44 protein-coding genes (2 of these 44 running past the window's edge) are annotated in these 57,671 nt (G+C 57.6%); 22 read left to right on the top strand and 22 right to left on the bottom strand.

Going from position 1 to position 57,671, the window contains the following annotated elements; all coding sequences use genetic code 11:
* Both EP166_RS06690 and EP166_RS06685 read left to right on the top strand, forming a co-directional pair.
* Positions 1-971, top strand: the 3' portion of a protein-coding gene (locus EP166_RS06690) for a SulP family inorganic anion transporter (protein WP_127555984.1). 514 nt of this gene lie to the left of the window's left edge; the window shows 971 of its 1,485 coding nt (coding positions 515-1,485); its start codon lies off the left edge, out of view; it ends in the stop codon at positions 969-971.
* Positions 971-1,831 carry a universal stress protein gene (locus EP166_RS06685; protein WP_127555983.1) on the top strand — a complete coding sequence of 287 codons (861 nt, stop codon included), beginning with the start codon at positions 971-973 and terminating at the stop codon, positions 1,829-1,831. The genes EP166_RS06690 and EP166_RS06685 overlap by 1 nt, the downstream gene beginning before the upstream one ends.
* A gap of 16 nt (positions 1,832-1,847) precedes the next feature.
* Here the strand turns inward: EP166_RS06685 and EP166_RS06680 are convergent, their stop codons facing one another.
* From EP166_RS06680 to EP166_RS06660, 5 genes are all read right to left on the bottom strand, one after another.
* A complete protein-coding gene (locus tag EP166_RS06680; RefSeq protein ID WP_127555982.1) occupies positions 1,848-2,228 on the bottom strand; it encodes a hypothetical protein in 381 nt (126 codons plus the stop codon).
* Positions 2,225-2,773: an LOG family protein gene (locus EP166_RS06675; protein ID WP_127555981.1), complete on the bottom strand. Its 549-nt coding sequence runs from the start codon at positions 2,771-2,773 to the stop codon at positions 2,225-2,227. Before EP166_RS06675 ends, EP166_RS06680 begins: the two co-directional genes overlap by 4 nt.
* Positions 2,774-2,825: 52 nt before the next feature.
* Positions 2,826-3,338 (bottom strand): hypothetical protein, encoded by a 513-nt coding sequence (locus EP166_RS06670; RefSeq protein WP_127555980.1) that lies wholly within the window; start codon positions 3,336-3,338, stop codon positions 2,826-2,828.
* A gap of 122 nt (positions 3,339-3,460) precedes the next feature.
* Positions 3,461-5,233, bottom strand: a complete 1,773-nt coding sequence (locus EP166_RS06665) for a sodium:solute symporter family protein (protein ID WP_127555979.1) — start codon at positions 5,231-5,233, stop codon at positions 3,461-3,463.
* 5 nt (positions 5,234-5,238) lie between these two features.
* Positions 5,239-5,499 (bottom strand): DUF4212 domain-containing protein, encoded by a 261-nt coding sequence (locus EP166_RS06660; protein ID WP_028670398.1) that lies wholly within the window; start codon positions 5,497-5,499, stop codon positions 5,239-5,241.
* Positions 5,500-5,735: 236 nt separating this feature from the next.
* Between EP166_RS06660 and EP166_RS06655 the strand changes: the two genes are divergently transcribed.
* On the top strand, positions 5,736-6,572 hold the full coding sequence (locus tag EP166_RS06655; RefSeq protein ID WP_127555978.1) for a putative RNA methyltransferase: 837 nt from the start codon (positions 5,736-5,738) through the stop codon (positions 6,570-6,572).
* Between the two features lie 308 nt (positions 6,573-6,880).
* Here the strand turns inward: EP166_RS06655 and aceF are convergent, their stop codons facing one another.
* From aceF to hexR, 5 genes are all read right to left on the bottom strand, one after another.
* Positions 6,881-8,824 (bottom strand): pyruvate dehydrogenase complex dihydrolipoyllysine-residue acetyltransferase, encoded by a 1,944-nt coding sequence (aceF, locus tag EP166_RS06650; protein WP_127555977.1) that lies wholly within the window; start codon positions 8,822-8,824, stop codon positions 6,881-6,883.
* Positions 8,825-8,860: 36 nt separating this feature from the next.
* A complete protein-coding gene (gene aceE, locus EP166_RS06645; RefSeq protein WP_127555976.1) occupies positions 8,861-11,518 on the bottom strand; it encodes a pyruvate dehydrogenase (acetyl-transferring), homodimeric type in 2,658 nt (885 codons plus the stop codon).
* 257 nt (positions 11,519-11,775) lie between these two features.
* A complete protein-coding gene (pyk, locus tag EP166_RS06640) occupies positions 11,776-13,218 on the bottom strand; it encodes a pyruvate kinase (protein WP_127555975.1) in 1,443 nt (480 codons plus the stop codon).
* Positions 13,219-13,310: 92 nt separating this feature from the next.
* Entirely contained in the window at positions 13,311-14,336 is a 1,026-nt protein-coding gene (gene gap, locus EP166_RS06635; RefSeq protein WP_127555974.1) for a type I glyceraldehyde-3-phosphate dehydrogenase, read from the bottom strand.
* A 401-nt stretch (positions 14,337-14,737) separates the two neighbouring features.
* Positions 14,738-15,598, bottom strand: coding sequence for a transcriptional regulator HexR (hexR, locus tag EP166_RS06630; RefSeq protein WP_028670392.1), 861 nt, complete (start codon positions 15,596-15,598; stop codon positions 14,738-14,740).
* Between the two features lie 314 nt (positions 15,599-15,912).
* Between hexR and zwf the strand changes: the two genes are divergently transcribed.
* From zwf to EP166_RS06585, 9 genes are all read left to right on the top strand, one after another.
* A complete protein-coding gene (gene zwf, locus EP166_RS06625; protein WP_127555973.1) occupies positions 15,913-17,394 on the top strand; it encodes a glucose-6-phosphate dehydrogenase in 1,482 nt (493 codons plus the stop codon).
* 12 nt (positions 17,395-17,406) lie between these two features.
* Positions 17,407-18,105 carry a 6-phosphogluconolactonase gene (pgl, locus tag EP166_RS06620; protein WP_220432492.1) on the top strand — a complete coding sequence of 233 codons (699 nt, stop codon included), beginning with the start codon at positions 17,407-17,409 and terminating at the stop codon, positions 18,103-18,105.
* Positions 18,106-18,147: 42 nt separating this feature from the next.
* Positions 18,148-19,983, top strand: coding sequence for a phosphogluconate dehydratase (edd, locus tag EP166_RS06615; RefSeq protein ID WP_127555972.1), 1,836 nt, complete (start codon positions 18,148-18,150; stop codon positions 19,981-19,983).
* Positions 19,976-20,986, top strand: a complete 1,011-nt coding sequence (glk, locus tag EP166_RS06610; RefSeq protein WP_127555971.1) for a glucokinase — start codon at positions 19,976-19,978, stop codon at positions 20,984-20,986. Before edd ends, glk begins: the two co-directional genes overlap by 8 nt.
* A gap of 52 nt (positions 20,987-21,038) precedes the next feature.
* Positions 21,039-21,674 carry a bifunctional 4-hydroxy-2-oxoglutarate aldolase/2-dehydro-3-deoxy-phosphogluconate aldolase gene (locus tag EP166_RS06605; RefSeq protein WP_127555970.1) on the top strand — a complete coding sequence of 212 codons (636 nt, stop codon included), beginning with the start codon at positions 21,039-21,041 and terminating at the stop codon, positions 21,672-21,674.
* Positions 21,675-21,960: 286 nt separating this feature from the next.
* Complete coding sequence (locus tag EP166_RS06600; protein WP_127555969.1) at positions 21,961-25,179, top strand: glycoside hydrolase family 15 protein; 3,219 nt, start codon at positions 21,961-21,963, stop codon at positions 25,177-25,179.
* 238 nt (positions 25,180-25,417) lie between these two features.
* On the top strand, positions 25,418-27,613 hold the full coding sequence (malQ, locus tag EP166_RS06595) for a 4-alpha-glucanotransferase (RefSeq protein WP_164743841.1): 2,196 nt from the start codon (positions 25,418-25,420) through the stop codon (positions 27,611-27,613).
* Positions 27,614-27,811: 198 nt separating this feature from the next.
* Entirely contained in the window at positions 27,812-28,906 is a 1,095-nt protein-coding gene (locus EP166_RS06590; RefSeq protein WP_127555967.1) for an ABC transporter ATP-binding protein, read from the top strand.
* Positions 28,907-28,995: 89 nt separating this feature from the next.
* Positions 28,996-30,282: a DUF4032 domain-containing protein gene (locus tag EP166_RS06585; RefSeq protein ID WP_127555966.1), complete on the top strand. Its 1,287-nt coding sequence runs from the start codon at positions 28,996-28,998 to the stop codon at positions 30,280-30,282.
* Between the two features lie 7 nt (positions 30,283-30,289).
* Here the strand turns inward: EP166_RS06585 and EP166_RS06580 are convergent, their stop codons facing one another.
* A complete protein-coding gene (locus EP166_RS06580; protein WP_127555965.1) occupies positions 30,290-30,466 on the bottom strand; it encodes a DUF6435 family protein in 177 nt (58 codons plus the stop codon).
* Positions 30,467-30,796: 330 nt separating this feature from the next.
* Here EP166_RS06580 and EP166_RS06575 point away from each other — a divergent pair, with 330 nt between their 5' ends.
* Complete coding sequence (locus tag EP166_RS06575; protein ID WP_127555964.1) at positions 30,797-31,423, top strand: peroxiredoxin; 627 nt, start codon at positions 30,797-30,799, stop codon at positions 31,421-31,423.
* A 44-nt stretch (positions 31,424-31,467) separates the two neighbouring features.
* Here the strand turns inward: EP166_RS06575 and EP166_RS06570 are convergent, their stop codons facing one another.
* From EP166_RS06570 to EP166_RS06560, 3 genes are all read right to left on the bottom strand, one after another.
* On the bottom strand, positions 31,468-32,670 hold the full coding sequence (locus tag EP166_RS06570; protein WP_246026224.1) for an NAD(P)/FAD-dependent oxidoreductase: 1,203 nt from the start codon (positions 32,668-32,670) through the stop codon (positions 31,468-31,470).
* Positions 32,671-32,787: 117 nt separating this feature from the next.
* On the bottom strand, positions 32,788-35,082 hold the full coding sequence (locus tag EP166_RS06565; protein ID WP_127555962.1) for a GGDEF domain-containing protein: 2,295 nt from the start codon (positions 35,080-35,082) through the stop codon (positions 32,788-32,790).
* 123 nt (positions 35,083-35,205) lie between these two features.
* A complete protein-coding gene (locus EP166_RS06560) occupies positions 35,206-36,717 on the bottom strand; it encodes an FMN-binding glutamate synthase family protein (RefSeq protein ID WP_127555961.1) in 1,512 nt (503 codons plus the stop codon).
* Between the two features lie 125 nt (positions 36,718-36,842).
* On the opposite strand from EP166_RS06560, the gene EP166_RS06555 reads away from it, so the two are divergent.
* Positions 36,843-38,075: a bifunctional alpha/beta hydrolase/OsmC family protein gene (locus tag EP166_RS06555; protein ID WP_127555960.1), complete on the top strand. Its 1,233-nt coding sequence runs from the start codon at positions 36,843-36,845 to the stop codon at positions 38,073-38,075.
* 12 nt (positions 38,076-38,087) lie between these two features.
* On the opposite strand, the gene EP166_RS06550 is transcribed toward EP166_RS06555, so the two are convergent.
* Complete coding sequence (locus tag EP166_RS06550) at positions 38,088-39,287, bottom strand: multidrug effflux MFS transporter (RefSeq protein WP_181952703.1); 1,200 nt, start codon at positions 39,285-39,287, stop codon at positions 38,088-38,090.
* 210 nt (positions 39,288-39,497) lie between these two features.
* Between EP166_RS06550 and EP166_RS06545 the strand changes: the two genes are divergently transcribed.
* Positions 39,498-42,197 (top strand): cation-translocating P-type ATPase, encoded by a 2,700-nt coding sequence (locus EP166_RS06545; RefSeq protein ID WP_127555958.1) that lies wholly within the window; start codon positions 39,498-39,500, stop codon positions 42,195-42,197.
* Between the two features lie 41 nt (positions 42,198-42,238).
* On the opposite strand, the gene EP166_RS06540 is transcribed toward EP166_RS06545, so the two are convergent.
* The 3 genes from EP166_RS06540 to EP166_RS06530 form a co-directional block, all read right to left on the bottom strand.
* The gene (locus EP166_RS06540) at positions 42,239-42,694 is read right to left on the bottom strand and encodes a GAF domain-containing protein (protein ID WP_127555957.1); all 456 of its coding nucleotides are present in this window, start codon (positions 42,692-42,694) and stop codon (positions 42,239-42,241) included.
* A 101-nt stretch (positions 42,695-42,795) separates the two neighbouring features.
* A complete protein-coding gene (locus EP166_RS06535) occupies positions 42,796-44,382 on the bottom strand; it encodes an ABC transporter substrate-binding protein (RefSeq protein WP_127555956.1) in 1,587 nt (528 codons plus the stop codon).
* Between the two features lie 32 nt (positions 44,383-44,414).
* Positions 44,415-45,023: a helix-turn-helix domain-containing protein gene (locus EP166_RS06530; RefSeq protein WP_127555955.1), complete on the bottom strand. Its 609-nt coding sequence runs from the start codon at positions 45,021-45,023 to the stop codon at positions 44,415-44,417.
* Between the two features lie 96 nt (positions 45,024-45,119).
* Between EP166_RS06530 and EP166_RS06525 the strand changes: the two genes are divergently transcribed.
* From EP166_RS06525 to pepQ, 5 genes are read left to right on the top strand one after another with little or no spacing between them, the layout of a single operon-like run.
* A complete protein-coding gene (locus EP166_RS06525; RefSeq protein ID WP_127555954.1) occupies positions 45,120-46,196 on the top strand; it encodes an ABC transporter permease in 1,077 nt (358 codons plus the stop codon).
* Entirely contained in the window at positions 46,193-47,098 is a 906-nt protein-coding gene (locus EP166_RS06520) for an ABC transporter permease (RefSeq protein ID WP_220432491.1), read from the top strand. Before EP166_RS06525 ends, EP166_RS06520 begins: the two co-directional genes overlap by 4 nt.
* Positions 47,098-47,928: an ABC transporter ATP-binding protein gene (locus tag EP166_RS06515; RefSeq protein WP_127555953.1), complete on the top strand. Its 831-nt coding sequence runs from the start codon at positions 47,098-47,100 to the stop codon at positions 47,926-47,928. Before EP166_RS06520 ends, EP166_RS06515 begins: the two co-directional genes overlap by 1 nt.
* A gap of 1 nt (position 47,929) precedes the next feature.
* Positions 47,930-48,652 (top strand): ABC transporter ATP-binding protein, encoded by a 723-nt coding sequence (locus EP166_RS06510; RefSeq protein WP_127555952.1) that lies wholly within the window; start codon positions 47,930-47,932, stop codon positions 48,650-48,652.
* 52 nt (positions 48,653-48,704) lie between these two features.
* On the top strand, positions 48,705-50,009 hold the full coding sequence (pepQ, locus tag EP166_RS06505) for a Xaa-Pro dipeptidase (RefSeq protein ID WP_127555951.1): 1,305 nt from the start codon (positions 48,705-48,707) through the stop codon (positions 50,007-50,009).
* Between the two features lie 52 nt (positions 50,010-50,061).
* Here pepQ and EP166_RS06500 read toward each other — a convergent pair whose 3' ends face one another.
* Complete coding sequence (locus EP166_RS06500; protein WP_127555950.1) at positions 50,062-51,450, bottom strand: enoyl-CoA hydratase/isomerase family protein; 1,389 nt, start codon at positions 51,448-51,450, stop codon at positions 50,062-50,064.
* Positions 51,451-51,686: 236 nt separating this feature from the next.
* On the opposite strand from EP166_RS06500, the gene EP166_RS06495 reads away from it, so the two are divergent.
* Positions 51,687-52,844 carry a TAXI family TRAP transporter solute-binding subunit gene (locus EP166_RS06495; RefSeq protein ID WP_127555949.1) on the top strand — a complete coding sequence of 386 codons (1,158 nt, stop codon included), beginning with the start codon at positions 51,687-51,689 and terminating at the stop codon, positions 52,842-52,844.
* A gap of 64 nt (positions 52,845-52,908) precedes the next feature.
* Positions 52,909-54,927 carry a TRAP transporter permease gene (locus EP166_RS06490; RefSeq protein ID WP_127555948.1) on the top strand — a complete coding sequence of 673 codons (2,019 nt, stop codon included), beginning with the start codon at positions 52,909-52,911 and terminating at the stop codon, positions 54,925-54,927.
* Positions 54,928-54,983: 56 nt separating this feature from the next.
* Here EP166_RS06490 and EP166_RS06485 read toward each other — a convergent pair whose 3' ends face one another.
* The 3 genes from EP166_RS06485 to EP166_RS06475 form a co-directional block, all read right to left on the bottom strand.
* Positions 54,984-55,769 (bottom strand): IclR family transcriptional regulator, encoded by a 786-nt coding sequence (locus EP166_RS06485; protein ID WP_127555947.1) that lies wholly within the window; start codon positions 55,767-55,769, stop codon positions 54,984-54,986.
* Positions 55,770-55,853: 84 nt separating this feature from the next.
* Positions 55,854-57,059 carry a 3-oxoadipyl-CoA thiolase gene (locus EP166_RS06480; RefSeq protein ID WP_127555946.1) on the bottom strand — a complete coding sequence of 402 codons (1,206 nt, stop codon included), beginning with the start codon at positions 57,057-57,059 and terminating at the stop codon, positions 55,854-55,856.
* A gap of 24 nt (positions 57,060-57,083) precedes the next feature.
* A protein-coding gene (locus EP166_RS06475; RefSeq protein ID WP_127555945.1) for a 3-hydroxyacyl-CoA dehydrogenase crosses the window boundary here: on the bottom strand, positions 57,084-57,671 show its end. It continues 954 nt past the right edge of the window; the window shows 588 of its 1,542 coding nt (coding positions 955-1,542); its start codon lies off the right edge, out of view; the stop codon is at positions 57,084-57,086.

The raw sequence follows: 57,671 nt of genomic DNA, 5'->3' as shown, positions 1-57,671 counted from the left end.
TGGTGACCATTGTTGTACTCACGGGCGTAAGCATGGTTCTGGGGCTTGAAATCAGAACGGTGGGCGATCTGGGCGAACTGCCGGATACCCTGCCCATGTTTCTGTGGCCTGATGTGCCGCTGACCCTTGAAACCCTGCAAATCATTTTCCCCTATGCGTTTGCGCTGGCCATGGTCGGGATTCTCGAATCGCTGATGACAGCGACCATTGTCGATGATCTGACCGACACCCCCAGCGATAAAAATCGCGAGTGCAAGGCCCAGGGCGTTGCCAACATCGGTTCTGGCCTGATGGGTGGCATGGCCGGTTGCGCCATGATCGGACAGTCGGTCATCAACGTTAAATCGGGCGGTCGTGGGCGTTTGTCGACGCTGATTGCCGGCGTCGTTCTGCTGATCATGGTGGTCTTTCTGAACCCCTGGGTGTCGCAGATACCGATGGCCGCCCTGGTGGCGGTGATGATCATGGTCTCTATCGGTACCTTCAACTGGGGCTCGTTCAAAGACCTTAAGACATACCCTCTGTCGACCAATATTGTGATGGTCGTTACCGTTGTCGTTGTGGTCTGGACGCACAACCTGGCCTACGGTGTCTTTGCGGGCGTGCTGCTGGCGGCATTGTTCTTTGCCAACAAGGTGGGGCACTTTATGTATGTAACCAGCGAGCTGGATGAACAGACCGATACCCGCCGTTACAGCGTCATCGGCCAGGTCTTCTTTACGTCATCCGAGAAGTTTTTGGCGTCATTCGACTTCAAAGAAGCCGTCGATCATGTTGTTATTGACCTGACCCGTGCTCATTTCTGGGACATCACCGCCGTGGGCGCACTCGACAAGGCCGTGATCAAGTTCCGCCGTGAAGGGGCACAGGTTGAGATCATTGGCCTGAACGAAGCCAGTGAAACCATCGTTGACCGCTTTGGGGTGCACGATAAACCCGAAGAGATCGACAAAGTGTTAGGAGGTCACTGATGTTTAACAACGACAATAAAATACTGGCCTGTATCGACGGTTCCAAATACAGCCAGTCGGTCTGTGACTATGCCGCCTGGATCAGCCAGCGCACGGGTGCCCCCTTGCAGTTATTACACAACCTGGAGCATCCGGTGGGTGCTTCTACGGCTGACCTGTCCGGTGCCATTGGGCTGGGCAGCCGCGATACGCTGTTGCAGGAACTGACCGAAGTCGAAGAGCAGCGTAACCGGCTGATGATGGAGCAGGGTAAGCTGATGCTGGCGGCTGCCAAAGAGCGGATCGGGCAGGGCGGTACTGAAGCCTCGACCAAACAGCGCCACGGTAGCCTTACAGAATCCCTGATCGAGATGGAAGACGACATTCGCGTTCTGGTGCTGGGTATTCGTGGCGAAGAGCACGAGCAGGACACCACACACCTGGGCGCCCACTTGGAAGCGACCATACGCGCCCTGCACCGACCCATTTTGGTGGTAAACACCGAGTTTAGGGTGCCCGAGAAAGTCATGCTGGCCTACGATGGCAGCGATGCCTCCAGCAAGGCACTCGACATGCTGGCGCAAAGCCCGCTGTTTAAAGGCATCCCGGTGCACCTGGTCACGGTAGGGGAAGACCCGGCTGACTCAAACACCTTGCAGCACAAGGCAACAGAGGTGTTGCAGGCCGCGGGTCATAACGTTACTGCGGTCACCCTGGACGGTAAGCCGAGTGAAACGCTGGTGAGCTACCAGGCCGAGCACGATATTGATCTGACGCTGATGGGCGCCTTCAGCCATACCCGTTTGCGCGAGCTGGTGCTGGGCAGTCTGACCGCCAAGGTGCTGTTGAAGTCCAACAAGCCGTTGTTGTTGTTGAGGTAACGCCTGGCTCTGCAAATCAGGGGTCGTCCGATGTATCGGCTTCCCCACTATCCTGCTCCACTTCCTTCCGCCAGACCTTCAGCACATAGATGTACAGCATGACCACCAGTGCAGCGGCCAGGCCTGAGGCCAGTATCGACGGTTGTTCAACCGCATCCGGGTTCATGGTCAGCCCCAGGCCGCCAATGGTGAAGACTTGCTGCGGCATAAGCCAGCGTTTGCGCGGGCGCCCGGTTAGAGTGGCGCGCAGGGTGAAATGCAGGGCCATGGGTGCGACCGCCAGCAGAACCCCCCACCAGGGCGCAGGTTCTGCCCCGTTCAGCAGGGCGAGAAGGGCTACTGTGGCGGCCACACCCAGCAAACCGGTGTAGGCGCGCATGAAAAAAGCGATGTTCATTGGGGCCGGACCTGGCTTTCCAGGGTGGTCAGCAGGCTGTCGACCGTCGATTCGATGATCAGTGTGGTCGTGAGGTCGGCCCAGGCGAAGCCCTGCTCGGTCATTCGGGTGATCATGGTGAGCAGCGGATCGTAGTAACCCCTGTGATTCAGAATGGCCACCGGCTTGTTGTGGTAGCCCAGCATCTGCCAGGTCCAGACTTCAAACAGCTCCTCCATGGTGCCTGGCCCGCCGGGCAGCGCGACAAAGGCATCGGCTGGGTCGGCCATGCCGGCCTTGCGTTCATGCATGGTGTCGACGACCTGCAATTCCGTGATACCCGGATGAGCGACTTCCCGGTCGACCAGTGCTTTGGGCATCACACCCAGCACCTGGCGGCCACCGGCCAGCACGGCATCGGCCACCGCGCCCATCAGGCCAATGTTGGCGCCGCCGTAAATCAGATCATGCTGTCGCCGGGCCATTTGTTGGCCCAGGTTCGTGGCCAGATCGATGTATTCCGTACTATAACCGCTTTTTGAGCCGCAATAGACTGCTATTTGCATGACGTTCCCCTGATGAATGGCGCTGCAAGAATGCCACCTTCAGCGCCCAATCTCAAAGTGCTTGGCAGGCTTCAGTCATGATAGTGCTGTCTTGATCAAGGGTGCGGATGTCATTGACCTGGGCCTCTCCGGCTTCGGTCATGGGTACCAGCTCGGTCGTGGTGCAGTTGAGCAGATAGGTTTGATAGGTCACCTGGTCGATGTGTTGTTTTTCAAAGCGATACATCACGAAGCGGACAATGGTGTCGCCATCTTGTTCGCGCTGAACTCTGTTGTTCACATCAAGCACGGTAAAGGCATTGATCATGGGGTAAACCATGGTCCAGGGGCGCCAGACCTGGTTGGGGGACTCGGTCGAAACCACCACGGAACCCTCGGGGAGCTGCGCCTGTTTCAACTCGAACCAGCTGTACTCAAAGTTGATCTGGTAAGCCAGCATGCCCGCACCGGCAAAGACCGGGATGATCCATCGGGGTAATTTCTTTCGGCTGAGAAAACGTAGGAAAAGGCCAATGCCAGCGGCACCCAGGCCCGATACTGCAATTGCGATTAAATGCCATAACATGAACGGTTAACCCTGAAATAAAACGGGCCTCCAAGTGGAAGCCCGTGGGAGAAACTGTGGTCCTGTCAGTGTACCTGTGCCGACTCCCGGGAGCGAGAGTCAGCGGCTGTACACCGGATCAATCAGTGACTGAGGTGACTCGCTGCGCCAGCGCCTTTCGGATAGCGAACGCTTTCAACCAGTTCCTGAATTTCTTTCGGTGGTGCATCGGTCGCGTTGGAGACGAGGAAGGCAACGCCGAAGTTGATCATAGCACCGACAGCCCCGAAGGACAGTGGTGAAATACCAAACAGCCAGTTGTCAGCCGTGTTGGCCAGCATGTTGGTGTCTGGAATGAAGAACCAGCCGAGGTAGGTGAAGATGTACAGCAGCGTGGACAACAGACCTGCCAGCATTCCGGCGATCGCACCCTTGTCGTTCATGCGGGTCGAGAAAATGCCCATCATGATCGCCGGGAAGATCGAGGCAGCCGCAATACCAAACGCCAGAGCCACCGTCTGCGCTGCGAACCCGGGTGGGTTGAGGCCCAGATAGGTTGCCAGCAGAATGGCACCGCCCATGGAGATACGGGCAGCCAGCATTTCACCTTTTTCACTGATGTCTGGTTTGAGGGTTTTCTTGATTAAATCGTGACTGATGGCCGAAGAAATGGCCAGCAACAAGCCTGCTGCTGTCGACAGGGCCGCCGCGATACCGCCCGCTGCAATCAAACCGATAACCCAGCCTGGCAGGTTGGCAATTTCAGGGTTGGCCAATACCAGGATGTCGTTGTTAACGGTCAGTTCATTGCCTGCCCAGCCACGAGATTCTGCGGTGTCTTCAAACGAAGGTACGGCATTGTAGAACTGGATGCGACCGTCGTTGTTCTTGTCGTCGAAGTTCACCAGACCGGTTTCTTCCCAGCTGCGAATCCACTGCGGCCGCTCGTCATAGGCCAGCGCAGGGGCTTCGGCACCATCCGGGAAGACGGTGGTCAGCAGGTTCAGACGAGCCATTGAAGCAACGGCAGGGGCTGTCAGGTACAGCAGGGCGATGAACACCAGTGCCCAGCCGGCAGACCAGCGTGCGTCAGCCACTTTAGGTACGGTGAAGAAACGGATGATCACGTGGGGCAGACCCGCAGTACCGATCATCAGTGACAGGGTAAACAGCACCATGTTCAGCTTGTTGGACACGTCAGCCGTGTAGTCCCGGAAGCCCAGCTCACGGACCACTTCATCCAGTTTGGCCAGCAATGGCATGCCGGAGTCAGTATGCTCGCTGAACAGACCGAACATCGGAATCGGGTTGCCCGTCAGTTGCAGTGAAATAAAGATCGCCGGAATGGTGTAGGCGATGATCAGCACGACATACTGGGCTACCTGAGTATAGGTAATGCCTTTCATGCCGCCGAATACCGCGTAGAAGAACACAATGACCGCCGCGATCCAGATACCTGCTGTACTGCTCACTTCCAGGAAGCGTGAGAAGGCAACACCAGCACCGGTCATCTGACCGATTACGTAGGTAACCGAAGCCACGATCAGACAGACAACGGCGACCAGACGCGCCTTGCTGCTGTAGAAACGGTCGCCAATGAAGTCAGGCACGGTAAACTTGCCGAACTTGCGCAGGTAGGGTGCCAGCAGCATGGCCAGCAACACATAGCCACCTGTCCAACCCATCAGGAAGGTTGAGTTGGCGTAACCACCGGCGGAAATCAGGCCCGCCATGGAGATGAACGAGGCAGCCGACATCCAGTCGGCCGCTGTTGCCATGCCGTTGGTCACCGGGTTGATGCCGCCACCGGCGACGTAGAATTCTTTGGTAGAGGATGCCCGGGCCCATATCGCGATACCGATATAAAGCGCAAAGGAGCCGCCAACAAAGATCAGGTTAATTGCAAATTGACTCATCTGCCTTACTCCCCGAGGTCGAATTTCTTATCGAGTTTGTTCATCTTCCAGGCGTAGAAGAAGATCAGACCGATAAAGCTGAGAATTGAACCCTGTTGAGCAAACCAGAAGCCGAGGTCGGTGCCACCGAATTGAATTCCGGCCAGTAACGGACGAAACAGAATGGCGCAACCGTATGACACAAAAGCCCAGACGATCAGGCAACCCAGAATCAATCTCAGGTTGGCCGACCAATACTGCGCCGCTGGGGATTTTTCATCACTCATGATGTGTTCTCCGTCTTATTGTTGTTGAACGAGCTAGAGAGTGCGCGGTGTTCTTAAGAATACCCAACGCTATGGTGCATAATTGCAGTGTCCATTGAAAAGCCAGACTTTAGTCGCATGGGGGAAGGGCAAGCTGTTAGCTGCGAGCTTTGAGCTGTTAGATAAGAGCAGGGATAGGCCGTACCTGGTTGGGCTTTTTCGGTACAATGGCGTCACATTTCCGGCCCAAGTTGATCATGCCTGTTACCGCTTTTCACCGCCTCGTCTGTCCATTGGACGGCCAGCCCCTTACGCGCCAGAGCCAAGCCTGGCAGTGCCCCCAGGGGCATAGCTTCGATATTGCCCGCCAGGGCTATGTGCATTTGTTACCGGTTCAAAAAAAACGGTCGAAAGACCCGGGCGACAGCAAGGCCATGGTGGCGGCCCGGCAACGGTTTCTGAACGCGGGCCATTATCAGTGCATTGCTGACGCGCTCAATGAGGCAGTGCTGCAGGCGTTGCCCGCTGATACTGCCTGTCTGGATGCCGGCTGTGGCGAGGGCTATTACCTGCGACAGCTTGGCCAGGCGGTGCCGGAAGGTATTGAATTGCAGGTGCTGGGGCTGGATGTGTCCAAATGGGCCGTGCTGTCGGCCGCCAAACAGGACCCGGCTCCCGCCTGGGTGGTGGGCACCAATGCCCATATCCCGGTCCCGGACAACAGCCTCGATCGCGTGCTCTGTGTGTTCGGCTTTCCGGTATTCAACGAGTTTACCCGGGTATTGAAGCCAGGAGGGCGGCTGATCATGGTCGACCCGGGGCCGGACCATCTGCGTGAACTACGAGACATTATTTACCCCAGTGTCACCGAACGACCTGAAGGGGAACGTGTTGTGCCCGAATCGTTTCAGGAGGTGAGCCGGGAAACTGTTCGCGAAACAATTGTGCTGGAGGGCGGATCAAACATTGCGGACCTGCTAGCGATGACACCGCATTTATACCGGGCACCCGCTGAAGGCCTGGCCAGAGCCGCCGAACTGACCCGGCTGCAACTGACACTCGATGTGCGGATTCAGGTGTTGGAAGTGACTTAACTCAAGTTTCGGAGTTCGCTAGCAAAGGATTAGCACCGGATGCCAGGTAGAGCCATCGAGGGTGGTCCGCAGCAGGGACTAAAACGCCAGGAGCGTTTTAGCATGAGCGTAGCGAGCCCGAAGGGTGAATCCCATGGATGGGATTCATATCATGCGGTCTAGGCCCCATGGAAGGGTTTACGCCGACCCCACAAGGGTTCATCCGGTACCCGTTGCGGGCTATTGCTGCCCAGCCAACCCGAACTCCGGAATTTGACATAAAAAAACCCGGCCTGGGCCGGGTTGATTGAATCGCTATAAGGGGCTTTTTACAGCACCAGTCTGCGAATGTCGCTCAGTACCTCGGTCAGGTAGGTCGCGAACTTGGCCGCATCGGCCCCGTTTACGGCCCGGTGATCGTAGGACAGCGACAGCGGCGTGAAGGTACGCGGCACGAATTCCTTGCCGGTCCAGTGCGGTTTCACCTGGTTCTTGGAGACACCGAGGATGGCCACTTCAGGCGCGTTCACAATGGGCGTGAACGCAGTACCGCCGAGGCCACCAAGGCTGGAGACGGTAAAGCAGCCACCGCGCATCTCGTCAGACTTCACCTTGCCATCCCGACCGCGCTTGGCGTAGTCGATGATCTCTTCGGCAATCTGCCAGATCGACTTCTTGTCGGCATCGCGAATCACCGGAACAATCAGACCGTTTGGCGTGTCGACCGCTATGCCGATGTGCACGTAGTGCTTCTGGACGATGCGCTTGCCATCGGCCATCAGCGACACGTTGAAGTTCGGGAACTCCAGTAACGCCGAAGCACAGGCTTTAACGATGAACGCCAGCGGGCTGATCTTGATGCCACGCTTCTCCATTTCGCCTTTCAGCGATTGGCGGAAGGCCTCGGTATCGGTCACATCGGCTTCGTCGAACTGAGTCACATGCGGAATGTTCAGCCAGTTACGCGCCATGTTCTGGGCGGTGATCTGCTGAATCCGGGTCAGGTCTTTCACCTCGACGTCACCGAACTTGCTGAAGTCCTGATCCGGCACGCTTGGAATGCCGGCACCGCCAGCAACCTGGGCAGGTTCCTGAACGCGCTTCTTGACCCAGGCGGCTACGTCGTCTTTTACGATGCGGCCTTTCGGGCCGGAACCAGGCACCAGCGCCAGGTCGACGCCGAACTCACGGGCCAGCTTGCGCACCGCAGGGCCGGCATGCACGGTCTTGGACGGACGCACCGGAGCGTCGTCGTGGGCCGTTGCCAGGGTCGCCGGTTGTTCTTCGGCGGCGGCTTTGGGGGCCGGGGCACTGGACTTGGCTGGCGTGTCGTCAGGCTTGGCAGAAGACGCTTCACCACCGCTGACTTTCAGTTTCAGCAGCGGCGTGCCTTCACTGACCTTGTCGCCGGTCTTGACCAGCACTTCAACCACTTCACCGGCTTCCAGGGCAGGGACTTCCATGCTGGCCTTGTCGGTTTCCAGAACGACCATGGGGTCATCGATCGCCAGGGTGTCGCCAGGCTTAACCGAGACTTCGATGACATCCACTTCAGACGCATCGCCAAGGTCTGGCGTATTGACCGTGATTACGCTGTCTTTGCCACCACCTGATGACGCAGGCGCGTCCGATTGTTTGGCGTTGTCGTCGCTTTCCTGGCTGTTATCCGCCGACGATTCCGCACCGTCCGCCGATTTCACTTCTACCAGAACGCTGCCTTCTTTAACCTGGTCGCCTTCCTTGATCTTGATTGAGACCACTTCACCGGCGACATCAGATGGCACTTCCATGCTCGCCTTGTCGGATTCGAGCACCACGATGGGGTCGTCGACCTCAATGGTATCGCCGACCTTGACGTTGATTTCAATCACGCCGGCTTCGTCCATGCCGATGTCCGGCACCTTGACGGAGACGACCTCGCCACCGCTTTTGGAGGCTTCTTTTTGGGCCGGTTTTTCGGCCTTTTCTGCAGACGGCTTGTCAGCTTTCTCATCCGATTTTTCATCAGACGCTGCACTGTCGTCGCTGTCGGAGTCGCCTTCAATTTCCAGGTACAGAATTTCGTCGCCTTCTTTGAGGCTATCGCCTTCTTTTACTTTCACCTGGGTGACTTTCCCGGCTTTGGGCGACGGGACATCCATGGAGGCCTTGTCCGACTCCAGTACAATCAGGGTATCGTCTTCGCTGACGGTATCCCCGGCTTTGACGCTGACCTCAATAACCGAGGCCTCGTCCATTCCCAGATCGGGAACCTTAATGATTTCAGTTGCCATGTATGACTCCTAAATCCGCTCGTATCCTGTACCCGATCAAGACAGCGCCGGGTTGGGTTTGTTGGGGTCGAGGTTGAACTGTTTCAGCGCCTTGGTGACGTCTTTCGCATCAACAGTGCCTTCTTCCGCGAGGGCGTTCAGAGCGGCGACAACGATCCAGTAACGGTCGACTTCAAAGAAGTGACGCAATTTCTCGCGCGAGTCGCTGCGGCCAAAGCCGTCGGTACCCAGCACGTGGTAGTTGTGCGGAACCCACTTACGGATCTGGTTGGCGTAGTTTTTCATGTAATCGCTGGCGGCAATCACCGGACCACGGCGGCTTTCCAGCATCTCGGTCACGTACGACTTCTTCTTGTCGCGTTCCGGGTTCAGCAGGTTGTCGCGGTCGGTGTTCAGGCCATCGCGGGTCAGTTCGTTGTAGCTGGTGACGGCCCAGACATCGGCCTGCACGCCAAAGTCATCGCGCAGCAGGGTGGCAGCGGCCCGTACTTCCTGAAGGATGGAGCCGGAGCCAAACAACTGAACCGCCTTCTTGCCTTTCTTGACGCCGTCTTCAAGCAGGTACATGCCGCGCTTGATGCCATCGACCATCGCCTCATCGAGACCCGGGTTGTGGTAGTTCTCGTTCAGCGTCGTGATGTAGTAGAAGACGTTTTCCTGGTCTTCAACCATGCGCTTCATGCCTTCCTGAACGATGGTGACCAGTTCGTAGCCATAGGTGCAGTCGTAGGTGACGCAGTTCGGAATGGTGCCGGCCAGTACGTGGCTGTGGCCATCCTGGTGCTGCAGGCCTTCGCCGTTCAGGGTGGTGCGGCCCGAGGTGGCACCGATCAGGAAGCCACGCGCCTGGAGGTCACCGGCAGCCCAGGACAAATCGCCCACGCGCTGGAAGCCGAACATTGAATAGTAGATGTAGAACGGAATCAGCTGGCGGTTGTAAGTGCTGTAAGCCGTTGCGGCCGCCAGCCAGGAGCTGAATGCGCCACTTTCGTTGATGCCTTCTTGCAGGATCTGACCCTTAACGTCTTCCTTGTACCACATCACCTGGCCTTTATCCTGAGGGATGTACAGCTGGCCATTGGGTGAATAGATACCGAACTGACGGAACAGACCTTCCATACCGAAGGTACGGGCTTCGTCCGGAACGATCGGCACGATGCGGTCGCCGATGTTCTTGTCTTTCATCAGCGTTGAAATCAAGCGCACAAAAGTCATGGTGGTCGAGATTTCACGATCGCCGCTGTCTTTGGTCAGCGCTTCGAACGATTCCAGCGACGGCACCTTCAACTGCTCTTTGGCGGTCTGGCGACGCATTGGAATGTAGCCGCCGAGGTCATTGCGGTGCTTGCGGATGTACTGCATTTCCGGGCTGTTTTCGTCCGGGCGGTAGAACGGAATCTTGCCTGCTTCCAACTCTTCATCGGAAATCGGCACACCACAGCGGTCGCGGAAGGTTTTCAGATCGTCAACGCTCAACTTTTTCAGGGAGTGCGTGGCGTTCTTGCCTTCACCGGCTTCAATGCCGTAACCCTTGACGGTGTGCGCGAGAATGACCGTCGGCTGACCGTTGTTGTCGTTCACAGCGCGATCGAAGGCCGCATAGACCTTATAGGGGTCGTGGCCACCGCGGTTCATGCGGTAGATGTCTTCGTCGCTCATATCCTTGACCATCTCGGCCAGTTCCGGGTACTTGCCGAAGAAATGTTCGCGGGTGTAGGCACCACCGTGCGATTTGAACGCCTGCAGTTCGCCATCGACGACTTCGTCCATGCGCTTCTGCAGTAGGCCCTTGCTGTCTTTGGCGAACAGTTTGTCCCACTGACGACCCCAGACTACCTTGATGACGTTCCAGCCGGCACCGCGGAACATGCCTTCCAGTTCCTGGATGATCTTGCCGTTACCGCGGACCGGCCCATCGAGGCGCTGCAGGTTGCAGTTAATGACGAAGTTGAGGTTGTCGAGGTGTTCACGACCGGCCAGTGAAATGGCACCCAGTGATTCCGGCTCGTCGGTTTCGCCATCGCCGAGGAAAGCCCAAACCTTGCCGCCCTTGTCGATTTCGCCACGGTTTTCCAGGTAACGCATGACGTGCGCCTGGTAAATCGCCTGAATCGGGCCAAGCCCCATCGAAACAGTCGGGAATTGCCAGTAATCGGGCATCAGCCAGGGGTGGGGGTAGGAAGACAGACCCTTGCCGTCGACTTCACGGCGGAAGTTGTCGAGCTGCTCTTCCGACAGCCGGCCTTCAACGAAGGACCGCGCATAAATGCCCGGCGAAATGTGGCCCTGGAAATAAACCATGTCACCCGGGTGGGTATCGGTCGGGGCGCGCCAGAAATGGTTGAAACCCATGTCGTACAGAGTGGCCGAGGACTGAAAGCTGGAAATGTGACCGCCCAGTTCATCACCGCTCTTGTTGGCGCGAACTACCATGGCCACGGCGTTCCAGCGAATCATGGCGCGGATCTTACGCTCCATGTCGTTGTCGCCCGGGTACTTGGGTTCTTCGTCCAGGGTAATGGTGTTGCGGAACGGTGTGTTCAGCGCAAAGGGAACATCCGGACCGCCCTTGGTGATGTTGTCGGACAAACGCTTGAGCAGGAACTGCGCGCGGTCATTGCCTTCTTCACGCATAACCGATGCCAGGGCATCAAGCCATTCCTGCGTTTCAATCGGATCGATATCGTGTTCCATAAAGTTCAGACCTCTTCCCCTATGGGTTGAATCATCAGAGTAGATTCACAAGTTGCGAGCCGGTGTGATAAGCACTGGCCCGTTTGAAATAATGGTGTAACTCTAGCCTACTATTGTCAGCTTGTGGCCGGGTTAGCGTGATTTCGCATTCTGGCGAAATTTCGCTTTTTGCTAACCCTGAAACAACAAACGGCAGCCACAGGGCTGCCGTTTTGAATTGTCGCTTTAGATGGTCATCGCGATCGTGGCCGCCCTTTTTACAGGATATTCCCAACGCTGACAATCTTAAGAGTATTGGTGCCACCATGCACACCCTGGTGATCGCCGTAGCTGAGCAGCACCAGATCACCGTCCTTGACAATGCCGCGATGCTTGAGTTCATCCACCGCGCGCTTGTTAACCTGTTCGATCGGGCCGGCGGAGACGTCAAAGGCGATGGCTTCCACACCCCGATACAACGCGCACTTGCGCTGAGTCAGCTCCTGACGGGTCATGGCGTAGATCGGCATGCCAGAGCTGATGCGCGACATCCAGCGCGGCGTCGAGCCCGATTCGGTCATACAGACAATGGCTTTCACGCCCTTCAGGTGGTTGGCGGTGTACATCACCGACATCGCAATGGCTTCATCGATGCGGTGGAACTCTGTGTTCACCCGGTGGCGCGACTGCGTTGTCAGCGGGTGCTTCTCGGCACCCAGGCAGACATCGTTCATCGCTTTCACGGTTTCCACCGGGTAGTCGCCAGCGGCGGTCTCAGCAGAACACATCACGGCATCGGTGCCATCGAGTACCGCGTTCGCCACGTCGAACACTTCCGCCCGGGTTGGGAACGGGTTGTCGATCATCGACTCCATCATCTGGGTGGCGGTAATCACAACACGGTCGAGTGTCCGGGCCCGCTTGATGATGTGCTTCTGCACGCTGATCAGCGCCGGGTCGCCAATTTCAACGCCCAGGTCGCCACGCGCGACCATGACGACATCGGACGCGAGGATAATGCGATCGAGGTTGTCGTGGTCCAGCACCGCTTCGGCACGTTCCAGCTTAGCCACGATCTCTGCTGTTGAACCGGCTTCGGCCAGCAGCTGACGGGCTTCGTTCATGTCTTCGGCATTGCGCGGAAATGACACGGCGATGTAGTCAACACCAATGGCCGCTGCGGTCTTGATGTCTGCCTTGTCTTTCTCGGTCAGTGCCTTGGCCGACAAGCCACCGCCCAGCTTGTTGATGCCCTTGTTGTTCGACAGCGGGCCGCCCTGGGTCACGGTCGTGTGAACGGCGTTGCCTTCCACTTTATCGACCTGAACCTTTACCCGGCCATCATCCAGCAAGTAGATGTCGCCGGGCTTGCTGTCGGCGGCCAGTTCCGGGTAGTCGATGCCAACCCGGGTGGCATCACCGGCGTTTTTGTCGAAGTCGACATCGAGTATGAATGCCTGGCCGTCTTCGAGCTGGACTTTGGTGTCCTTAAAGCGGGCAATGCGGATTTTCGGGCCTTGCAGGTCGCCGAGTATACCGACGTGAAGACCGTGCTTTTTCGCAATGGCGTGAACTTCATCGGCACGACGCTGATGATCTTCCGGGCTGCCGTGCGAAAAGTTCAGGCGAACGACGTTGGCGCCCGCAAGAATCAGTTTTTCAAGCACGCCATCGCGATCGGTGGCTGGGCCCAGGGTGGTGACGATTTTGGTACGTCTCATGGTATCTCTGATCTCTTGTTGTCGGGTCTGGCTGTGACACTCAGATCTTTACTCGCAGAAAAGCCCGGGTCAACCGGGCTTTTCTGGGGGACTTACTTGGCGTTCATCAGGGCAACGGTGCTGTCCAGCATACGGTTGGAGAAGCCCCATTCGTTGTCATACCAGGACATAACCTTGACCAGACGACCCTGAACGCGGGTTTGAGTCGCGTCAAAGATCGAGCTGAAGCTGTTGTGGTTATAGTCGGAAGACACCAGCGGTTCCACGTTGACGTCGAGTACCTTGGCCAGGTTCTTGTCGGCTGCAATGGCATCGGAGATGGCTTTGTTGATGCCCTCGACAGTGACGTCCTTGCTGGCGGTGAAGGTCAGGTCAACCAGCGATACGTTGGCGGTCGGAACACGCACGGCCATGCCGTCGAACTTGCCTTCCAGTGCCGGAACAATCTTGCCAACCAGAGCGGCGGCGCCGGTCTTGGTCGGGATCATGTTCAACGCAGCGGCGCGGGCGCGGTACAGGTCTGAGTGATAGACATCGCTCAGACGCTGGTCGTTGGTGTAGGAGTGAATCGTGGTCATCAGACCGCTTTCAATGCCAACGGCGTCGCTCAATACTTTGGCAACGGGTGCCAGGCAGTTGGTGGTGCATGAAGCGTTGGAAATGACCGTCATGTCACTGGTCAGGATGCTGTCGTTGACGCCGAAAACCACGGTGGCGTCCACTTCCTTGCCTGGAGCAGAGATGATGACTTTCTTGGCGCCGGCGGCAATGTGCTTGCTGGCGCTGGTCTTGTCGGCGAACAGGCCGGTGCACTCGTACACCACATCCACGTTCAGCTTGCCCCAGGGCAGGTCGGCCGGGTTGCGCTCGGAGAAAATGCTGATTTTGTCGCCGTTGACGTACAGCGCTTCGTTGTCGGAGGTCACCTCAAAGCCGAAACGACCGTGAACGGTGTCGTACTTGGTCAGGTGAGCGTTGGTTTTGGAATCACCCAGGTCGTTGATGGCAACGATCTCGATCGGGTAGTCCTTGCCAGCCTGGTTGGCTTCATACAAGGCGCGCAGAACATTGCGGCCGATGCGGCCATAACCGTTAATAGCAACGCGGATCTTGGACATGGTGTGCTCCTTAGCGTTAATGAGGCGGTGTTTGAGCCACCGCCGGATTGTTTTAAATAAGCTCGTCTGGTCGCAACCCGGTGTCACCGGGACGTCTGACCAGATCAGCCGCCCGCAGGCGCCTGATGAAATTCGTTGTCGGTTTTGCTAGCCCTGCCGTAACGGCACCGTCCCCGATTGATCTCGCCAGTGGGTGTGGTTACCCAGTCTAGTGGGCGAGTTGCGGTGTAGCTAACTTTCATAGTTATACAACAAAACGGGCGCATTCTGCCAGCTTCAGGACAGATTTCACAGTTATTTGTAGTTTTATTACATCTTTGTGTGTGTTTACACCGCTGATACGCAGCAACAGACCTGAGGGCTCAGGCCTGCAAGAGAGTGGGGTCGTTGCGGGCCAGCTGTTATTCGCTGTCGGGTGATTTAAACCGGGTATCGGCCAGGGCGGCCTTGATGCGCTTCAGGTGGCTCTGAAACTCGGGGCCGTGCTTGAGGATGACGCCGGTGGCGAGCACATCAATGATGGTCAGGTGCACGATGCGCGAGGTCATGGGCGTGTAGATGTCGGTGTTTTCCGGGCTGTCGACGCCGAGCAGAATATGGCTTTCTTCCGACAGGGGCGTGTGCGGCTGGGTGATGGTGATCACCGTCGCGCCGGACTCGCGGGCAATGCGAGCGGTCTCGACCAGCGCTATGGTACGGCCAGTATTGGAGATAATGATGACCACATCGCCGGGCTTGGTGGCCGCAGCCGCCATGCGCTGTTGCAGCACATCAATATAGGCAACGCAGGGCGTGTTAAGGCGAAACAGCTTGTGCTGGGCGTCCATGGCGACACTGCCGGAAGCGCCCAGACCGTAAATTTCAATGCGCCGCGCCTGGGCCAGGGCGTCGACTGTGCGGCTCAGCGCATTGGGGTCGATGGAGCGCTTGGCGTCGCTGATGGCGCTCATCGTCGCCTCGAATATCTTGCTGCTGTATTCCTCGACGTTGTCGCTCGATTCCACATTGCGGTTAACGTAGGGCGTGCCGGTGGCCAGGCACTGGGCCAGTTTCAGCTTGAAATCGGGGAAGCCGGTGCAATCGAGGCTGCGGCAGAAGCGGTTTACGGTGGGTTCTGACACGTTGGCCGCTTTGGCCAGGCTGGCAATGCTGGAGCGAATCGCCTTGTTCGGATCCTCAAGAATGACGTTGGCCACCTTGCGCTCACTTTTGCTCAGGCAACTGGGGTTGGACTTGAGACGCTCCAGAATGTTCACAGACATGGACTGACAATCCTTGGTTGATTGCATGGGGTGCTGCAAACGCGCCAACCCCCCGGGTTGAGTGTTCGCGATTGTAGGGAATTCAACCCGCTGGCGAAAGCACACTGTGTGACTATCTTTTCCCTCAGACCTAATAACGACATGATTGACACCCAGTATGGTCGCCGTTCACATTGTTGTAAAATTACAAATATGGGCGACATAGGGCTTTCTTTGCCGTAAAATTGAAAATAAATTACAACACGGCGTGCCTGCCCGGCCAACCAGCCAGGCTCATTCAGCCCGCCGGAACCGCATTTGACCTGGAGTGATCTATGCAACACAACACGACCTGTTTCCCTTGTAACGTCGTTATTTTCGGCGGCAATGGCGATCTGGCCATACGCAAACTGCTGCCTGCGCTGTACAACCTCGATCGGGGCGGTTATTTGTGCGAGGGCACTCAGGTCATCGGCGCTTCCCGGACCGACATCGGCCGCGATGGCTACATCGAAATGGTTCGCCAGGGCATCGACGAGTTCGGCGACCCAGATTGCTGGGACGAAGCCGTCTGGGAACGGTTTAAGGATCGCCTGAACTACGTCGCCGTTGACGCCCGCAATCTCGACAGCTTCAAACTGTTAAAGAAGGCGCTGGGCAAATCCTTCACTCAGAACGACACCGTTTACTATATGTCGACCGCGCCCGACTTCTTTGGCGATATCACTGACAATCTGGCCGCTGCCGGTCTGGTCAGCGACCGCACCCGGGTGGTAATGGAAAAGCCCATCGGCAAAAGCCTGGAATCGTCCAAAACCATCAATGATGCCGTTGCCCGTTCGTTCCCCGAGAAGAACATCTATCGCATCGACCATTACCTCGGCAAGGAAACCGTGCAAAACCTGCTCGCGGTTCGCTTTGCCAATGCGCTGTTCGAACCGGTCTGGACCAATGCCCACATCGACAACGTGCAGATCACCGTGGCCGAAACCGTCGGTGTGGAAGGCCGCTGGGGTTACTACGATGACTCCGGCGCCCTGCGCGACATGATTCAGAACCACTTGCTGCAATTGCTCAGCCTGGTGGCCATGGGCGTGCCCGTTTCGCTGGATGCCGAAGCGGTCCGGGCGGAAAAACTCAAAGTCCTGAAATCACTGAAGAAGATGTCGGTTGACCGGGTGCGGCGCAACACCGTGCGGGCCCAATACACGGCGGGCAATATGGATGGCCGCAAGGTGCCGGGCTACAAGGAAGAGGAAGGCGGCGTGCCCGACTCGCAAACCGAAACGTTTGTTGCCATTCGCGCCGATATTCACAACTGGCGCTGGCGCGGTGTGCCGTTTTATCTGCGTACCGGCAAACGCCTGCCCGCTCGCTACAGTGAAATTGTGATTCAGTTTAAAGACGTGCCGCATTCCATTTTCCCCGGCACCGCCAACATGAGCCCGAACAAGCTGGTAATCCGTTTGCAGCCCGAAGAATCCATTCAGCTGTACATGATGAACAAGCTGCCCGGCCTGGGCGAAGGCATGGAGGTTACTCCCGTGACCTTGAACCTGACGCTGCCCGACCGCATCGCGGATTCACGCGTGCCTGAAGCCTATGAACGGTTGATTCTCGATGTAATACGCGGCAACTCGACTCTCTTTGTGCATCGCGATGAAGTTGAAGCTGCCTGGGTTTGGGCTGACGCCATACTGGACAGCTGGGCGACCGCTACGGTTGATCCGCACGTGTATCCGGCAGGAAGCTGGGGCCCGCAAGCGGCGTTTGAACTGGTGGCGCGCGATGGCCGCAGCTGGCACGAAACCAATTAAGGAGCCTGCACCATGACCATGACACAACACGATTTCGACAGCCGTGATGCGCTGACCGACGCCCTGGCCGGTGACATACTGACCCGCCTCAAGGCCGACATTGAAGCCAAAGGTGAGGCCGGGCTGGCGGTATCAGGCGGGCGCACCCCGGTGGCCCTGTTTCAGGCACTGAGCCAGGCGGATCTCGACTGGAGCAAGGTGACCGTTACCCTGGTGGATGAACGCTGGGTCTCGCCTGACCACGACGACAGCAATGAAAAACTGGTGCGCACCCACTTGCTGCAAAACAAGGCCGCCGTCGCGCGTTTTATTCCGCACAAAACGGCGGCTGAGTCGCCCTTTGAAGCCGAGTCGGAATTGAACAAGGCACTGGCCGCCTTGCCCGATCGGCTAACCGTATCGATTCTGGGCATGGGAGAAGACGGCCACACCGCGTCGTTCTTCCCGGGTGCAGATACTCTGGCAAAAGCCCTCGATGCCGGCCTGCACAGCGACTGTTGTGCGGTGGTGCCCAAGACCGCACCACACCCGCGCATGACGCTGACGCTGCAACGCATTCTGCGCAGCGACTGGATCGTATTGCACCTGACCGGTGCCGGTAAGAAACCGGTGCTTGAAGCTGCCCTGGTTGACGGGCCCGTCACCGAGCTACCGGTTCGCAGCGTGCTGAAGCAAGACCAGACACCGGTGTCTGTGTACTGGGCCGAATAAGCGTTTTCGGCAGTGGCGTCACTGTCCAAACAGGAGTGAATAATGAACACCGAATTGATTCGCGTCACCGAACGCATTGTTGAACGCAGCTGGGCTTCGCGTCAGTTGTACCTGACGCGCATGAAGGACGCGGGCGATAACATTCCGGACCGCAAGCAGCTCAGCTGTGGCAACCTGGCACACGGCTTTGCCGCCTGTAACGAAACGGAAAAGAACACCATCAAGATGATGAACGCTGCCAACCTCGGCATCGTCACAGCCTACAACGACATGCTCAGCGCGCACCATCCCTATGAGCGTTTTCCCGGCATCATCAAGGCAGCTGCCCGCGACATGGGCTGCACCGCTCAGGTTGCGGGTGGAACGCCTGCCATGTGCGACGGCGTGACTCAGGGTCAGCCGGGCATGGAACTGAGTCTGTTCAGCCGAGACAACATCGCCATGTCGGCGGGCATTGGTCTGTCGCACAACATGTTCGACGCGGCACTTTACCTGGGTGTGTGCGATAAAATCGTACCCGGACTCGTCATGGGCGCGTTGCGCTTTGGTTATCTGCCCACCGTCTTTGTACCGGCTGGCCCGATGCCATCCGGCTTGCCCAACAGTGAGAAAGCCCGCGTCCGGCAGGAGTATGCCCAGGGCAAGGTTGGGCGTGATGCGTTGTTACAGGCCGAATCGGATTCCTATCACAGCGCGGGTACCTGTACCTTTTACGGCACCGCCAACACCAACCAGATGCTGATGGAATTCATGGGCCTGCACCTGCCGGGCAGCAGTTTTGTGAATCCGGAAAACAGCATGCGCGATGCACTGACCCGCGAGGCCACGCAGCAGGCAGTGCGCATCACCAAGCAAAACGGTCAGTACACTCCGTTGTATGAAGTGCTCACTGAAAAAGCCTTTGTGAATGGCCTGGTCGGTCTGCTCAGCACGGGCGGTTCCACCAACCTGACCATTCACCTGATTGCCATGGCGCGTGCCGCTGGCATTGTGCTGACCTGGGAAGACTTTTCCGACCTGTCCCGCGTGGTTCCCTCGCTGGCCAAGGTGTACCCGAATGGCATGGCCGACGTGAACCACTTTCACGCCGCCGGCGGGCTTGGCTACCTGATCGGTGAATTGCTCGATGGCGGTCTGTTGCATGACGACGTCAAGACCATCATGGGCAGCGGTCTGCGCAAGTACACCGAAGAGCCATTCCTCGAAAGCGATGACATTGTGTTCAAGCCGGGCGCTGGCAAATCGCTTAGTGAAGACATCGTTCGCCCGGTCAGCAACCCGTTCAGCCCTGAAGGGGGCTTGCATGTGATCAAGGGCAACCTGGGCACGGGCGTTATTAAAGTGTCTGCCGTTAAGGCTGAACACCAGCACATTGAAGCACCGGCGGTGATATTCGAAAGCCAGCACGATTTGCAGGCCGCCTTTGAAGCGGGCGACCTGAACAAGGATTGCATTGTCGTGGTCCGCTTTCAGGGCCCGAAAGCCAATGGCATGCCTGAATTGCATAAGCTGACGCCGCCTCTGGGTGTCCTGCAAGATAAAGGCTACAAGGTGGCCCTGGTAACGGACGGTCGCATGAGCGGTGCCTCTGGCAAGGTGCCGGCAGCGATTCACCTGTCGCCGGAAGCCAGTGAAGGCGGACCGCTCGCTCGCGTACAAGCCGGTGACATGATCAAGCTCGACGCCCACACCGGTGAGCTGAACATCCAGGTCGACCCGGCTGAATTTGCGGCGCGCACCCCGGTTATTGGTGATTTGAAAGCCAATCAGTTTGGTGTTGGTCGCGAACTGTTTGGGCATATGCGCAGCGCAGTTAGCACGGCTGAAGAAGGCGCAACGGTATTCCGGTTTGAAGATTCCGAGGTGAACAATGGCTGAATACGGACTGGTCGCCGATATTGGCGGCACCAACGCGCGCTTCGCGCTGGCGCCGATCAAACACTTTGATCCGCTGGCCGGCTTGCCACTGACCGAACAGGATCTGGTCGCCGTCGCCGCGCTGAACGGGGCTGAGTACGAGACCATTGCGGACGCCATTCTGGCGTATCTTGCCGGGCCGGCTGCCGACTACGAACGGCCGCATCATTCTGTGATGGCGATCGCCTGTCCGACCGACCAGGACCAGATCACCATGACCAACCACACCTGGTCCTTTAAAGTCAGCGAGCTGAAGGCCAAGCTCGGCTTTGAAACCCTGGTGTTCGTGAACGATTACAACGCTCTGGCCAACTCGATTCCGCAGCTCGACAGCGACGGGCTGGTTAAGGTGGGGCGTGGTGACGCGGTACCTGGTTTGCCAATGGCCGTGACCGGCCCGGGAACGGGCTTGGGGCTGGCGGGACTGGCCTTTGGTGAAGCCGGCCCGGTAACCCTGCAGACCGAAGGGGGGCACGCGCATTTCGCCCCTACCGACGAGGTCGAGATCGGCATTTTGCAATTTCTGCTCAACAAGTATGAGCGTGTGTCGATCGAGCGACTGGTGTCGGGCATGGGTATTGAAAACATTTATCAGGCGCTGTGCCATCTGCGCGGTGTGGCTGCAGAGAGCCTGAAAGCCCCGGATATTTCAGCCCGGGCGCTGGATAAGACGGACCCACTGTGCGAAGAGACCCTGGCCCGTTTCTGCGCCATTCTGGGCAGCTATGCCGGTGATGTCGCGTTGACGCTGGGTGCCAAGGGCGGGGTTTACATCAGCGGCGGCATCGTACCGCGTTTCCTGCCTTATTTTCAGAACAGCCAGTTCCGCTCCCGGTTCGAGGCCAAAGGACGTTTAAGCGGCTTTAACCAGCCGATACCCACGTACGTTGTCGTCGCCAGACAGCCCGGTTTGCTCGGGTCGGCGGCGGTGCTGAATCATCGATTGAATACAGTAACCGCCTGACGGGTGTGCAACACCCCGCCGCGGTTACTCACGTTTACGCAGAGAGAAGAATATGAGCTATCAAGTCCAGGATATCCTTGAACACGCCTTTCCGGTTATGCCGGTGTTGGCGGTCAGCCGCGTCGAAGACGCCCAGCCACTGGCCCGTGCCCTTAAAGCGGGCGGCCTGACGGTGCTGGAAGTGACGCTGCGCACCAGTGCGGCGATCGACGTGATTGCCGAGATGAAAAAAGTGGAAGGCATCATTGTGGGTGCCGGCACCGTAACCCGGGTTGAACAACTGAAACAACTGGAAGCCGTCGGTGCCGATTTTGCCATCAGCCCCGGCGCAACACCGCGCCTGCTCGAAGCCGGCCAGCAAACCTCGATGCCGTTTCTGCCAGCCATCGCCAGCGTGTCGGAAATGATGCAGGGGCTGGAGATGGGTTACGAACATTTCAAATTTTTCCCGGCTGCTGCCTCGGGCGGTGTGTCTGCGCTGAAGGCCTTTGCCGGGCCCTTCCCGGATGTGAAGTTCTGCCCCACCGGCGGTATTTCGGTGAATGACTTCACCCAGTATCTGGCGCTGCCCAATGTGGTGTGCGTTGGAGGCTCCTGGGTGGTGCCGGCCGATGCGCTGAATCAGGGCGACTGGGCACGCATTGAGCAGCTCGCCCGTGAAGCCTGTGAGTTGGCGAAGCAGGCCTGAAGCTCATGGTACTTGGTTGCCAGTGGTACGTGCCAGTTGCCGGGTATACCTATCCGGGGTCGGGCGGAATGCCGCCCACTCAACCCTTCCGTGGGGCCTAGACCGCAGCCGAGGCGTCGGACCGATCCTTACTGCGGACTACCCCGGACAGGTATACCCGGCACCCGGCACTTGCTTGGGTGCTGGCTCTGAAACTTTTTCCGATATCCGTTTTACAACGCCTGAGTCATAAGGCACAAAGGTTGCAGCTTATATTGCAGTCCTGCCCTTTCTGGAGTGTCAAACAATGACCGATCACACTGACCATCTGAACGCTCCCGGACGTCTTGATCAGTATTTCGACGAAGTGTACGCCACCATTTTAAGCCGTCAGGATGCCAAAACCGGTCTGTTTCCGGCCAGTACTGACGTAAACGGTCACGGTGACTACACCGATGCCTGGGTGCGCGACAACGTCTATTCCGTTCAGGCGGTCTGGGGCCTTTGGCTGGGTTACCGGCGCACCAACCATAACCCGGGGCGTACCGAATACCTGGGCGACTGTGTTACCCGGTTGATGCGCGGCTTATTGTCGGCCATGTTGCGTCAGTCGCACAAGGTCGAGCGGTTCAAATACACCCAGAACCCGATGGATGCACTGCACGCCAAGTACGGCACCCAGAGTGGCGACGTCGTGGTCGACGACGACAAATGGGGCCATCTGCAACTCGATGCGACCTCGATTTTTCTGTTGATGCTGGCGCAGATGACCCGCTCCGGGTTGCGCCTGATTCACAGCGTTGATGAAGTGAATTTTGTGCAGAACCTGGTCTGGTATATCGGCCGTGGTTACCGTACACCGGATTACGGCATCTGGGAGCGGGGCAACAAGATCAACAACGGTCACGTTGAAATCAATGCTTCATCGGTTGGCATGGTAAAGGCTGCACTGCAGGCGATGCGCGGCCTGAACCTGTTGCACGACGCTCACAGCTACCGCGGTGTCATTCATGTGGTACCGGATGAAATCGCCCGTTGCCGAACGACGCTCGAAAACCTGTTGCCGCGCGAATCCCTGTCGAAGGAAGTGGATGCCGCCTGTCTGTCGGTCATCGGTTACCCGGCGTTTGCCGTGGAAAAGAAAAGCCTGGTCAACACCACCCGCGAACACATACTCGACAAACTGGCTGGCCGCTATGGCTGCAAGCGTTTTTTGCTCGATGGCCACCAGACAGTGCTGGAAGACCATGACCGGCTGCATTACGAACCGGAAGAACTGCGGAATTTCGAAAACATAGAATCCGAATGGCCACTGTTTTTTGCGTTTCTGTATCTCGATGCTTTGTTCGCCGGAGACCATGAACGCAGCGACGAATACCGGCTTAAACTGGATGAGTTGCGTGTCGAAAAAGACGGCCTGTGGCTGCTGCCAGAGCTGTATTACGTCGATCAGGAACACATCGATGCCGAACGGGCAGAACCGGGCAGCCAGCCACGCGTGGCCAATGCCAACGTACCTCTGGTGTGGACTCAGTCGCTTTATGTACTAGGTTGCCTGGTGCACGAAGGCCTGGTCACCACCGATGAACTTGACTTGGTTGCCGCGCACAAACGCATCGGCCGCAAGCAGCGGTCGTCGGTACTGGTGGGACTGCTCGCCGAGAACGAAGTGGTCAAAGAGCGGCTTGCGGCACGCGGTCTCTGGTCGGAAACGGTCGACCAGCTGGACCCGGTGCGGGTGTTGCCGCCACTGGAACTGGCGCGGGTGTTCAATGTGGTTGGTCAGAACCGAACGCTAGGCCTGACCGGTCGCCCACAACGCCGGCCGCGCTCGCTGGCAACAGCACAGCTTTATCAACTGGGTGGCGAGAGCTGTGTGTTTCTGCCCCAGTTCCAGAATCGGGATACATTTTATCTGGCGTCCGATAACCAGCTGCTGTGTGAAAAAATCCAGGCAGAGCTGAAGTACGTCAGCCGTCACTGGAATCAGGACAAACAACCGCTGATGATGCTCTATCTGACGGACACCATGACGACCGCCCGGGACGCCGGGGCGGTATTCGATTTGGTTGCCGAACTGAGCACCGGTAGCTGCAACGGTGTCACCGTGCGTACCGGCCCCTTGCTTGAACTGCTGAACGACGTCGGCACAGAACGCATTGATGATTTGAACGATTATTACGTGCCAGACGCACTGAGCCTGGTGCGACTGCGCCGAAAGAACTGGTTGCCCGAGGCTGATCAGTGCCAGCCGGTTCAGCCTTCCGTACTGTCGTTGCTGGAGCCGAGCGAAAACCTCGATCAGCAACGCGACCGCCTGCAAAACAGCACCAACCTGCGCGAACAGATGGACATCATTACCGACTGGGCCCAGGTGCATGGGCTGGATTTCGAACCCGGCATTGCGCCGCGGGTTACGGTCAAGGTACTGCTGGAAGAGGTCTATCGCAAAGCCAGTTGTCGCCATGAATGGAGTGTGTTGCGCAAGGCCGCCGGTGTGCTTGGCAAATACTGGGGTGGCCTGGAAGATTCGGTGGCCGAAATACTGGCGCGCCAGCGCATTATCAATGTTGGCCGTGCCTATTCCGACCAGGGGCTGATTCGCATGCCGCTGAGCAACCGGGAAACGCTGGCGCTGATTCGTCAGAACTGCGGTGGCGACGTGCGCGAAGCCATACTGAACCAGGAGATTCTCGTCATTCTGTCGGTCATTATGCGCGGTGAGCCCGAGCTGTTCGACGGCATGATGACCATACGACCGGGCCATCTGGCCCAGCTGATGATGGGCCGATTTGCCCAGGAAGCCTCACTGGAGCCTGACCAGGCTTTTGAGCGCCTGGCGGCGATGAGTCCGTTCGACATCCAGAGCCGGATTCGCGACATTCTGGAAAGCTATACCGAGGAAGTGGGTCGGTTGTTTTCCACCGAAGCGCTGCATTTGCGCAGTCTGCCCGGTGTTTTGCACCGGGCCGATTCGGTTGCAGAGGGTTTGCCAGGCGCTACGACCGAGAACGAGGTAGCTGACTGGCAGAACTGGCGTGAAGAGCAGGGTGTGATGCCGCGTTTCCCTGAATCTTTCCATCAACGGCTCTGGTCGGTTTTGCAGCAATGCCGGGGCGTTGTCGTGGGAGACCGGTTTGATCCGCGCAGCCGACTGCAAAGTGATCTGGTCACCAGTCATATGACCGGGGGCGAACCCCAGTTTGCGCAACTGGTCGAGCGATTGCTCAGCCAGATAGAAAGCGCGGAGTATCGCCAGATGTCGGTCGAAGCGCTGGCAGCACTGATGGCCTTTGCCGAAGCGAACCCGCTGCTGGAGCTAGACGACTTTGTGATTCTCGATGTGGTGATCTCCCATGCCGTGCGCTTAAGCTGGCAGCACCATCATGCCAGCCAGGCAGATGCCTACAACCAGTTCCGCGGAGAAGCCTGGCAGCAGTTTTACCAGGCACCGCCCGAGACCGTACGCTACTGGCTGCTGGAATCGCTCGCCTATTTGGTAGAGAACGCACCGGAAATGGCCTGATAAGGCGCTTAGCACTGCTTCATCCTGCCGGGGGAATCCTCCCGGCGATAAATCCGTCCGGCCCGGTGCATACGAACCGAGAAAACCGGGCCAAGGCTCGCTACACTGGCTAGACGGGTGACTGGCCCCGGAGCCTGGTGCGATACCAACGACTCAACACATCGTCGCATGCAGCGTCCGCAGCCGGTCAGGATTGAACCGCACTTTGACTGAGGTTTCTATGGCGACTGGGGTTTCTATGACGACTGGGGAGCTGGTCAGCAAGCTTGCTCACTTGCGCAACATTTCCTCTACCTTTCAGGACTATCGCGGGGTCGCTACGCAAGTCGATGCGGCCAACATTGAACGCATACTCGCCGCCATGGGCTATGACCTCGACGATGACGCCGGGCTGGCACAGCGCGCCATGCAGCTGGATCAGCAGCAATGGCAGCAACGTCTTGAGCCGGTGGTGGTGCTTAACCCGCTGCGCGGTCACGACCTGAACCTCTACCTGACCCGTGATGAATGCCATCAGACCGGCCATTGGCGTATTGAATTTGAACAGAACGTGCCTGCACGCGAAGGGCAGTTTGATCCGTCTGAACTGACGCAAACCGGCGACTACTGGATTGGCGATACCGAACACCTGCGGCTGGCACTGCCGCTGCCTTTAGATTTGCCCGAAGGCTACCATCGCATCTATTTGACCCTGGCCGGTCAAACCGATGAAACAGCCCTGATTGCGACCCCGGCCACCAGTTTTCAGCCTGAGCCGATGGCGCGGGGTGATCGCGTCTGGGGGTCGGCTATTCAGTTGTATACACTGCGCTCGTCGAACAATTGGGGCATTGGCGATTTTGGGGATCTGGCCGAACTGGTCGATACCCTGGCCGATCAGGGGGCGGATGTGATCGGCCTGAACCCGATTCACTCGCTCTATCCGATCAATCCCGACCATGCCAGCCCCTACAGCCCGTCGAACCGCAGCTATGTTAATCCGCTGTACGTGGTCATTGAGCAGGTGCCCGAATTCCAGTCAGCCACTGAGCTGCAACAGATATTGGCGGGTGCTGAGATGCAAGCTCAACTCAGTCGTCTGCGCGATCAGCCCATGGTCGACTACCGTGGCGTCAGTGCTCTCAAATACCAGGCACTGACTGAACTCTACCGGGTATTTCGACGAGACCATTTGGGCCAGAGTACCGATCGGGACCGTGCCTTTCAGGCGTTTGTCGAGCAGCAGGGTGACCCTCTGCGAGAGCATGCCACTTTCGAAGCCCTGCTGGCGCATTTTCGCCAGCAAGATCCCATGGCCTGGGGCTGGCCGTGCTGGCCAGAGGCGTACCAGGATCACCACAGCGATGCGGTACAGGCGTTTGCCGCCGAGCATGACGACGACATTACCTACTTTCAGTACCTGCAGTTTGTGGCTGACGAACAGCTTCAGACCATTGACCGGCAAACCAAAGCGCGCGGCATGCGCATCGGCTTGTACCGTGATCTCGCGGTAGGTGCCGACCGGGGCGGGGCGGAAGTCTGGGGCAACCGCGAGAGTTTTTGCCTGAATGCCGCAGTCGGAGCCCCGCCGGATGCCCTGGGGCCCAACGGTCAGAACTGGGGCCTGCCGCCGTTTGATCCGATTAAACTGAAAGCCCAGGGCTACCAGTCTTTTATTACCTTGTTGCGCAATAACATGCGCGCCTGCGGTGCCCTGCGTATCGACCATGCCATGGCGCTGTTGCGGCTCTGGTGGTGCCCGCCCGGTGAGTCGGCGGCCTATGGCGCCTATGTGTATTACGACCTGTACGATTTGCTCGGCATTCTGAATCTGGAATCGCAGCGCAACCAGTGCATGGTCATCGCTGAAGATCTGGGTACCGTGCCGGACGAAGTGATCGATACCTTTCCGCGTGCCCAGCTGTATTCAAACAAGGTCTTTTACTTTGAAATGGCCGATGGCGTCTGCACACCGCCGGAAGACTACGCCCAGCGAGCCCTGGCCATCGTCTGCAATCACGACATGCCGACGGTGCATGCATTCTGGGCCATGTCGGATCTGGATCTGCGCCAGCAGTTGGGCATGTTCGCCACCGAGGCGGATTTTCAGGGCGAACGCGTCGCGAGGTCGAAGGCCAAACAGGCGATCATCGATGCCCTTGCTGTCTATAACCGACTACCGGACGGTATCTCCAGCGATGCCGGGAAGGTGCCTGACATGACGTTGCCGCTGTGTCTGGCAATCCATCGGCATCTGGCTGCCTGCCACTCGCAAATTGTGGCGGTGCAACTGGAGGATCTGATGCTGATCAACGCGCCGGTCAATATCCCCGGAACCAGCGATGAATACCCCAACTGGCGTCGGAAACTGACTGAAACCCTGCCGGAGTTGTTCTCAAAACCGGCGATAAAGGCCTTTTGCCAGCAGCTGAACACCCTGAGAGGTGACGGCTAAGGCTCATTCCAGAGCGGTTTGGAAGGAAATTACAGCGTTAGGTCCGGATTCGGGCTTGCAATTGGTAGTATTATTACGGCTATAATGGAGCCATTCGTCGGATGAGTCGATAATGCCTGTAAGAAAACTACAAAGGCACTTGAAACATCCTTTGCCCCGGCACTGGGTTCGTATAACGACAAAAATGAGTGGAAGCTGATGGCTAGCATAAAATTTGACAACGTAGTGAAGAGCTACGGCGACGTAGACATCATCAAGGGTCTCGATCTGGAGATCCGCGACAAGGAATTTATGGTTCTGGTTGGCCCGTCTGGTTGTGGTAAATCAACCACGCTGCGGATGATTGCCGGCCTGGAAGAGATCACCGATGGCAAGCTGTACATCGGCGACCGGGTGGTGAACAACGTCCACCCGAAAGACCGCGACGTTGCCATGGTGTTCCAGAGCTACGCCCTCTATCCGCACATGTCGGTCTATGAAAACATTGCCTTTGGCCTGCGCTTGCGCAAGCTGCCCAAAGACGAGATTGATCGTCTGGTCAGCGAGGCCGCTGACACCCTGGGCCTGACGCCCTTGCTGGATCGTAAGCCCAAAGCCTTGTCCGGTGGTCAGCGTCAGCGTGTAGCACTCGGTCGTGCCATCGTGCGTAAGCCGTCGGTGTTTCTGTTTGATGAGCCGTTATCGAACCTTGATGCCGAACTGCGGGTGCACATGCGTGCTGAAATCGCCAACCTCCAAAAGCGTCTGGCCATTACTTCGGTGTATGTAACGCACGACCAGGTTGAAGCCATGACCATGGGCGATCGCATCGCGGTTTTGCACGACGGTAACCTGCGTCAGGTGGGTACACCGCTCGATCTGTACGACAACCCGCAAAACGTCTTCGTCGCGCAGTTTATCGGCACCCCGAACATGAACATCCTGAAGATGACCGTTTCGGACGACGGGACCGAACTGACGCATCCGGACATCACCTACAAAACGCCAGAGGCCTGGAAAGCGGCTGTCAGCGAACGTAAAGGCAAAATGGTCTACGTTGGTTTCCGTCCTGAGCACATTCGTGGCGAAGGCGAACACGACTGGAAAAACGTTGCTGAAATTAAGTCCACGGCACAAATCGTCGAAACCCTGGGCCATGAAGTGGTTGTACACGCCAAGCTGGCCAATGACGACAAAACCATTGTCGCCAAGATGGATGTGCATAAGACACCAAAGGTTGGCGACGACCTGGTGTTGTATGTGAACGCCGACAAACTTCACATTTTCGACGGCGAAACCACTAACCGTCTGTAACGTCGGTTTCGCGTTTACAGCAGTGTGTAGTGCCCATAAAAAGCCGGCTTGTTAGCCGGTTTTTTTGTTTCAGTGTCAGGGAATCTTCCATGAAAATACAAATTCACTCGCCAAGCCACTACATTACCGATCTGCGATACCCCTGGTCCAAGCACCTGACGCAATGGCCACCGGAGCTTTTTGTTGAAGTTGCGCGAGGCATTCATCGCAACGTGGTTCGTTTTATCAGCAACAAGGGGCGGGTCTACGCACTCAAGGAACTGATGACGCCCATCGCCCGCAATGAATACAACTTATTGCGCGAGATGGAGGAAATGGGCTTACCAGTGGTCGAACCCGTCGGCCTGGTTACCAACCGGGATGAGGGCGTCTCTCAAGCCCGGTCTAGCTTCAGTTTGGTGGGTGATAGCATGGACATGAGCAACCGTGCGCTGCTGGTCACACACTACCTGGAAGGCGCGCTGCCGTACCGCATCATCATCCAGCAAGGCATCACCATGGAGCAGCTCGGCCAGATGCTGGATGCTCTGGTTGAATTACTGGCCCGGCTGCACCTCAGTGGTATTTACTGGGGCGATTGCTCGCTCTCCAATACGCTGTTCCGGCGCGATGCGGGCCTGATGGCCGCCTATCTGGTCGACGCTGAAACCAGTGAAATCTATCCGACGCTCAGTGATGGTCAGCGTGCCTACGATCTGGAACTGGCCGAGTTGAATCTGGCCGGTGACTTGATGGATCTGGAAGCGGCCGAACAGCTCCCGGCGGGGTCCGACCCGGTTGAATTGGCCAATTCGGTGGTCGACCGCTACAACAAGCTCTGGCGGGAACTGACCCATGATGAAATCTTCGAGCCCGAAGATCAATTCAAAATTGAGCAGCGGGTGCGACGGCTGAATGACCTGGGCTTTGATGTGGAGGAAATGGAAATAACCACGGTCGACGATGGTCAGCGCGTGCGCATGGTGCCAAGGGTGGTGGAACACTGGCATCACCGGCGCCGGCTGAACAGCCTGACCGGGCTGCAAGTGCAGGAAAACCAGGCACGCCGGCTGCTAAACGACCTGAGCCGCTACAAAGCCTTTCTCGCCGAACACGAGGGCCGTGACATTCCCGAGCCTGTGGCTGCCTATCGCTGGTTGTCCGAAGTGTTTAACCCCAGCCTGCAAAGCATTTCCAGCGATTTGAAGGGCAGCCTCGATGACGCCGAAGTCTTCCACGAAATTCTCGAGCATCGCTGGTATCTGAGCCAGGCTGCCGGGCGTGATGTCGGCCAGGCGGCAGCGACAGAAGACTACATCAACACGGTGATGAAACGACGCAAAGCAGGAGTGTTCAAGGCGGGTGACGATCCGTTTGTGAAAACCACTAAGCGCTAGCGTTGGCCTACTTTTTGTCAGCCTGAGCTGTTTGCAGCTTGCTGTACAGCTTGTCAGCTTCTTCAGACAGCATGGAATAGCTGCGGATGTCGCCATTGCGTTGCGCCTGCTGGGCTTCCGTCAGCTTTTTTTCGTAGGCTTTTTGCAAAGACTTGGTGGTATCTCGTTTCAGAAAACTGAGCATGTTGACTCCGATTGACTATCGTTTGTTTCATATACGGTCGATTCTCTGATTCGGGCCACTGAACAGGTTTTGACTCAGGGTGGCGTTGTCAGTATATGTAAAAGGCCTTTAAAAAGTGCTAACGGGACCAGATGTATGGAAGAGCACGGGGCCGCATCGTGGTGCTGTCAGAATGCCGCCTGATGTGGATCGGTATATCCCTGGATAGTCAGTCACTATCGACAGCATAGTAATAGAATTGCATTGATATTAGAAATATCTAATATAATGAGTTGTAAGGATGGCACATCACCGTGCTTTCACGTTCTCACTGTAAACAGGAGCAAGACGATGACATTACGATTAGGCGATACCGCACCCGACTTTACCGTTGAGACCACTCAGGGAAAGATCACCTTCCACGAGTGGCTGGGCGATTCCTGGGCATTCTTCTTCAGCCACCCGGCTGACTTTACGCCTGTGTGCACCACCGAGATGGGACGCACGGCGCAGCTGTCTGACGAGTTTGCCAAGCGCAACGTCAAGCCGTTGGGGCTGTCGACTGATACGGTTGAAGAGCACAACAAGTGGATCTTCGACGTCAACGACACTCAGAACACTACCCTGAACTTTCCGATCGTCGCTGATGCCGACCTGTCGATTGCCAAGCAGTACGACATGATTCACCCCGGCGAAAGTCAGACAGCGGCTGTTCGCTCAGTCTTCATTGTCGACCCGAATAAAAAGATTCGGCTGACGCTGACCTACCCGATGTCGGTGGGTCGTAACTTCGATGAAATTTTGCGGGTTATCGATGCCCTGCAGTTGGGTGATGCCAAGCGGGTTGCAACGCCAGCCGACTGGCGTCCGGGTGACGACGTAATCATTCCGCCGTCGATCAGCAACGAGGAAGCCAAAGACATCTTCCCACAAGGCTGGAACGAAATTCGCCCCTACTTGCGCACCACCAAAGTCTGATTTCTATTCAGGCAAAAAAAACCCCGGTTAACCGGGGTTTTTTATTAGGGGCTGGTTTTCACCAGCCATTCTCTGCCACGCATCATCAGGTTCCAGTAAACCCAGGGAAAACCTGTGGTTTTCATCCACCAGTAGAGGCTGCGCGGTACTCTTGGGTCCAGCGGAAAGCTGGGTTTCAGGCTACCACCGTAACCGAATTCAGCGAGCACCACCTTTCCAACTTCCACTGTCAGCGGGCAGGCACCGTATCCATCGTAAACGCCAGGCATGGCCTGTTGTTTTCTGGCAGCCAACAGATTGTCTGCGACAATCGGTACCTGTTTGCGAACTGCAGCCGCCGTTTTCGCATTGGGGGCAGAGCACACGTCGCCGAGCGAAAAAACGTTGGTATAGCGAGTATGTTGCAGTGTCTTCTGATCGACATCGACCCAGCCGGCTTCGTTGGCCAGTGCGCTGGAGGCGACAACATCCGGCGCGCATTGCGGCGGTGTTACATGCAGCAGATCGAACGTGGTTTCTTCAACACTGCCATCGCCCTGTTTGAACCAGGCTTTCTTTGCGGGGCCATCCACTCTTATCAGCGTACTGCTGAAACAGGTTTTTACACCGTACTTTTTAATATAGCTTTCAAGAACCGGCACAAAGTCAGCGACGCCGAACATGACCGCACCGGCATTGTGAAACTCGACATCAACGCCCGACAACCGGTTTTCCTTAAGCCAGTAATCGCAACTGAGATACATGGCTTTTTGCGGCGCCCCGGCACATTTGATTGGCATGGGTGGCTGGGTGAACAGCGCCCGGCCTGTTTTCAGTTTTTGCACCTGATCCCAGGTATAGGCAGACAACTCAGTGACATAATTCGATGTAACCCCGTTCTGACCCAGGGTATCCGCCAGGCCTTCAATGCCCTCGAGGTTCAGTTTCAGGCCCAGGCTGACGACCAGGTGTTCATAGGCCAGGGTTGTACCGTTATCGAGGTCAATTTCGTTGGCGTCAGGCTTGAATGCGGTGACGGCGGCTTTGATCCAGTCGACACCCGGGGGAATAAACGTATGAGTCGGTCGCTTCAGTTGTTCCAGCGACATGACGCCGCGTCCCACCAGTGTCTGACCAGGCTGGTAAACGTGGGTCTCAGACGGTTCGATAATCGCGATGGTCAATGACGCATCGCGTCGCTTCAGCGATGCTGCGACGGACAGGCCAGCAGCCCCTCCGCCGGCGATCAGTATCTGGTAAGTCTTCATCCTGTTCCCCTTGTGCATGGGCGAGTTAACACAACAGCATCTTATTAAATAAGAAAAAACTAATATTAGAGAGAATAGGGCGCATTGGGCTAAACGTCAACTGTGGTATTTAGACGATCAGTTTGTGGGGCTGCGGGTGGTGCTGTGCGCCGGACGGGTGGGGGTACGCACCTGGTTACGACCGGAATCTTTCGCCTTGTACAGGGCATTGTCAGCCAGAACCAGCAGTTCGTCCGGGTCGGTGCAGTGCTCGGGCCAGGTTGCAATGCCGGCCGACAGCGTCAGATGCCCCAGGTCCCGGTTTTCATGGAAGATGGGTACCTGATTCACAGCAATGCGAATTTCTCCGGCCAGGGCTTCGGCATCGGCCGAACTGGCACCGGGCAAGATGGCAATGAATTCTTCCCCGCCATAGCGGCACACGACATCGGTTTCGCGAAACCGGCTGCGCATGGTGTCGGCGACCAGGCGCAAAGCTTCATCGCCGGCCTGGTGACCGTATTGGTCGTTGAACTGTTTGAAGTGGTCGAGGTCGACCATGATGAAACTCAGCGGCACCTGAGTGCGCAGTGCAATGGCCGATTCCCGGGCATAGAGCTCATTAAAGAATCGCCGGTTCTTCAGACCGGTGAGCGAGTCCTCATAAGACAGCGTCTCCAGCCGTTGCCTCAGGATCAGACTCGACAGCACCACCCCTACTTTCTCCATTGCCTGGCGAACAGATTGAAACAAATGACCGCGCCCGCTGCGGCGTTCGCCCTCGGCGACTTGTTCAGGCAAGGCGATGATCAACAGGCCAAGCACGTCAGAGCCCCGGTCGACATCTTCCACGGTAATGGGGAATACCCAGTAAGGAAAACCGTCAATATCGACCCGTGCCTGACTCATCGGGTCCAGGTATGCAGAGGCTGAGATGCCGGGGAGGTCGCTTCCTGGCCAGGTATCAGGCAACTCCGGTCCATGCTCGCCCCATCGCGACTGTAACGTGAATACCGGTTTGGTGTTAAGGCGACGATAGAGCGCGCCAACCAGAGGTTGCGTGTAAGCGGGCAGATCTGAGGCCAGGTTGTCAAAGCCCTGCTCCAGGGATTGGCTGGCGTGCAGGCGGGTGACCATGTCATTGAGCAGGAGGGTTTTTTCATGCTCATAAGACAGAATTCGGGTACGCAAGCGCTCCTCGTCAGCCAGAGTTTCGAGCTTGCGGGTACGTTCATCGACTCTCAGTTCCAATTGTTGATTGAGCGCGTAGAGCTCTTGGCGGGTTTGGTGATACTGACGCAGCGACACCAGAGTGATGACCAGTGAAAACGCCAGTCCCCCCCAGCTCAACGGGGTTTGGTTCCAGGGCAAGAAGCCGTGGGCGACCGCCATGTCGATAACCAGCAGGGCCGAGTAAAGTGCGAAGGTGGCGATGATTGCCTGTTGCTCCCGGCTTACCCGTCGCAAGTTGGGAACGACTAAAACAAACAGCAGGGTCAGTGTCGCCAGCAGCAAATAGTCAAAAACGTAAAACGCCGAGGGCAAAATAATGACGCCGAGCAATGACAAACCGAGAGCACCAACAACGTACAATAAATGGCCTTGCCAAAGCTTGCGAATCAACCCCGTTCGGGATTCAGGCAGCCATTGTTCCAACAGCAAACCAATGGCCACCGGCAACATGAAGTAAGCGCCCGCGGCAACGTAGTCCCAGACAATAGGCTGGTACAACAGCAACAAACTGGCCGGGCTTTCGGCGGTGACCATCAATGCCGAGGCCAGAGCAAACAGGCCCACACTGACAAAGGTTCGGCGCTGGGTTTCGATGAGCGCAAAAAACAGCGCAAGCGCGGCGATAATCAGGGAAAAGGCGCTGGCGGCCAATGCGTCTGCCGAATCGACCAGCAGGGTGAGAACCTGATCCTGTCGACTGTTCAGTTTCACCTCGCCCCAGAGGCCGATGTCGCTGTAGCTCGAAAAGATTCTGAAATACAGGGTTTTGCCGCTGTACCCTTCCGGCAGAGGCACCATATGCCAGGGCCAGCCCTCAAAAGACCCCTGGCCCTGTTCATCGAAGGTGCCATAGCGGTAAATCCGTTCACCCTCGAGGTAAACCTCGGTAATCAGGTCAACGCTATAAATGTAGAGAATCGGGTCTCGCCATTCATCCGCAGGCAGGGTGACCCGGTACCACACATTGGTCTGGCCATCGCGATTGGGCGGGTTGGACGGAAAATCGATGGCCTGCCACTGGCTGCTGTCGGCCGGGTCGTCGGACCAGCTTGGCTCGCCGTTGGCGTTGAAGGGCGAATCGCCCCAGCGGTATTGCCAGCCCTCGTCGAGTGGTTGCCCTGACGCATGCGCCTGAAGCGGCTGCAACCCGAGCACAAGGGCGGCAGCGATCAGCAGCGTTCGCACAAAAAAATATCGCATCAGGGGTACTACCACAGCCAACAGACATATTAGTAATTAATGATAGTAGCAGCCTGTGGTGATTGCCTTAAAAATTGACGGTGGATCACCGGTTTCAGGGCACTGCAGTCCGTCAGAGTCTCCCTAGTTAACCGAATTCAACGGAATGCGGTTTTGGTAGAAGTAATCCAACGGGGCCGATAAGCCATTGTCGGTTACCATGCGCACGTGTTTGCGTTCCAGGTCGGAGGGGCCGGGAACGCCACAGGAGTGGGCAATCATTTCCAGAAAATACACCATCTGCCGATGGTAATGGGCCACCCGCGCGGCCTTGTCGGCCGGTACCAGGCCGCGTTGCAACTTGGGGTCGTGGGTGGTGACGCCTGTTGGGCAGGTATTTCGATTGCACTGCAACGCCTGAATGCACCCCAGCGAAAACATGAAGCCCCGGGCTGATACCACGTAGTCGGCACCGGTTGCCAGCGCCCAGGCGACTTTGCTGGGCACCATTAACTTGCCGGATGCGACGATTCGGATTCGCTCGCGCAGGCCACTGGCGATAAGCTGGTCGACCAACCACGGCAGGCTTTCCCGAATAGGCAGACCGACGTAATCCATCAGCGGCTGTGGCGCCGCGCCGGTACCGCCATCGGCACTGTCGAGGGTAATGAAGTCGGGTGCGAACTCGGGGCCGCGTTCGCGAATCAGCTCAAACAACGCAACCAGCCAGTCGGTATCACCCAACACACATTTAAAGCCAACCGGTTTCCCGGTAACTTCTCTGATCCGGTGGATCATCGCCAACAGGTCAGCGTTCGAGGTAATGTCCAGATGGCGGTTCGGACTGATCGAATCCTGACCGATGGGAATGCCCCGGATCTTTGCGATTTGCTCCGTTACCTTATCGCCGGGCAGAATGCCTCCTTTCCCTGGTTTGGCCCCCTGGCTGAGTTTGATCTCGAACATGCGGATCTGGTCATGCGCTGCCAGGGAACGCAACTTGTCGTCGCTGAGTTCACCTGTCTGGTCCCGAACGCCGTATTTGGCAGTACCGACTTGAAACACCAGGTCGCATCCCCCCTCGAGGTGAAACGGTGACAAACCGCCTTCGCCGGTATTCATCCAGCAGCCGGCCTGTTTGGCCCCCCGGGAAAGCGCCTGTACGGCTGGCTTGGACAGGGCCCCGTAACTCATGCCGGAAATGTTAAAAAAGGATTGGGGTTCATAGGGGTGACGGCAGCCGGGACCGATGCGTTTGGGTTGCCAGTGGGCAGCGGTGTCACTCAGCGTCGGGAAGGCCGAATTCATAAACATCACCGTTCCGGTTGGCTCCAGCGAGCGGGTGGAACCAAAGGCGATGGTGTTATCGAGGTCTTTGGCCGCGCGGTAGACCCAGCTGCGTTCGGCCCGGTTGAACGGCAGTTCTTCGCGGTCCATGGCAAAGAAATATTGTCGAAAGAACTCACCCATGTGTTCAAAAAAATACCGGAAGCGACCCACCACCGGGTAGTTGCGGCGAATGCTGTGTTTACTCTGATTGCGGTCGATCAGATACAAAACCGCCAGGGTGATCAAACCAGCCAGCAGCGCCAGTACCAGTAACAGCCCCAGCGCGGCCAATGAGATCAGGCCCAGATTCAGCAGATTACTGCTCATCGATTGTCCTCAGTTTGAGATTTTGGAGTAGCCTACCAGAGGATGGTCGGTTGAGGGCGGTTTCCCTTACGCCCTGGCGAATGTGCTAGTGTGCTGGTCTGTTTTTTTTGTTTCCGGGAGCGACCATGACACGCCGTAAAATCGAGTTCACCAACCGGGAGGGTCATACCCTGACCGGTGCACTGGAACAACCGGATACCGGCCCTGTTCGGGTAATGGCCCTGTTTGCCCATTGCTTTACCTGCGGCAAGGACGTAGTCGCCGCGACCCGCATTGCCAGTGCATTGGCGGACCAGGGGATCGCCGTATTTCGCTTCGACTTTACCGGCCTGGGTGGCAGCGACGGCGATTTCGGCAACACCAATTTCAGTTCCAACGTCGACGATTTGCTCGATGCCGCTGAATTTCTGACTGAACACTACCAGGCCCCCCGACTGTTGATTGGCCATAGCCTGGGTGGCGCGGCCGCACTGGTCGCGGCCTCCCGGCTTGAATCGGTAGAAGCCGTAGTGACCATTGCTGCTCCATCAACGCCTTCGCACGTTCAGCATTTGTTTGCCGATCAGCACTGCGACATTACCCGGGACGGCCAGGCCGAGGTGGATATTGGCGGTCGCCACTTCAACATCAGGTCGCAATTACTGGAAGACCTTGAAGACTGGTCATCACGCAACCTGGTTGCCACCCTGCGCAAGCCCTTGCTGATTTTCCATTCACCGGTTGATGCCGTGGTGCCGGTCAGTGAAGCCGCCGAGCTTTACCAGGCGGCCATGCATCCAAAGAGTTTTGTGTCACTCGACAACGCCGATCACCTGTTGTCAAAGCGCGCAGACGCTGATTATGTTGCAGCGACACTGGCGGCCTGGGCCAGCCGGTACCTGGAATTTGGCGATGAAGCCACGCCGACAGATCGGCCCCGGGTCGCAGAAGACGAGGTCATCGTGACCGAACAAGACGCGCGTTTTCTGCGCGGCCTATACACAACACGGCATGAAGTACTGGCCGACGAGCCCGAAAGCAAAGGCGGCACAGATCAGGGCCCAACCCCCTATGATCTTTTGCTGATGTCGCTTGGCGCCTGCACCTCCATGACCTTGCGCCTATACGCCAATCACAAATCGCTGGCTGTCAGCGACATTCAGGTACGGCTGCGGCATTCACGGATTCACGCGGAAGACTGCCAGGATTGCGAGTCGAAGAGCGGCCAGATTGAACAACTGGAGCGTCACATCAGCTACAAGGGCAACCTGACCGAAGCCGAACAGCAACGTTTTCTGGAAATCGCCGATCGCTGTCCGGTGCATAAAACCCTGACCCGGGAAATACGGATCAGAACCGAAGGCGGGCAAGAGGAATAGCGTGAAGCCGGATTAGGTCGTAGCGGGCAATCGAATCCGGGCGGCAAATCCCCAGCCAAAGAGGGCCACGGCAATGCCGCAAAACCAGATGCCCAGAGCCATGGGCAAGGGTGATCCATCCATGGCCTGGCCCAGCCAGAGCCCGATCAGGAAGGAACCCAAGACCATCACCAGGCTGCTCAGGGCCGATGCTGCCCCCGCCGCATGAGGGAAAGGCCCCATAACGCCGCTTTGTGCACAGGGCTGGTTAATGCCATGCCCGATCATGAAAACGTAAAACGGCAGCAGCAACGCCCAGAGTGAGGTAAAGCCCAGCACCACCAGCAGAATCATCACCGAACTGCCCACCAGCGCAAAGGCGCCGCCGACCACAACGGTACGCTGAATGCTGACGCGCAGCAGCAGCCGACGGCACAGCAAGGTGCCGCTGATGTAAGACGCCGACATCGAAAACATGATGATGCCGTAATGTGTTGCCGACAGGCTCAGATAGTCCATAAACACAAACGAAGACGACGCCAGAAACACATAAAGGCCGCCGTAGGTGGCGGCCTGCAGCAGTGCGTAAGACCAGAACGTATGGTGAGTCAGAATGCCGGCCCAGGTGTGCACCAGGCGGCCCGGCCGCAGCGACTGGGTGCGCGGCTCGCGCAATGTCTCTTCCAGACGAAAAGCTATTAATAGCAACACAGCGAAGCTGAATGCGGCCAGAAACACAAAGGTAAACTGCCAGCCGAGATAGGCGGTTAACAGGGCGCCGAGCGGCGCGGAAATACAGGCCAGAACGCCCAGGCCGGACAAGCCCCGGCTGAGCGCGCGCGCCGACTGGACCGGGTCGTCAAACAAGTCGCGCACCAGGGCCCGGGCACACATCACTGCCGCGCCCAGAGCAATGCCCTGAATCAGGCGCCAGCCAATCAGCCACTCCATGGCCGGTGCCAGTGCCGCGCCTATGGCCGACAAGGCGTATAAGCCAAGGCCTGCCAGCAAGACCGGTCGACGGCCATAGCGGTCGGATACCGGCCCCCAAATCAGCTGGGACGCGCCGAAAGCGAGCAGCATGACCGACAGGGTTAGCTGGGCGTGGGCGACCGTGGTATCGAACGACGCGGTGATGTACGGCAGGGCAGGCAGGTAAAGGTCGGTCGTGAACGGCTGCAAACCCAGCAGGAGTGTCAGAATCAGGATCAGAAAAGCAGGGTTTACAGCCATTAACATACAGTCCTTGCCGGTGAGCGTTATCGTGCCAGCACTATATCGCAGAAAGGCTGGCCTCGCTGGAACGCTGCTGTCTGGCTGGGTGTACGATGGGTGAGAGAACTGGGGAGTTATTCAGAGGCTCCCTAGCTTTGCAACCGGCTGTCGATCCCGTGATACTGAATCCGGTTACCTCATTTTGCACCGCCCAAGCAGGATTCCGCCATGAAGGCCGTCGACTATTCCCAGGATCTGGATACCGTCTTTGCCCACCTGGAATCCAGTGCCGAAGGGCTGAGCGCCGCAGAGGCGGCAGAGCGCCTGACGCGCCTCGGTGCCAACGAAATCACCTTTCGCAAGACACCTGCCTGGCGCCGGATGCTGGCGCAGTTTTATGACCCGATGGTGATTATTCTGCTGGTGACCGCGGGCATAACGACCACCCTGACGTTACTGGGCGAGCACATGTTGCCAGACACCCTGGTGATCATCGGCGTGGTGGTGCTGAACGCGCTGCTCGGGTTTGTGCAGGAGGGCAAGGCCGAAGGTGCCCTGGATGCTCTGCGTACCATGCTGGTACAGGAATGCCGGGTCATTCGTGCCGGCAGCGAGCAGCGCCTGCCCGCCCGCGAACTGGTACCGGGAGATCTGGTAGCGCTTGAAGCCGGCGATAAGATCCCGGCGGATGTTCGATTTGTTCGCGTCAGTAACCTGCACGTCGATGAATCGTCGCTGACCGGTGAATCCGTACCGGTGCAGAAAATAACCGGCGCTCTGAGCGGCCAGGATCTGGTGCCCGGCGATCAGCGCAATACCGGTTTTTCCGGCACCTACGTCAGCCAGGGAACCGCCACTGCCGTGGTGATTGCCACCGGCCATCAGACTGTATTTGGCCAGATAGCGGGCATGGTGAAATCCGCTCAGGTCAAGATCACCCCGATGCAGCGCAAGCTGAATGAGTTTGTACGCAGTCTGATCATTGCCATATTGGGGGTGGGTGCGGTCAGCTTCTTCTATACCCTCTATCTCGGGTTTAGCATCAGTTACGGCTTTCTTGGGGCGGTCTCGCTGGTGGTGGCCTCTATCCCCGAAATGTTGCCCGCGCTGATGACCTCCATTCTTGCGCTCTCGGGCGTGGTGATGGCCCGGCGCAAGGCGCTGATACGCCATTTGCCAGCCGCAGAAACCCTCGGAGCAACCACGGTCATCTGCTCCGACAAAACCGGCACCCTGACCGAAAACCGAATGACAGTGACCCGGGTATACGCCGGTGGCCAGGTGTATGACGTCAGTACCGGTGGAACGCCACTCGAAGGCGAATTCAGCCTTGAAGTCCCGGTCGATGTAGCCGGTCATCCCGCCTTGTCGACTTTGCTGGCCGCCGGTAGCTACTGCAATAACGCCCACCTTTCGGGCGACGGTGGCACCGGAGACCCGACGGAGATAGCCCTGCGCCAGTCCGGTCACAAGGGGGGTGTCCGTCTTGAGCAAATCCGTCGGGTGGAGGAGATCCCGTTCGACTCCAGTACCAAATTCATGGCGGTGCTGGTTGATACCGACCAGGGACGTCAGATCTGGGTGAAAGGAGCCCCGGAAGTGGTGCTCGGCATGTGCGATCAAACCCTGGATGCACAGGGCCAGACGGTCAGTCTTGACAGCACTCGGGTCACCGATCAGGCCACCGCCTTTGCCAGCGATGCGCTGCGTACTCTGGGGTTTGCCATGAAGTCAGTGCCCGCCGATCACGCCGACCTGCGCCATGAAGACCTGGCCGGCCTGGTGTTCGTCGGCCTGCAGGGCATGATCGACCCGCCCAGAGCTGCCGCGAAGGACGCCGTGGCAATCTGCAAAGAAGCCGGTATTCGTATTGTGATGATCACCGGTGACCATCCGGATACCGCCCGGGCCGTGGCACAATTGCTGGGCATTGAAGCCGACCGGGCCGTCACCGGCGCAGAACTGACCGGCATGAACGAGACGGATCTGCGCAACCTGGTTGAATCGGTTTCAGTATTTGCCCGGGTGGCGCCGGAGCACAAGAAAGCCATCGCCCGGGCGTTGCAGGCTAATGGGCATGTGGTCGCGATGACCGGCGACGGCGTTAATGATGCGCCAGCATTGAAAGCCGCTGATATTGGTATTGCCATGGGCCGCAGTGGTACCGAAGTCGCCCGGGAAGCCGCCGATATGGTGCTGCAGGATGATAATTTTGCCACCATCGTCGCAGCGGTCGAAGAAGGTCGCCACGCCTGGAACAATGTGCAGAAGGCCATTTTGTATACCCTGCCAACCAATGCCGCCCAGGCGTTTCTGATTCTGGGGGCTGTGTTGCTTGCTGCCCAGGTGCCGCTGTTTGGCGTGCGTTTTGTGCTGGAGCCGGTGCAGATTCTCTGGATCAACCTGCTCGATTCGGTGCTGCTTACCATGCCCCTGGTGATGGAACGCAAGGAGCCCGATTTGCTCAGGGCACCCCCAAGAACAGCAGATGAGGGCATCATCAATGCGCGATTCGTTCAGCGTTTGCTGATTATGGGGCTGGCCATTTCGCTACCGGGCTTTGCGCTCTATTACTATTTTGGGGCACCGGCGGTGGTGGGCGGTCAACTAGTCGATGCCTTGCTGCTGACCCAGGCACAGACCGCCGCATTCTGGGGCATCTTGCTGGCGCATATCGGGTACGTAGTGTCTGCCCGGTCGCTGAAACAGTCGGCCTTCAGCTTCAGCCCCTTCAGCAACTACTGGTTGCTGGGCGGCATTGCCACCAGCATTGGGATTCGGCTGATTCCAACGGCGATACCGGCTGCCAACGAGCTGTTTCGCACGGCGCCTTTTCCGCTGGCCTGGTGGCCCTATATTCTCGTGTGTTTTTTCCCGAGCTTTATCGCCATCGAGTTGTTAAAACGGTGGGAAAAAAGGAAAGGGTAAGCGGGGCAGTTGCCCCGTTTGTGTTCTTGAATATTCGGATGTCAGCCCAGTTCCTTTGCCAGCGCGGTAACCAGCGCCTGATGATGAGCGTTAACCAGAGTCTCCAGGGCGGCCACGCGCTCTGGTGTGAAGTGGTTTTTGCCATCCAGAAAGTTCACGGTGCCGACAACCCTTTCCTGTTCAATGACCGGAACATTCAGGACCGACTCACAGCCGAGTTGATTGATCAGTGGGTGGTCGGAAAACACATCGGAAAAACCGTCGGTGGAGTTGGCAACGAACGACTGCTTGGCGTCGATGACCTGGGCACTCCAGCGGTCCTGTCGCATTGGCTTGGAACCGGTTGCCGGATAGTCGGTTGGATGAGAGGTGTAAGCTCTGCGCGCTAGCCCAGCGTCGTTGTCCAACACCATGATGGTAAACAGTTTAGCGCCTGCGATGGTTTTCGCTTCCTGATGCAGTGCCTTATAAATTGGAGCGGATGAATCGAGTGTCATTGCGTATCCAGCGTTATTTTTGAAAAGAATTAAGTCAAAAAAAGGGGGCGCAGAGCGCCCCAAGTCGTACATTATGAAGGTAATGCGGTTGTCGTGCCGTGTTACTTGGTGACCAGACGGTAGAACACATAGTCGGAAATGGCACCGTTAACAAAGCCTTGCACCTGATTTGCCATCGCGACCTGTTTGGTGGCCTGGAACATGATCACAATGGGTGACGACGCTTGTACACCACGTTGCAACTCTTCATACATGGCCAGGCGCTGGTCTGAATCTTGTTCACTGAGTGCCGCCATGGTCATTTCATTCATCGCATCAGACGGCTGCCAGCCGTTGCGCCAGGTTGTGGTGCTCTGGTAGTTGTCGTCTGAATTGTCGCTGTTGTAGGAAAACGCCTTGGCATTCGAGTGCGGGTCCATGAAATCCGGGCCCCAGTAAAGCAGCATGGCTTCATGGGTGCGGGCGCGGTACTTGGTGATCACCTGAGCACCGGTGCCGGGCAGAATCTCAAAGTTCAGACCGACGGGCGCAAAGGTGGCTTGCAGGGCCTGAGCCATATCGGTGAACGGCGCTGAGTTGATGACATCCAGCGTCATCGTCATGGGCAAGTCGAAACCGGCGTCTTCAAGAATACTGCGGGCCCGTTCCGGGTCGTAGGTGTAAGGCGTCTCGGTGACGGCGCCCGGGAAGCCGGCAGGCCAGAAAGCCTGATGCACGCGCATCTGGCCGTTCAGGAAGGAGTCAGCCATGCCGTTGTAGTCGACCAGGTAACGGGCCGCTTCCCACAAGGCTTCAGACGTCAGTGCATCGTTCATCTGGTTAAACGACAGGAAGTGCACGGCGGCTTGCGGAAAGGTTTCAACCCGAACCTCGTCGTTACCGGCCAGGCCGCTGACCTGGTCTGGTGTCAGGTTCATGGCGATGTCGACATCGCCAGAGGTCAGCAGCAGGCGTTGTGTGGCAGCTTCTGCGACATGACGAATGATCACCGAATCCATTTCCGGCGCGCCGGCAAAGTAATCCGGGTTTGCATCCATAATGAGCAGCTCGGCGGGGCGGTAGGTGCGCAGCTTGAAGGGGCCGGTGCCGGCGGAGTTCCGGTTCAGCCAGCTGTTACCCATGTCGCCATCAACGGCCTGGGCCTTGACGGTCTCTGCATCGACGATGGATGCCGGGCGAGACGCCAGCACGTTCATCACGAACGAAGGCGCAAACTCACCTTCATAACGCACCGTCACTTGGTTGCCATCAGCGGTGACCATGTCCAATACGTTGTCGGGTGTCCAGCCGAGCTGGGTCAGGATGAAGGATGGAGCCTTGTTCAGTTTGATGACCCGTTCGAACGAGTACAGCACGTCGTCGGCGCGCAGTGGATTGCCGGAATGAAACGTTACGCCATCGCGCAAGGTGAAGACAATTTCCTGATCGGCAGCATCAATTTCCCAATCGGAAGCCAGCCCGGCGACCAAAGTTGTGGTGTCTTCAGCGTCGTATTGCACCAGTTGGTCGTAGACGTTGGCGACAAACTCACCGGAAGAAAATTCGTAAGCCTGGGCCGGGTCGATGCTGACAATGTCGTCGATGTTCTGGGCAACGACCAGGGCGTTGTCGGGCGTGGCTGCCGAGGCGTAGGCGCCGGTCATCGTCAGCAGCGCGGCGGCTGCGACGGTTTTAAAGCGGTTAACCATAGTTATAGTTCTCCAGAGTGTTTACCGATTTACTAGTCCCGTGACAGACGGGTTCTTTTTTGACCAATCAACCGGGGGGACGTACCTGTCCAGACCATACGGGCCGGTACATCGCCGATGTTGGCGAAACTGTGGGGGGTGTCGCCCATAAAGTGCAGGGTATCCCCGGCGTTCAGTACAAAGGTGCTGTCGCCCAGTGTTTGCCGGACGGTGCCTTCAAGCAGCACGATCAATTCTTCGCCGGCATGGCTGGTCAGTTCCGAGCTGTAGCCCACCGGGATGTGAATCATCAGTGAGGTCAGGGTGCCACCGGGCAGATCGGTCGACAGGCGTTCGTATTGCAGTGACGAGTCGGCGATGGCAAATCGCTCACGCTCCTGGCCGCGGGTGATGCTGTCGTTGGCTTTGGGCGTGGCGATGAAGTATTCGATGCTGACTCCCAGGGCCGACGCCAGCTGCGCCAGCGTCCCCAGAGAGGGCGTGCCCTTGTCCCGCTCCACCTGACTGAGGAACCCCACCGAAATGCCTGCCTGGTCACTCAACGCCTGCAGCGTAAGCCCGGCACGGCGGCGCAAATCCCGTATGCGCTGGCCGCTGAGCGGCGTTTTTTCGAGGCCCAAAGCCGGTGTTGGGTCGTTCATGAGTCAGCCTGTATTTATGAAAGTTATTTGACACTAGTAAAAAAATTTAGTTAAGTCAAAAAATGTTTTTTACAACAACAAAGGATTTTGTCTTCCATGAAAAGCCTTGTGCTGACAAACCCAGCCGCTGACGACCCGTGGAAAAGGCGCCGCCAGCAGTCATTGCGCTGGCTGGTTTCGTTGGGTGGCTTTGCGGCCACCATCGCGATGACCTTTCTGGGCTTGCTGGCCATTACCTTCGTGATCGGGCGAGTGGTGCCCATCGACCCGGTTCTGGCCGTGGTGGGCGACCGTGCCCCGCAGGACGTCTATGACGCCGTGCGGGCGGAGATGGGGCTCGATAATCCGCTGATCGTTCAGTTTATCCAGTACGTCGGTGCGGTGATCAGCGGTGATTTGGGGATGGCCGTTACCAGTCAGCGACCGGTGGCTGAAGAGCTGGCGCGAGTGTTTCCCGCGACACTGGAAATGGCCACACTCGGTATTTTGATTGGCGTTTTTGTGGGTGTGCCCGCTGGGGTCTTGGCGGCCGCTCGTCAGGGGACCTGGATCGATCAGGTCATTCGGGTGCTTGGCCTGGCGGGCTACGCCATACCCGCCTTCTGGCTGGGCCTGGTGGGCCTGGCCTTGTTTTACGCCAACCTGCGCTGGGTGGGCGGGCCCGGCCGGATCGATATATTTATGGAAGGCATCGTACCGAGCCGAACCGGCCTGTTGCTGATCGACAGCATGCTCTCGGGTGACTGGGCGGTGTTCCGCAGTGCCTGGTCTCATATTATTTTGCCCGCCACGATTCTCGGCTTCTTCAGCTTGGCCTACATCGCCCGAATGACGCGGTCGTTTATGCTCGAACAGCTCAGTCAGGAGTACGTGATCACCGCTCGGGTAAAAGGCGCACCAGAACGGGTTGTGATCTGGCGGCATGCGTTTCGCCCGATACGAATTCAGCTGGTGACGGTGATTGGTTTGTCTTTCGCCCAGTTACTGGAAGGGTCCGTGATGATCGAGACGGTTTTCTCCTGGCCCGGCATTGGCAACTACCTGACCAATGCATTGCTTAATGCCGACATGAACTCGGTACTGGGCGCCACGCTGGTGATTGGCGCTGTGTTTATTGGCGTCAACAAGGTCTCTGACCTGTTGTATCGCATACTGGATCCGAGGGCACGATGATGCAGCTGTCACACGCATGGTTAGTGGATGAAAATCCGGAAACCCGCTTTCAGGCCGGGGCCGGACAAACCTATCGGATGGTACGAGCGCTGCTGCGTAATCCGCTGGCGGTGGTCGGGCTGGTGATCATCATTGGTCTGCTCATCGTTGCTGCCTTTGCGCCGGTACTGGCGCCTTATTCTCCGATAGAAAGTAACCTGGGGGCGCGTCTTCTGGCGCCCTCGGCCGATCACTGGATGGGCACCGATGAGCTGGGCCGGGACATTTTTTCCCGGATTATCCATGGCGCGCGTATCACCCTGATGATCGTGCTGTTGGTCGCCGTAATTTCGGCGCCGGTGGGTTTGCTGGTAGGCACGGTGGCCGGCTATTTTGGTGGTTGGGTTGACCGCGTTTTGATGGGGCTGACCGATGTGTTCCTGTCGATGCCGAAGCTGATTCTGGCGCTGGCGTTTGTTGCTGCTCTGGGGCCCGGCATTGAAAACGCCGTGATCGCCATTGCCATCACCACCTGGCCGGTCTATGCCCGAATAGCCAGGGCCGAGACCCTGACGTTTCGCAATGCAGAGTTTATCTCTGCGATTCAAATGCAGGGCGCCAGCCATACCCGGGTGATTTTCAAACACATCATGCCGCTGTGTTTGTCGTCCACCATTGTGCGGGTAACGCTCGATATGGCCGGCATTATTCTGACCGCCGCCGGATTGGGCTTTCTTGGCCTGGGTGCGCAGCCGCCGTTGCCCGAATGGGGCGCTATGATTTCCAGTGGCCGGGCCTTCATTCTTGACCAGTGGTGGGTGGCCACCATGCCCGGTTTTGCCATCGTGATTGTCAGTCTTGGCTTTTGTCTCTTTGGCGACGGTCTGCGTGACGTACTCGACCCCCGCAACAGGACCCGATAATGAGTTTATTGACCATAGAAAACCTGCGCGTCAGCTTTCCCGGCGAACAGGGTGCCGTTGAGGTTGTAAAGGGCATCAGTTTTGAACTGGGGCGAGAGCGTCTGGGTATTGTTGGCGAGAGTGGCTCCGGTAAATCCATGACCGGTCGTTCGATTCTTCGTCTGATCGACAAGCCGGGTAAAGTGACTGCTGACCGGATGGAGTTCGATGGCCTCGATCTGACGACCCTGTCTAAGAAGCGAATGCGGGCCCTGCGCGGTGCTCGCATGTCCATGGTGATGCAGGACCCCAAGTTTTCATTGAATCCGGTGATGCGCATCGGCGATCAGATCGCCGAGGTGCTGAGCTTTCACAGCAAGTTAAACGCACGCGAGCGACGCAAGCGCGTGTTGGAATCCCTCGAAGCCGTGCGAATTACCGATCCGGAGCGGGTGTATAAACTTTACCCGCATGAAGTGTCGGGTGGCATGGGTCAGCGCATCATGATTGCCATGATGGTGATTCTTGAACCCGACCTGATGATTGCCGACGAACCCACCTCTGCACTGGATGTGTCGGTACAGGCTCAGGTGCTGGACATTATGGATGACCTGGTCACCCGCACCGGCATGGGGTTGATCATTATCAGTCACGATCTGAATATGGTCGCCCGTTATTGCGACCGCATTCTGGTGATGTTCAACGGTGAAATAGTGGAAAGCTGTCAAGCCAGTGAGCTGGCCAATGCCCGGCATCCCTATACCCAGGGTCTGCTGGCTTCAATGCCAACGCTCGATGAACACCGTGACCGTCTGCCGGTACTCGACCGCACCCAACTGGGAGGCGTTTGACATGATTGATCTCAAGCACCTGTCGATTGCCTATGGCGAAACCTCGGTGGTCAAAGACGTAACCCTGCACGTACCGGAAGGCGGCAGCTTTGCGCTGGTGGGCGAGAGTGGGTCTGGCAAGTCCACCATTCTCAAGGCCATTGCCGGACAGATCACCAACTGGACCGGCCGTATTCGGTTGGGTGAACACGACTTGCAGCACGGGCGTGACCCGGCTTTGATCCGCTTATGTCAGATGGTGTTTCAGGACCCCTTTGGCTCACTGCACCCGCGCAAAACGGTCGATACGATTCTCAGTGAACCGCTCAGCATCCATGGCATTGGCGACCAGAACCAGAGGGTTTTGGAGACGCTGGATGCAGTAGGGCTGGCCCGCAAGTTTCGCTTTCGCCTGCCGCATCAATTATCGGGCGGGCAACGCCAGCGCGTGGCGATCGCCCGCGCCCTGATGCTCGACCCGCCGGTGATGCTGCTTGATGAACCGACCTCGGCACTGGATGTATCAGTACAGGCTGAAGTGCTGAACCTGTTGAAAACCCTGCGGGAAGAGCGCGGGCTCACCTATTTTCTGGTGACCCATGATTTACCGGTTGTGTCATTTCTGTGTGACAACCTGGGCATTCTGCGGCAGGGCGAGCTGGTTGAACTCGCCACCGTTGACCAACTGAAACAACAGCAGTTCAGCAGCGACTACGGAAACGAATTGCTGTCGAAAAGTTTTTAATCGCGATACCCCCTTTACTGACAGGGCTGAATGACGGGCCCCGGGAGACACCATGAATACACAACACTACAGCCGACACCTGGCCACCCTGATGGAACGCTATGAGCGTGCCCTTGCAGCAACCGGGTACGACCAGGTTGTGATCAGCGCGGGGAGCCTGGTCATGGTGGCTGAAGACGACCGCGCCTACCCCTATACGCCGCGAGCCTATGCTCAGCAGTGGTTACCCTACGACGTCTTGCCCGACACCTTCATCGTCTTTAAGCCCGGCGACAAGCCGCGCCTGCTGTGGCCAGCCCGTCAGGATTTCTGGCATATTTCGCCCACTGAACCGAGTGGCGACTGGACGGGCATGTGGCGTCTTCAACCGGCTGAAAGCCTGGATGACTGGCTGCCCTCACTGACCGGTCGCACCGCCTGGGTTGGTCCGGAGCATCCGGCACTGAGTCAGTATGCTAATGCGGTTGAGCTAGACCCGGCGACGCTGAGATCCGCGCTGGCGTATGACCGCGCCTTTAAAACCGAGTTTGAAGTTGAATGCCTGGCTGAGGCAAACCGGCGTGCGGTACGCGGACACCGGGCAGCGCGTGACGCCTTTTTTGCCGGCCAGTCTGAAGCCGGTGTGTATCGCGATTATCTGGCCGCCAGTGGTCAGCTGGAAAGTACCGAACCCTACAGCGGCATCATTGCGTTGAACGCATCGGCGGCGACGCTGCATTACGAGCGGCGCTCATTTGACGTGCCGGCGCAACACCGAACACTGCTGATCGATGCCGGTGCCAAGGTGAATGGCTACGCCAGCGATATTACCCGTACGCACACCACCGATACCGGACATTTCGCCGCTTTGCTGGCAGGTGTTGATGCACTGCAACAAGACATCAACGCGGCCATCAAACCCGGCGTGAAAATGACCGACCTGCATCGTAAAACCCAGGCGGGTGTTGCGCAGCTGCTGCTGGATCACAAGATATGCAATCTCTCGGTCGAGGAACAACTGAGCAAAAAAGTCCCTCAGGCGTTTTATCCGCATGGGTTGGGTCACTTACTGGGCCTGCACGTTCACGACGTAGCCGGGCATCAGCAAACCCCCGAAGGCGAAGTACGTAACGACCCGGAAAACCCCTTCCTTCGTCTGACCCGCACACTGGAAGAGGGCATGGTGATTACCATTGAGCCCGGCTTGTATTTTATTCCGATGTTGCTGAACAAACTGATCGCAGCAGAGCCGCAGCACGGGCTGGATCTGGAGCTGATCGAACAGTTAAAACCCTATGGTGGCATTCGGATTGAAGATAATGTGCTGGTGACCGCAACCGGCCATCGTAACCTGACCCGCGAAGCGTTTGGCGCTTAAGCGGGGCTGCAGCCACCCTATTTATCCGAACTCCGAAACTTGTGTTACCAGGCTACTTCGACAAAGTAGCCTGGTAATGTGGCCCGCCCATATGTTTTGGGTAGCCCAGGGTTTCAATGGCCAGCACGTCTATGTCTGAACCGCGATAGCACAGCCCGCCTTCCCAGCTACTCAGGGCGGCTGTTTCCAGTGCGGTTCTGTCGCTTTCTGATGTTTTTGTATTGTCCTTCAAGGCGCGATAGAGACTGCGTTGCTTGGTCGGAATGATCGATAACCCGGATGATTTGAGCAGGTTGAGCAGGGCTTGGTGTACGCCGGGCTGTGCTCCGTGGTCAATCAGTTCTGCCCACTGGCTATCGGGAATAAGCAGTAATGAAAAGTCGCCCACCACGTCAGACTGCGCTGAATCCGGATCGAGAAAGGTGACGGTAACCGGGGTGTCAGCGATTTTATTATCGTCTGATGCCAGCCAGACCTTCATACCCGGCGACTCGGATTCAGACCGCTCCACCAGCGGCTGACCGGCCAGGGCTTTAACCACTGAATGCTCACCGGACACCACTGCACTTGTGATCCTGGATGGACCCTCTGCTCCCGGCACCTTGCTGATGGCTTTGCTGGCAAAAAAATGATGGATCAACCCGGCGCGCTGCGGTGAGTCCATGCATTGAAAAAACAGCTCGCGCTCGCGTGTCAGGCCCTCTGCCAGAGGTAAAATACAGCTGGCTTCAAGGGCTTCCAGAATGCGAAACGGGGAATAGAGCTCCGGGCATTCGTCGAGCAATTGCTGGCGAGCATGCTCGATGATATGGCTGTCGTCGCGGGGGTTGGGCAGGGCGCCGGTTTTGCGCAGCGCAATACGGCCTTCTTGCCATTGTCTGGCAACAGCCAGTGCGGCTTCCTGCGCGGAATCCGCATCGCTGATGGCGTCGATCAGCCCGGCGCTCAGCGCCGTTTGGGCATCCACCAGCTTGCCTCGGGTGATCCAATCGGCCGCCGTTGCCAGACCGGTCAGCCTGGGCAGGCGCTGGGTGCCACCGGCGCCGGGCAACAGGCCCAGCTTTACTTCCGGCAAGCCAAGGCGAGTGTCATTGAGAGCAACCCGGTAGTGGCAACCCAGGGCCACTTCGAGGCCCCCGCCAAGGGCCACTCCATGCAGGACGGCAATCACCGCTTTCGTGCTTTGCTCCAGCGTCGCGATCACATCGGGAAGGATGGGTGGCTGGGGCGGCTTGCCGAATTCTTTGATGTCAGCGCCGGCAATAAACACCTTGCCGCGCCCCATCACGGCAATCACCTTGATGGACGGGTCTGCCTCGGCCTGTTTCAGTGCATCAAGTAAGCCGGCACGGACGGACTGTGACAGGGCGTTGACCGGTGGGTTATCAATCTCGATCAGGGCCGTGTCGCCCTGGCGGCTCAAGTATACAGTCTGGCTCATCCTAACCCTCTATCGTTGTGCGCTGAACGGTGCCGTCGGAATCTGCTGTTTAGGGTGGTCAGCCCGGCATCAATAGTCAATAGAAACAAAATACCAAACTGCAGAGCGGAACAGCTCGGGTGTCTGAACGATACCAGCCATTGACAGGGGGAATCAGCGAGGGCTAGGATAGCCTCTGCATGCGAAAGTTAATTCCGCACAGCAAAACAAAAACAAGAAGCACTCAGGAGTGAACTATGAGACGTTTTGCGCTACGCCTTGCTGTTGCCGGCTTGCCACTGATGTTTGGTGCGTCCGCCAGCCTGGCATCCGAGGTTGAATTACCCTCTACCATGGCCTGGACGGCCTACGGCACGAATTCCAGTGGTTACGCTCAGGTGGTCGCCATCGGCAACATGCTGCAATCCCAATACGGCACCTCGGTTCGTATATTGCCGGGTGATAACGATGTATCGCGCATGACCCCTCTGAAAACCGGCCGCGTCGACCTGTGCGCCTGCGGTATTGCCAGTTACTATGGGGCCGAAGGTGTGCTGATGTTCGCCGATCGGGACTGGGGCCCTCAGCCGATTCGTCTGATCACAACGTCCAAGGCGTCTTTCGGTTTATCGATAGCCGTAGCGGGTGATCTGGGTGTTGTGACGCCGGCTGACCTGCGAGGCAAGCGGGTGGCTTACATTCGCGGTGATGATGCCCTGAACAAAGGCACAGAGGCCTACCTGGCGTTCGGCGGCCTAACCTGGGATGACGTGGAGCGGGTCGACTTTCCCGGCTACGCACGGTCGTTCGACGGGATCATAGCGGGGGATGTTGACGCCTCCTTCACCACCTCGGTGACACCGCCAGCCCAGCAACTGGCCAGCAGCCCCCGAGGCATCAGCTGGCCAGTGCTTGACCCGAACGATACCGAAGGCTGGGAGCGCATGAGAGCCGTTGCGCCTTACTTTCAGCCGCATCAGGTAACAGCGGGTGCGGGCGGCATCAGTGCTGACAATCCGGTTCCGAGTGCCAGTTACCCTTACCCGATCGTCATTGGCAATGAGACGCTGGATGACGATGTGGCTTACAGCCTGATCAAGGCCATGCAGGAAAAGTTTGACGCCTACAAGGATTCCGCGCCAGGTGCCAATGGCTATGCACTGGACAATCAGAATCTGCAATGGGTGATTCCGTTCCATGAAGGGGTGGTTCGCTATTATCAGGAAATCGGTGTCTGGAACGATGAGCTTCAGGCCCATCAGGACTATCTGGTCAACCGCCAGAATCTGATTCTGGATGCCTGGAATGCGTTTATTGACGATGCCCCAAGCGATAATGACGCCTTTGCCGAGGCCTGGATGCAGGCGCGGGCAGACGCATTGAACGCGGCGGGTATGGATCTGGTCTTCGAATAATCGCCTGTCCAGCCAACCAGCCTTCGGCTGGTTGGCTGATCTGTTTTTTTAATGAGTAGCTGTTATGACGATTGAGGCTCAGCGTAACCCTGCGCATCCCGACGAGACGGAGCAGGACGCGCCAGATTCAGAAAAGACCATCAGTATTCGTGCATTACCCAAACCTTTGGCATGGTTGCCAGCAACAATAACCAGCCTGTTATTGTTGATGACCCTGGATTACTTATTTAATTTTGGCTGGTTTCTCTTCGTCTCCAGTCTGGAAACGCAGTTCTATTATTCGGTGGTTACTTTGTTGTTGCCACTGGTCTTTCTGTTGTGGCCTGCGGCACCTTCGCTGGCGTCAAAGCCCGTGCCCTGGTATGACTATGCGTTGAGCCTGTTGACGTTGATCACCGGCGCGTATTTTGTCGTGCACGCCGAACCGATCCTTGAACGTGGCTGGGCGTTTGCCGCACCGGACCTGGCCATCTACTTCAGCTATTTGTTCTGGGTGTTGATTATTGAAGCGGCACGTCGTGCCGGTGGCTGGCCAATTGCCATTATCGCGGCTGTGTTTTCCCTGTATCCGTTGGTCGCTGACGTTATGCCTGGCCCCATTCAGGCGTTTTCAAGTTCGCTGTCGGAAACCGCCATGTACCACACCATGAGCACCGAAAGTGTCATGGGCATTCCACTGCAAGCGTTCGCCAGCCTGGTGGTTGGTTTTCTGGTGTTTGGCGTTGTGTTGCAGAAAACCGGTGGCGGTGAGTTTTTTATCAACCTGGCGTTCTCGGTATTGGGCCATGTTCGAGGCGGTCCGGCCAAGGTGTCTATTTTTTCAAGCGGGTTGATGGGCTCGATGAGCGGCAGTGTCATCAGCAATGTTCTGACCACCGGCACTCTGTCCATTCCCGCCATGCGGCGCATCGGCATGAAGCGATCGTTTGCGGCCGGTGTCGAGGCCTGTGCGTCTACCGGTGGCGTGCTGATGCCGCCGGTAATGGGGGCAACCGCTTTTGTTATGGCGATGTTTCTGAACGTCCCCTATTCAGCCGTCGTGCTGGCCGCGATTATCCCGTCCGTTTTGTATTTTCTCGGGCTCTTTATTCAAATCGACGCTTACTCGGCCCGCAATGAGCTTGAAGGCTTGCCTAAGGAAGACCTGCCGACCTTGTCGACGACGTTGAAGGAAGGCTGGTATTTCATTTTTGTGTTTGCGCTGTTGATCTGGATGTTACTGGTGATGCAGCGCGAAGCCGTCGCCCCGTTTTACGCAACGGCGTTATTGCTGGTATTGAATCAGTTTTCGAAGAAACATCGTTGGGGCTGGAAGCAGGCCTATATGGCCTTGACGGATGGCGCGAAATTATTTGCCGAGTTAACGGCGATTCTGGTCGGTGTCGGCTTGTTGGTAGGGGCCTTGTCGATTACAGGCTTGTCCGGAACCATTGCCAATGATCTGATCTTCCTGGCCGGCGGCAGTGTGTTGTTATTGCTTTTGATGGGCGCTCTGACCAGTTTCGTGCTCGGTATTGGCATGACGGTCACCGCTGCTTATATTTTCCTGGCCGTCGCACTGGCCCCTGCACTTACGAGGGGAGCGGGTCTGGACCCAATGGCGGTGCACCTGTTCATTCTCTACTGGGGCATGCTTAGCTTTATCACCCCGCCGGTAGCGCTCGGCGCGTTCGCAGCGGCCACGGTTGCCGGCGCTCGCCCGATTGAAACCGGGTTTCAGGCGATGAAACTGGGCAGTGTGATCTACTTTATCCCGTTTCTGTTTGTATTGAACCCGGCGCTGATCATGCAGGGCGGGGTGCTTGAGATTGCTGTTGTATTTGTCCAGGCCGTGGTAGGCATTGTCTTTTTCGCATCGGCCATGCAAGGGTACATGATTGGCGTTGGCCGATTGGGGTATGGCCTTGCCCAGGAAATTGTCGTTCGTGGGCTGGTGTTGATTGCCGGTCTTGCGCTGGCCTTGCCGGGCGGGGGGGATTTGATTCCCGTGACTCAGTGGCAACTGTTGCTGATAGCCGCGGCCTGCTTGCTGCCAGCGATCGGGCTGGCCCGGTGGGGTCAGGGAAAACACGCGATCGCCTAGAGCACAGAAATATCGGGCAGAATGATCGCGCAGCAACATGCTGCGCAATCATCGGCTTAGCCGTGTTTCAATTTATCCTGAATGGTACTGGCCAGCCGTTGTAAACGCGGGCCCAGCTTTTCAGTCAGTATCTGATGGGTCAACCTGAGTGACGCGCCGCCGCAATTAATGGCCATGACCTCAGAGCCGCCTTCAAGAATTAACGGCACAGCAACGGCGCTGATTTCGCTCTCCCAATCGCCTTCGGAAAACACAAAGCCATAGCGCTGAAAATCCTCGAGGCTCTTTGCAACTACGCCCTGTGCCGCCTCCCACTGTTTCGGGTCTGCTGTTTTAAGCTGCGCCAGAAACGCAGTGCGACGCGCCTCGCTAACGCCACACAACCAGGCACGGCCGATCGCCGTGGAAACTACAGGCAGGCGTGAACCGGCTTCCAGTCTCATAACCAGTGGCCCGGTGCCCTGGCACACTTCCACATAGGTGATGGCATTGCGGTCTACATCCCCCAGCGCAATCGCGCAATCCGTCGAGTTGGCCAGTTCCTGCATATAGGGCCGAGCCAGCTGGCGAATGCCATGACTGGCAAAAAACCGATACCCCAGCGCCAGCACACCTGGACCGAGCTGATATTTTTCCAGGTGGCTGTTGTATTTCAGATAGCCCAGTTGGGTGAGTGTGTAAGTGAGACGAGACACACTGGGCTTTGGAATTCCGGTGCGCTTCGATAACTCACCGTTGCCCAGATAGGTTTCACCCGCTTCAAAGGCGCGTAACAATTCAAGACCGCGTGCCAGGGCGGTGACAAAATTACGATCTTTTTCTTCGGGTTGATCGTCCTGCATGTGAAGGCATCACTCTGTAGATAATAATTTATGGTTCGGCGCAGCCCATTGCCACATAGTACCCCAGCCAGGCAGTCGCTGACATCAGCGACAACGCTCAATGATCACAGCAATTCCCTGGCCCACCCCAATGCACATAGTTACCAGTGCATAGCGTGTTTGTTGTGCTTCCAGATGTCGTAAGGCCGTCAGCGCCAGTCGGGCACCGGAAGCGCCGAGCGGATGACCGATGGCAATGGCACCGCCGTGGGCATTCAGACGCGCATCGTCAAAGGCCAGGCCCAGCTGTTGGGCGCAGCCCATAACCTGTACCGCAAAGGCTTCGTTGATTTCAATCACGTCCATATCGTTCAGCGTCAAACCGGCCAGCGCCAGTGCCTTGCGTGACGCGGGTACCGGGCCGAGACCCATGACTCTGGGTTCAACACCGGCCACCGCACAACTGACGATACGACCCCGGGGTTTGATGCCGGCATCGTTGCCTGCCTGCTGGCTGCCGAGAATCAGGGCCGCCGCACCGTCGTTGATGCCGGAGGCATTGCCCGCTGTAACAACACCATCAGCAAATAGAGGCGGCAGTTTTGCGAGCTTGTCAGCCGTACTCTCTGCACGCGGGTGTTCATCCCGGGTAACCTGAAGCGAGGGCTTTTTCCGGCCCTGGCTGACTTCCACCTCAAGCAACTCCCCATCGTAAAAGCCCTGGGCCAGTGCTTTTTGATAGAGCGCCTGGGAACGGGCCGCAAAGGCATCCGCCTGGTCACGTGGCAGCCCCATGTCGGCGGCGATGTTATCGGCGGTTTCAGGCATGCTGTCGAGACCGAATTGTTCCTGAATGCGGGGGTTGGCAAAACGGGCACCGATGACGGTGTCATACATCGTCTGGTTGCGGGCATAGGGGCTTTCGGCTTTGGCCAGAACGTAGGGCGCACGGCTCATGCTCTCAACACCCCCGGCAATGTACAGGCCGCCCTCTTCACAGCGAATGGCACGGGAAGTATCGATGACGGCGGCCAGGCCACTGCCGCATAACCGGTTGACGGTCTGGCCGGCCACAGAAACGGGTAGTCCAGAGAGAAGCCCGGCATGCCGCGCGACGTTGCGGGAGTCCTCACCGGCCTGGTTGGTGCAGCCTGCCACCACATCTTCAAAGTGTTCGGGGTTAAAGGGGGTGCGTTGCACCAGGGTGTTGATCGCCAGGGCGAGCAGGTCGTCTGGCCGTATGCTGGAGAGGTGTCCGCCAAACCGGCCAAAGGGCGTTCGAATTCCGTCGTAAATGTAGGCGTCTTGCATGATGTACCTCGGTCAGTAGGGCGATTAGCGTTCTTCAGTGGTCAGTGGCAGGCCAAGCAAGGCCCGGCGGCGCAGCCAGGGGCTGGGGCGGTATCGCGGATCACCGGTGACGTTCAACAGGGTGTTCAGTATCTCGAGAATGCGGGCCGGGCCAAAGTGGTCGCCCAAGGCCAGGGGGCCTTTGGGGTAACCCAGGCCCAGTTCTACGGCCCGGTTGATGGTCCCGGGCTCTGCTATGCCTTGCTGAGCCATATCGCAACCGATGTTGACGATGCAGGCGATGATGCGTTGCAACACGAACCCCTGGCTGTCTTTCAGGCGGGTGACGGCGCTGCCATCCTCACTGAGCAAGGTCATGGCGGCCCGGGTGAAACCAGGTTCCGTAGCCGGGCTGGTCATGACGCTGCGGCGTTTATCGAGACCCGCCAGCATGTCGATACCCAGGGTACGGGCCGGTGGCAGCCCTTGTCGCAATGCGCAGCCGGTGATGTCTTCACCCCAGGGCGTTACCAGGCACAGTGCCTGAGGGTCCTCTGGTGTGTCAGCAAGCGGCCAGCCAGCCGTTTCGAGCAGTGACGTTAGCAGAGCATGACTGGGTTCATCCTCGGGGCT

The organism is Saccharospirillum alexandrii, assembly GCF_004000275.1.
GTDB classification, from domain to species: Bacteria; Pseudomonadota; Gammaproteobacteria; order Pseudomonadales; family Natronospirillaceae; genus Saccharospirillum; species Saccharospirillum alexandrii.
Note: the sequence above shows the minus strand (reverse complement) of the source record. Positions and strands in the feature narration are given on the sequence as shown.

What these genes read in the sequence shown, in the direction of transcription:
- EP166_RS06685 (WP_127555983.1), top strand. Translation starts at nt 971, where the DNA reads ATGTTTAACAACGACAATAAAATACTGGCCTGTATCGACGGTTCCAAA.
- EP166_RS06680 (WP_127555982.1), bottom strand. Translation starts at nt 2,228, where the DNA reads ATGAACATCGCTTTTTTCATGCGCGCCTACACCGGTTTGCTGGGTGTG.
- EP166_RS06675 (WP_127555981.1), bottom strand. Translation starts at nt 2,773, where the DNA reads ATGCAAATAGCAGTCTATTGCGGCTCAAAAAGCGGTTATAGTACGGAA.
- EP166_RS06670 (WP_127555980.1), bottom strand. Translation starts at nt 3,338, where the DNA reads ATGTTATGGCATTTAATCGCAATTGCAGTATCGGGCCTGGGTGCCGCT.
- EP166_RS06665 (WP_127555979.1), bottom strand. Translation starts at nt 5,233, where the DNA reads ATGAGTCAATTTGCAATTAACCTGATCTTTGTTGGCGGCTCCTTTGCG.
- EP166_RS06660 (WP_028670398.1), bottom strand. Translation starts at nt 5,499, where the DNA reads ATGAGTGATGAAAAATCCCCAGCGGCGCAGTATTGGTCGGCCAACCTG.
- EP166_RS06655 (WP_127555978.1), top strand. Translation starts at nt 5,736, where the DNA reads ATGCCTGTTACCGCTTTTCACCGCCTCGTCTGTCCATTGGACGGCCAG.
- aceF (WP_127555977.1), bottom strand. Translation starts at nt 8,824, where the DNA reads ATGGCAACTGAAATCATTAAGGTTCCCGATCTGGGAATGGACGAGGCC.
- aceE (WP_127555976.1), bottom strand. Translation starts at nt 11,518, where the DNA reads ATGGAACACGATATCGATCCGATTGAAACGCAGGAATGGCTTGATGCC.
- pyk (WP_127555975.1), bottom strand. Translation starts at nt 13,218, where the DNA reads ATGAGACGTACCAAAATCGTCACCACCCTGGGCCCAGCCACCGATCGC.
- gap (WP_127555974.1), bottom strand. Translation starts at nt 14,336, where the DNA reads ATGTCCAAGATCCGCGTTGCTATTAACGGTTATGGCCGCATCGGCCGC.
- hexR (WP_028670392.1), bottom strand. Translation starts at nt 15,598, where the DNA reads ATGTCTGTGAACATTCTGGAGCGTCTCAAGTCCAACCCCAGTTGCCTG.
- zwf (WP_127555973.1), top strand. Translation starts at nt 15,913, where the DNA reads ATGCAACACAACACGACCTGTTTCCCTTGTAACGTCGTTATTTTCGGC.
- pgl (WP_220432492.1), top strand. Translation starts at nt 17,407, where the DNA reads ATGACCATGACACAACACGATTTCGACAGCCGTGATGCGCTGACCGAC.
- edd (WP_127555972.1), top strand. Translation starts at nt 18,148, where the DNA reads ATGAACACCGAATTGATTCGCGTCACCGAACGCATTGTTGAACGCAGC.
- glk (WP_127555971.1), top strand. Translation starts at nt 19,976, where the DNA reads ATGGCTGAATACGGACTGGTCGCCGATATTGGCGGCACCAACGCGCGC.
- EP166_RS06605 (WP_127555970.1), top strand. Translation starts at nt 21,039, where the DNA reads ATGAGCTATCAAGTCCAGGATATCCTTGAACACGCCTTTCCGGTTATG.
- EP166_RS06600 (WP_127555969.1), top strand. Translation starts at nt 21,961, where the DNA reads ATGACCGATCACACTGACCATCTGAACGCTCCCGGACGTCTTGATCAG.
- malQ (WP_164743841.1), top strand. Translation starts at nt 25,418, where the DNA reads ATGACGACTGGGGAGCTGGTCAGCAAGCTTGCTCACTTGCGCAACATT.
- EP166_RS06590 (WP_127555967.1), top strand. Translation starts at nt 27,812, where the DNA reads ATGGCTAGCATAAAATTTGACAACGTAGTGAAGAGCTACGGCGACGTA.
- EP166_RS06585 (WP_127555966.1), top strand. Translation starts at nt 28,996, where the DNA reads ATGAAAATACAAATTCACTCGCCAAGCCACTACATTACCGATCTGCGA.
- EP166_RS06580 (WP_127555965.1), bottom strand. Translation starts at nt 30,466, where the DNA reads ATGCTCAGTTTTCTGAAACGAGATACCACCAAGTCTTTGCAAAAAGCC.
- EP166_RS06575 (WP_127555964.1), top strand. Translation starts at nt 30,797, where the DNA reads ATGACATTACGATTAGGCGATACCGCACCCGACTTTACCGTTGAGACC.
- EP166_RS06570 (WP_246026224.1), bottom strand. Translation starts at nt 32,670, where the DNA reads ATGAAGACTTACCAGATACTGATCGCCGGCGGAGGGGCTGCTGGCCTG.
- EP166_RS06565 (WP_127555962.1), bottom strand. Translation starts at nt 35,082, where the DNA reads ATGCGATATTTTTTTGTGCGAACGCTGCTGATCGCTGCCGCCCTTGTG.
- EP166_RS06560 (WP_127555961.1), bottom strand. Translation starts at nt 36,717, where the DNA reads ATGAGCAGTAATCTGCTGAATCTGGGCCTGATCTCATTGGCCGCGCTG.
- EP166_RS06555 (WP_127555960.1), top strand. Translation starts at nt 36,843, where the DNA reads ATGACACGCCGTAAAATCGAGTTCACCAACCGGGAGGGTCATACCCTG.
- EP166_RS06550 (WP_181952703.1), bottom strand. Translation starts at nt 39,287, where the DNA reads ATGGCTGTAAACCCTGCTTTTCTGATCCTGATTCTGACACTCCTGCTG.
- EP166_RS06545 (WP_127555958.1), top strand. Translation starts at nt 39,498, where the DNA reads ATGAAGGCCGTCGACTATTCCCAGGATCTGGATACCGTCTTTGCCCAC.
- EP166_RS06540 (WP_127555957.1), bottom strand. Translation starts at nt 42,694, where the DNA reads ATGACACTCGATTCATCCGCTCCAATTTATAAGGCACTGCATCAGGAA.
- EP166_RS06535 (WP_127555956.1), bottom strand. Translation starts at nt 44,382, where the DNA reads ATGGTTAACCGCTTTAAAACCGTCGCAGCCGCCGCGCTGCTGACGATG.
- EP166_RS06530 (WP_127555955.1), bottom strand. Translation starts at nt 45,023, where the DNA reads ATGAACGACCCAACACCGGCTTTGGGCCTCGAAAAAACGCCGCTCAGC.
- EP166_RS06525 (WP_127555954.1), top strand. Translation starts at nt 45,120, where the DNA reads ATGAAAAGCCTTGTGCTGACAAACCCAGCCGCTGACGACCCGTGGAAA.
- EP166_RS06520 (WP_220432491.1), top strand. Translation starts at nt 46,193, where the DNA reads ATGATGCAGCTGTCACACGCATGGTTAGTGGATGAAAATCCGGAAACC.
- EP166_RS06515 (WP_127555953.1), top strand. Translation starts at nt 47,098, where the DNA reads ATGAGTTTATTGACCATAGAAAACCTGCGCGTCAGCTTTCCCGGCGAA.
- EP166_RS06510 (WP_127555952.1), top strand. Translation starts at nt 47,930, where the DNA reads ATGATTGATCTCAAGCACCTGTCGATTGCCTATGGCGAAACCTCGGTG.
- pepQ (WP_127555951.1), top strand. Translation starts at nt 48,705, where the DNA reads ATGAATACACAACACTACAGCCGACACCTGGCCACCCTGATGGAACGC.
- EP166_RS06500 (WP_127555950.1), bottom strand. Translation starts at nt 51,450, where the DNA reads ATGAGCCAGACTGTATACTTGAGCCGCCAGGGCGACACGGCCCTGATC.
- EP166_RS06495 (WP_127555949.1), top strand. Translation starts at nt 51,687, where the DNA reads ATGAGACGTTTTGCGCTACGCCTTGCTGTTGCCGGCTTGCCACTGATG.
- EP166_RS06490 (WP_127555948.1), top strand. Translation starts at nt 52,909, where the DNA reads ATGACGATTGAGGCTCAGCGTAACCCTGCGCATCCCGACGAGACGGAG.
- EP166_RS06485 (WP_127555947.1), bottom strand. Translation starts at nt 55,769, where the DNA reads ATGCAGGACGATCAACCCGAAGAAAAAGATCGTAATTTTGTCACCGCC.
- EP166_RS06480 (WP_127555946.1), bottom strand. Translation starts at nt 57,059, where the DNA reads ATGCAAGACGCCTACATTTACGACGGAATTCGAACGCCCTTTGGCCGG.